Below are 57,671 nucleotides of genomic sequence, written 5' to 3' on the forward strand. Positions count from 1 at the left end.
CTCAGAGTTGGAGATAAATCTCGTGGCAAATCGATTAAATAAACGTCCTCGAAAAACGCGAGGTTATCAAACACCGAATGAGTTATTTAAAGGCATACCAACTCGTTTACTTCGTTCATAACGGTGTTGCACTTATTATGTGAATGCAAGTAATCAAAATAGTGAAAAATATTTATACTTAATATGATAAGGATTAGTGGTGTGTAAATTTTCAGCTAACTTGAGTACTATGTTTAACGAAGTTCCTTTTATTGAACGTTTTGCTCGGGCATCAGGAGCCGGATTTAAAGGTGTAGAATATTTATTTCCTTATTCTGAATCGGTTGAACGACTTACTGAATTATTACAGGAATACCAACTCTCTCAAGTATTATTTAATATGCCTGCGGGAAATTGGGCGGATGGAAATAGAGGTTTTGCTTGTTTACCCGGACGTGAAAAAGAGTTTGCTGATGGAGTTTATAAGGCTTTGGAGTATGCTTTACCATTAAAATGTAAACAAATTCACGCTATGGCTGGAAAATTAGACGAACGATTTTCTTTAGAACAGCAGAAAGAATGTTTTATTGCTAATATCCAGTATGCCGCGGATATTATGGTTAAATTTGATATAAATATATTAATTGAACCAATTAATATTTATGATATGCCAGGTTATTTTCTGACTAGGCAGGAACAGGCAGAGTCACTGCTAAAAGACATTAACCGTAAAAATGTTCTTATCCAGTTAGACCTCTATCATTGTCAGATTATGGAAGGTAATTTATTACAAACCATAGAACGTATGTGGGGGAAATTTAGCCATATCCAGATTGCTTCGGTTCCGGGACGCAATGAACCAGATATTGGCGAAATTAATTACTTCTGGCTGTTTAATAAACTAGATGAGATGGGTTATCAAGGGTGGATTGGATGCGAGTATTATCCGACCCATTGTACAGAAACAGGGCTTGGGTGGTTGGTAAAAGCTCAATCATGATTATGTAGTGAATGTAGCAGGAGAGCTAATGAGTCCTACAGAACGCAGAGATTTTATTTATCGCCACTTGCATGAACATCAAACGGTTCTTATCAGCCAGTTAGTTGAACTACTAAATGTTTCACATATGACTGTGAGGCGTGATATCCGTATTTTGGAAGAAGAAGGAAAAGTTGTTAGTGTTACAGGAGGAATTCAGCTAAATGATGCCATACGTCAAGAGCTACCATGGAGTGAAAAGGCACTTATCAATCATAGAAGTAAGAGAATCCTTGGTAAATATGCGGCTTCATTGGTGAAAGATGGTCAGGTGGTTTATTTAGATGCTGGAACCACAACATTTGAAATTGCTCAAAAGCTATCAGAACGTTTCAATTTAACTATTGTCACGAATGATTTTTCTATTACACAATATTTAATGGATAAACCACAGCTAAATTTATTTCATACCGGAGGGCTGGTCGATAAACGCAACTACTCTTGTGTTGGTAATAGTGCTGCAATGGTATTGCGTAATTTGAATATAGATATTGCATTTATTAGTACTAGTTCATGGGATCTTGAACATGGCATTTCTACTCCTCATGAAGAAAAAGTTTTTGTAAAACAAACACTATTGGAAATTTCACGTAGGAACATATTGATTTCAGATAGTAGTAAGTATGGTAAATATGGTATGTTTCGCGTTTGTTCGCTTTCCAATTTGAATGACATCATATGTGATGAGAAATTGCCATTATTAGTACGGCAACAATTACAGGAATTAAATCTAAATTTACACATTGTCAATGTATAGATACTGTAAAAATAATATCTTATTTAGCATAAGAACTTTATATGATGGTAAATAATTTTATGATTTTAGCTTGCGTTAATTAAGGTTTTATATGGCTAGGTTATTTAGTGATGATAGTTTATCACTGATAATAAATTTAATTCTTTGGTGGATTATATTCCAATGATTGGATTGAAAATATCTATATTCACTCTGTTTTTTTTAATTTTATGCACTCGCATCCATGTATTAATTGTGATGTTAGTTTCTACAATAATTACAGGTGGATTAACCATCGCCCGTACTGTTTCTGTGATTGGTAAAGGATTTGGTTCAACTTTGGGTAGTACGGGTATTGTAATCAATCACAGTGGCGCTCACATAGAGCGCTTTTCCTTTTGCAAATTCTCTAAATATTCCCCTGTTACCTTAATCAATACTTCAATTTTTGATAAATCAGCTTTGACACTGCTTGTAACGAAAGCTTTGTCCGGCATACCATGCACATTTATCGCCAATAATACAGATTGAAACGGGGTTTTATGGTTGATTTTTACATTCCAGTTATTGGATTGGGAGTGGCGGTATTTTCGCTGATTTTTCTGGTCTTACGTACGCGTATTCATGTGCTTGTTGCTATGTTAATTGCTGCGGTTATTGCGGGAGTTTCTGGTGGTTTAAGCCTGAACCATGTTGTTGAAGTTATTGCCAAAGGGTTTGGTACGACATTAGGTAATATTGGCATAGTGATTGGGCTGGGAAGCATGATGGGGCGGATCTTGGAAGCCTCTGGAGCAACAGAACAAATCGCCTATAGTCTGATCAAATGGCTGGGTAAACGGCGTGAAGAATGGGCACTGGCAATTACCGGTTATATTGTCAGCATTCCTATATTTGTGAACTCGGCTTTTATCATCCTTTATCCTTTGGTAAAAGCGTTAGCGAAAAAAGGTAAGCGCAATGTATTAACATTGGGTGTGGCATTAGCCGGAGGGTTAGTGGTAACTCACCATATTGTCCCTCCGACGCCGGGGCCGCTTGGTGTCGCCGGAATATTTGGGGTAAGTGTCGGTAAAGTCATGTTGGTGGGGATGATTCTGGCAATCCCGTGTGTTATTGGCATCACCTGTTATGCAAAGTGGCTGGAGACTAAATACCCTGAATACCAGCTTGTGGAGGCAGAAGAAAATCTGGAAAAAATTCACCAGCAATATATGGAGGAAAAAGCCAATAAACCTTTGCCGGGCCTGTTTATTTCTCTTTTACCCATTGTTGTACCTATTGTTCTCATTTTTACCAGTGTTATCAATGGTCTGTTATTGAAAACTGAATTGTTTGCAGGAAAGGACGATAATCTTTACTTTCAGGTTTTTAATTTTCTTGGATCACCCATTATTGCTCTGGCGATAAGTGTATTACTGGCGATTTATAAACTGATGCCAAGTGTCAGTAAACACGAGGTAATAGAACATTTAGAAGCCGGTTTGCAGACGGTAGGAATCATTTTATTGGTATCGGGAGCGGGAGGAGCATTAGGGGCCGTATTAAATGAAGGTTCAACCGGAACAATAGTGGCACAATATGTTGCCAGCCTGCCGATAACACCCGTCCTGATCCCGTTTATCATTGCAACATTAATACGCATCATTCAAGGCTCAGGTACTGTAGCCATGATAACAGCAGCATCAATTTCTGCACCTGTTATCAAACAGATACCAGATATTAATATGTTGGTAGCCGCTCAGGCTGCAATGGTTGGGACACTGTTTTTCAGCTATTTTAATGACTGTTTTTTCTGGGTGGTGAACAGGATGATGGGAATTCAGGATGTGAAAAAACAGGTGATCATCTGGTCTGTTCCGACAACAATTGCGTGGGGAATCGGGCTGTGTGGCATATTACTGCTTAATCTCATTATGTAATTGTTTCAATTGTGCTCAGAAAGGGCACTTTTTGTGACTGCTCTTCGAATATTGTTTCTGTTTCAGCTTTATACTTACATTGTTATTTATAGATATAAAAATGTGATTTTTATCACGTTTTAATGTATGTATTTCTTTGCAAATTCAACTAAGTGTGACTTTTATCATTAAAAGATGTCAGAGTATTCACTAGATTTAGGTATTTTTATTTGGATTTTTAATTATTCCCGCTGAGGAGCCAATATGTCTGATGTATTTCACTTAGGTATCACCAAAAACGACTTACAGGGTGCAACTCTGGCTATTGTTCCGGGTGATCCTGGTCGTGTTGAGAAGATTGCAAGATTGATGGATAACCCGGTTCATCTGGCTTCCCATCGTGAATTTACAACATGGCGTGCAGAGATTGACGGTAAACCTGTTGTTGTCTGCTCAACAGGCATAGGCGGCCCGTCAACATCAATTGTGGTAGAAGAGCTGGCTCAGTTAGGTGTGCGTACATTCCTGCGTATTGGGACAACCGGCGCGATTCAGGCAAATATCAATGTTGGTGATGTGCTGGTAACAACCGCTGCGGTTCGTCTGGATGGTGCCAGTCTGCATTTTGCGCCGATGGAGTTTCCGGCAGTGGCTGATTTTGAGTGTACTAATGCCCTGTATGCCGCAGCAAATGCATCAGGCTCCGTAACTCATGTTGGTGTGACAGCTTCTTCTGATACGTTCTATCCGGGACAGGAACGTTATGATACCTATTCTGGTCGCGTTGTTCGCCGTTTTCAGGGCTCCATGAAAGAATGGCAGGAAATGGGCGTAATGAACTTTGAAATGGAGTCAGCAACTTTATTAACAATGTGTGCAAGTCAGGGGTTGCGTGCTGGTATGGTCGCCGGTGTGATCGTTAACCGCACCCAACAGGAAATTCCCGATGTTGAATTGTTGAAGAAAACTGAACGTAATGCATTAGGCATTGTTGTCGATGCGGCTCGTCGTCTGTTGTAATTGCTGAAATCATGGGCCGGAATTCTCTGGCCCGATCACCTGAACTTTCTGTTTTCTTTACTTCCTTTCATTCTAAAATCTGATAATGTCCTAACATTTTGTATTAAAGATAGTTTGTGTTAACAATAAACTGTCTCATCGTATATTAATTTCAATAAAAGAGTGATTATGACCACAACATTTATATCCCATCCTTCATTACTTCCTTTGAATGGCGGTATTAACTTCCGCGATTTAGGCAACAGAACACTGAGTAATGGTTCTAAGATCAAGTCAGGTTTGTTATTTCGTTCAGGCTCTCTGGATATGTTGACTGATAACGATCAGGTGTTCTTGGCTGAACAGAACCTTTTTCAGATCATCGACTACCGCGATAGCAGTGAAATTGAGGACAGGCCGGATCAAGTATGGGGTGGTGCGAGTTATTATCATGCTCCCGCGAATCCGCTTTCCAAAGAGGTTGATGCCAATTTGGACAGACTGAGTCATGAAGCATTGGAACAGTTTGATGCCAAAGATTTTATGTCGCGGTTATATCAATTGCTGCCAATTAACAATCCGGCTTATAAAACATTAGCCAGTTTATTGCTACAGCCGGAAAAAGGTGGAATTGTACAACATTGTGCTGTTGGTAAAGACAGAACAGGAGTCGGTTCTGCTTTGGTATTGTTTGCTCTGGGGGCAGATCTGGATACGGTAATGGAAGATTATCTGGTGACTAATCTTACTCTGGCACCGCATCGTGAATATTTATTAAATAAGTATGCAAAAACCATGAGTGATAGTTTGATTGAGAAAATGTCTTATGTATTTTCAGTCAGAGAAGAGTTTTTAATGACAGCGCTGAACAGTATTAATCAACATTATGGCAGTGTCGATATCTGGTTGGAAAAAGACGTAGGGCTTGATATGGCAGCCCGTGATAAATTGCAGAACTATTTTCTTGAGTAAAAAATTTCTTGAACAAATCCATTTTGTTGGCGTAAAGAAAAGCAAGGTTAGTATCAGTTTATTGAATTATTGCTAACCTGAAATCCAGTAAAAAAATAATACAGGAAAGATGAATGTGAGCTTGCATGAAGTCATTGAAGTAATTATCAACTTTGTAAAAAATCATGAAGCATGGGCAATTCCCATTATTTTCCTGCTGGCTTTTGGGGAATCTCTGGCATTTATTTCCCTATTACTGCCTGCCACGATTATCCTGTTAGGGTTGGGTGCACTGATTGGCGAAAGCGGGTTAAATTTCTGGCCGATATGGATAGCCGCAGCAGCAGGCGCATTCTTTGGTGATTGGGTTTCTTATCTGTTTGGTTATCATTTCAAGGAAAATGTCGGCAAAATGTGGCCTCTTTCACGCCATCCGCAAACATTGGTGCGTGGCCATCAATTCTTTGAGCGTTGGGGAATATGGGGTATTTTCATTGGCCGTTTTTTTGGCCCTTTAAGAGCAGCAGTCCCTCTGGTTGCGGGGATTTGTGCTATGCCACAACGTCATTTCCAGCTGGCTAATTTTGCTTCGGCACTGATTTGGGCATTTGGTATTTTAGCGCCGGGAGCTTTCGGTATACGCTGGTTGGCGGAATGGATGGGGTAATTGCGAGCCGCTTTGCAAACTGAAATAAATCCTGTAAACAAGCTGGACATCTATACAGCCTCTATTTAACTTACATTAAGGTCAGTCATTAAGCACAGGCGTTGGTGTAATGTGAATGGGGTTTATAGATGGATATTCATTGGTTATATGTGTTAATTGGTGGCTTAAGTGGGCTATTGTGTGGCGGGATCTTTGTCTGGTTTTCTGTTCATCAGCGTATTCAATACAAAGAAAGGGAGTTGCGTGAATTGTACAGCCAGCTTGCTGTCAGTCATGAAAAACTGGAGCAGTCCCATTATTGGCGTACTGAATGCGAACAATTAAATCAGGAATTGCTTGCCCAGCGTGAAATCAACAGCGTACAGGAAGTTGAGTTGCGTGAATTGAGCATCCGACTTGAAGAAAGCAGGTTGGCAGCTGAAGAAAAGCAACGCCTTTTGATCAATAGTGAACAGCGCCTGAATGCTCAATTTGAGAGTCTCGGCAATCGTATTTTTGAACAAAACCGACGTCGTACCGATGAATATAGCCGCCAAAGTCTCAATGACCTGCTTGTGCCATTCCGTGAACAGTTGGAAGGATTTCGTCGTCAGGTTCAGGATAGTTTTGGGCAGGAAGCTCGTGAACGTCATACGTTAACTCATGAAATCCGCAATCTTCAGCAGCTTAATGCCCAAATGGCAAAAGAAGCGCTTAATCTGACAAAAGCCCTGAAAGGAGATAATAAAATACAGGGTAACTGGGGAGAAATGATATTAACGCGTGTTCTTGAAGCATCCGGCTTACGTGAAGGCCATGAGTTTCATACTCAGGTCAATATTAAAAATGACAGCAGTGAGCGCTTTCAACCTGACGTTATTGTGCATCTACCGCAAAGAAAAGATGTCATTATTGATGCCAAAATGTCACTGGTCGCTTATGAGCGTTATTTTAATAGTGATGATGAAACAGAGCAGGCTCAGGCATTACAGGAGCACATTAACTCCATAAGAGGGCATATTCGGGGGCTAGGACGTAAAAATTATCAGCAATTACCGGGGCTGCGCTCGCTGGATTATGTGCTGATGTTTGTCCCGGTTGAGGCTGCTTATCTGGTCGCACTGAATCAGGCTCCAGAGATACTCGATGAGGCGCTGAAACATAATATTATGCTGGTCAGCCCGTCAACATTGCTGGTGGCTGTGCGCACTATTAATAATCTCTGGCGCTATGAATATCAAAGCCAGAATGCTCGTCTGATTGCGGATAGAGCGGCCAGAATGTATGACAAAATGCGCCTGTTTGTGGATGATATGCAGGGATTAGGGCAAAGCCTCAGTAAAGCACAGGCGAGTTATCATCTTGCGATGAAAAAACTGGCAGAAGGAAAGGGGAATCTCATTAGTCAGGCGGAAGGGTTTCGCGGTTTAGGTGTGGACATCAAACGCTCTATTGATTCACAGCTTATTGATAAATCTTTCCAATCGTTACCAGCCAATGAGCATACACAGTAGATTTTTCCGGATAGGGTTTTGTCGGAAAGGCTGGTAAACTTGCTATAATTTTTTGAATGAAAAGCGGACAAATAACATGCCAGATCAATCGAAAGAAACTACCCATTTTGGTTTCCGTACCGTAGCTAAAGACGAAAAAAAAGATATGGTAGCGGAAGTATTCCACTCCGTTGCAGCAAAATATGATTTGATGAATGATTTGATGTCATTTGGTATTCATCGTATTTGGAAGCGCTTCACTATTGATGCAAGTGGCGTCCGTCGTGGTCATAAAGTTCTTGATCTGGCAGGTGGAACAGGGGATCTGACTGCGAAATTCTCCCGCCTTGTAGGAGAGAAAGGTGAGGTTGTACTGGCGGATATTAATGATTCCATGCTGAAAGTCGGCCGGGAAAAATTGCGTGATAACGGTATCGTCGGCAATGTCAGCTATGTTCAGGCTAATGCTGAAGAATTACCATTCCCGGATAACTATTTTGACTGTATTACTATTTCATTCGGTCTGCGTAACGTCACGGATAAAGACAAAGCCCTGCGTTCAATGTGCCGGGTTCTCAAACCTGGTGGGCGTTTATTAGTACTGGAATTCTCCAAACCCGTATTGGCGCCTTTAAGTAAGATTTATGACACCTATTCATTTCACATTCTACCGCGCATTGGTCAGGCGGTTGTTAAGGATGCAGACAGCTACCGTTATCTGACTGAATCCATCCGTATGCACCCTGATCAGGAAACATTAAAAACTATGATGGAAACTGCTGGCTTTGATCTGGTTTCCTACACCAATATGACTGGTGGAATTGTTGCACTGCATAAAGGGTTTAAATTCTGACATGGAAACTCCCTCATTAAGTCATAGTGTGAAGTCTACGGTACTGTTTCCGGTTTTAACCGCCTTTCTGGAAACAACGCTGAATCATTTGTTGTATCGGGAAACGGTATTGAAATCCTCCCGTATGCGATTAGCGGGCAAAATTCTTTCCATCAAACTGAAAGAAATTGAAATGCCATTGGTATTGGTTTTCAGTGAAAGACAGGTCGATGTTTTAAGTCAATGGTCAGAGCCTGCCGATTGTTCAATAAAAACCACACTACCAGCTCTGCTTAAATTACGTGATCGCCAATGCCTGTCATCTCTGATTAACAGCGGTGAAATTATTATTGAGGGAGATATGCAGGTTATTCAGCAGTGGTCAGCCCTGTTGGATATGTTGGAATGGGATCCTGCCCATTATCTTTCGCCTTATGTCGGCGATATTGTGGCAGAAGGACTCAATCGGGTAGTGAAGAATGGTATCCGCTTTGCCTGCCATACTGCCTCAAAACAGAAAATTTACCTGACAGAATCACTGACGGAAGAGTGGAAAATGACACCGGGTGCCTTGGAATTGGCTTATTTCAGCGAAGAAGTTAATGCTGTCGCCAATCAGCTGTCTGACGTGGAAAAACGTCTGGCAGCGATGGAGAAAAAATATGACGCCCAGTGAAATAAAGCGCCTTTATTTGATTATTAAGGTTTTGCTTACTTATGGATTGGATGAGCTGATTCCAAAAATCCGTCTGACATGGCCATTACGTTTTGGGCGTTATTTCCTGTTCTGGCTGCCTAACCGACACAAGGATAAACCACTCGGAGAGCGTTTACGTCTGGCATTACAGGAGCTTGGGCCGGTCTGGATTAAGCTTGGTCAGATGCTGTCTACTCGTCGGGATCTGTTTCCTCCGGCTATTGCTGATCAGCTTTCCTTGTTGCAGGATCGCGTTATTTCCTTTGATGGTGGCATTGCCCGAAAATCTATCGAAACCGCATTAGGTGGAGATTTGGAAACATGGTTCGAAGATTTTGAGCTACAGCCTCTGGCTTCTGCTTCTATTGCTCAGGTGCACACGGCACGTCTGAAAGAGAACGGAAAAGATATCGTTATTAAAGTGATTCGCCCCGACATCCTACCTATTATAAAGGCGGATGTTCGGTTAATGTATCGTTTGGCGAATTTGGTTCCTTTATTACCAGATGGACGTCGTCTCCGCCCGCTTGAAGTCGTTCGCGAATATGAAAAAACGTTGCTTGATGAGTTGAACCTGCTGCGTGAAGCCGCAAACGCAATTCAACTGCGGCGTAATTTTGAAAATAGCCCGATGCTTTATGTACCGGAGGTTTATCCTGATTACTGTCGGGAAAATGTGCTGGTGATGGAGCGTATTTATGGTATTCCGGTATCCGATGTTGCGGCATTGGAAGCACAGAACACCAATATGAAATTGCTTGCTGAACGTGGCGTACAAGTCTTTTTCACACAGGTCTTTCGTGACAGTTTTTTTCATGCTGATATGCATCCGGGTAATATCTTTGTGAGTTATGAACGCCCGGAAGATCCCACTTATATCGGCATTGACTACGGTATTGTCGGCTCTCTGAATAAAGACGATAAACGTTATCTGGCTGAAAACTTTATTGCTTTCTTTAATCGTGATTATCGTAAGGTTGCTGAATTGCATGTCGATTCAGGCTGGGTTCCGGCAGACACGAATGTAGAAGATTTTGAGTTTGCTATCAGAACAGTCTGTGAACCTATTTTTGAAAAACCACTGGCAGATATTTCTTTTGGTCATGTGTTATTAAATCTTTTCAATACTGCCCGTCGCTTTAATATGGCAGTACAGCCGCAGCTTGTTTTGTTGCAGAAAACACTTCTGTATGTAGAAGGGCTGGGGCGCCAGCTGTATCCACAACTTGATTTATGGAAAACTGCAAAGCCATTTCTGGAAGATTGGCTACATGATCAGGTTGGTATTCCGGCTATCATGCGCGCGTTTAAAGAGAAAGCACCCTATTGGGCTGAAAAACTGCCGGAACTGCCTGAACTGGTCTATGGCACACTGCAACAACATAAACGTTTGCAAACAAGTATTGATCAGATATCACAGCAGTTAAAACAACAACGGAATAACCAACAGAAATCCCTTTACTTACTCGGAGTTGGTGCAACACTGTTTATCTGTGGTGGCCTGTTTTTTATCTCTAACCTGATTCACATTGCTGCGGGATTAATGGGGGCGGGAGTAATATCGTGGACACTGGGCTGGTTTAAACTGAAATAGTTATTTCTGGCATTAATACATTCTGGCATGGTTGTTGTATTTTTGAACATAAGGCTCGTAGATTATCATAAAATTATTAACGTTTTTCACGAACATGAGGTAGATCAGTATGGGCGGTATAGGTATTTGGCAATTACTCATTATTGCTGTCATTGTTGTCTTGGTGTTCGGTACTAATAAGCTGCGTACCATAGGTTCAGATTTAGGCGAATCGATAAAAGGTTTCAAAAAAGCGATGAGTGACGATGAAAAGTCAGATCAGGCAGAAAAAAACAGCCATGATGCTGATTTTGAAACTAAAAATATTACTGATAAGCCTACAGCTGATCAATCTGAAAAACCAGAGAGCAAAAACAAAGAGTAGGAATAAACCGTGTTTGACATTGGTTTTGGTGAACTGCTGTTGGTGCTGGTGCTTGGCCTGATTGTTCTGGGGCCGGAGCGTCTTCCTGTTGCTGTCAGAACAGTAGCAGGTTGGATTAGGGTATTACGCTCACTGGCGACAAATGTCCAGAATGAGCTGGCAAAAGAATTAAAATTACAGGAACTTCAGGATAGCCTGAAGAAAGTAGAAGAAAAGGCAGAACTACAATCTCTCTCTCCAGAATTACAGGCATCAATGGATGAACTGAGGGAGGCGGCTGAATCGTTGAAAAAATCTTATCAGCTGACTCCTGAAGAAGCTAAAGAGCTGGAAGAAGATGAAACGCATTTTCATTCTCCTGAGTCTGATAAAAAATCCAATAGTGAACACTAAGACATGGCGATGGATGATACTCAACCTCTTATCAGTCACTTGATTGAACTTCGTAAGCGGATTTTGAATAGCCTGATTACTGTGCTGGTGGTTTTTCTGGCGCTGGTTTATTTTTCTAACGATATTTACAGGCTTATTGCCGCACCCTTAATGGAACAGCTTCCTGCGGGAGCAAATATGATTGCGACAGATGTCGCATCACCTTTTTTCACACCAATCAAGCTGACCATCATAGTATCAATTTTTGTATCTGCTCCCATGATCCTGTATCAGGTATGGGCATTTGTTGCTCCGGCACTATATAAACATGAACGGCGTTTGGTTGTACCGTTACTACTATCCAGTAGCGTTTTATTCTATCTTGGGATGTTATTCGCTTACTTTATTGTATTTCCTCTGGTATTTGGTTTTTTTACCAAAACTGTTCCTACTGGGGTAATGATTGCGACAGATATCAGTAATTATCTGAGTTTTGTGATGGCGCTTTTCATGGCATTCGGTGTTGCATTTGAGGTGCCGATAGCGATTATTCTGCTGTGCTGGAGTGGGGTTGTTACTCCTGAATCCTTAAAAAGAAAACGCCCTTATATTTTGGTCGGAGCATTTGTGGTAGGGATGTTACTCACTCCCCCTGACGTTTTCTCACAGACTTTGCTGGCTGTGCCCATGTATTTGTTGTTTGAACTGGGGGTTCTGTTATCACAGTTTTATGTGGGAAAACGTAATCCATCTGAAAAGCAAAATGATTCTGAACGCCGCGATACAGGTGATAAACCGGGAGAATAACCCGCTGATTGTCGGCCACAATTATCATCAACAGATTGGTAATACTAAGATTAACAATCCTACAAGCAGCAAAGTGATGGAAAAATTAACCCAGTATATTGCTGCTGGGTTTTTATATTAGGAGAGCAAGATGAGCTATGTATTTCCAGGCACATTTCCTGGTCGTCGTATGCGCCGTGTGCGCCGCCATGATTTTTCCCGCCGTTTAGTCGCTGAAAATCAATTGACCGTTAATGATTTAATTTATCCGGTATTCGTCATGGAAGGGGTTAATCAGCGTCAGGAAGTCCCTTCCATGCCGGGAGTGTATCGTCTGACAATCGATCTTCTGCTGAAAGAAGCCGAAGAAATTGCCCGACTGGGTATTCCTGTATTATCTCTGTTTCCGGTTATTGAAGCGGACAAAAAATCGCTGGATGCAAAAGAAGCTTATAATCCTGATGGTTTGATTCAGCGTTCTGTTCGTGCCTTAAAAGATGCTGTGCCTGAGTTGGGGTTATTGACGGATGTAGCACTGGACCCATTTACTACTCATGGGCAGGATGGTGTCATTGATCAGGATGGCTATGTTATCAACGACATTACCAAAGAGATTTTGGTGAAACAGGCATTATCTCATGCAGAAGCAGGGGCTGAAATTGTTGCGCCAAGCGATATGATGGACGGGCGTATCGGTGCGGTTCGCGAACAGCTTGAGAATAGCGGGCACATAAATACCCAGATTATGGCTTATTCTGCCAAATATGCTTCCTGCTACTACGGTCCATTCAGGGACGCGATTGGCAGCAGCGCTAACCTGAAAGGTGGAAACAAGATGACCTATCAAATGGACCCTGCGAACAGTGATGAAGCATTGCAGGAAATTGCGCAGGATCTACAGGAAGGGGCTGACAGCGTGATGGTAAAACCCGGCATGCCTTATCTGGATGTGATCCGCAGAGTAAAAGATACTTTCGGTGTACCAACATTTGCTTATCAGGTATCTGGTGAATATGCGATGCATATGGCTGCCATTCAAAATGGCTGGTTAAAAGAACAACCTGCGATTATGGAATCCTTACTTTGCTTTAAACGAGCAGGGGCTGATGGGATACTGACTTATTTTGCCAAACGAGTAGCACAATGGCTGCATGAGCAAAAGGGCTGATTTTTTTAAATAAAAAGAGTTAAGAGAAACGGATGAATAATAAAGAAATATTCATCCGTTATTGCATGTTATTGATTAAGATATTTTTCGATGGCATTTAAAATGCCAGCAGAATCTAATCCTAAATCAGAATGAATTTCTGATTGCGTACCTTGCGGTATAAAGTAATCCGGTAATCCGAGGTTTAATATCGAAACTGAGCTGCCGGCCTGCACCAGGAGTTCATTAACCCCACTGCCTGCACCGCCCATGATGGCATTTTCTTCCAGCGTCACCAGTAAATCATGTCGGGAAGCCACCTCCAGAACCAATTCTTTATCTAACGGTTTGACAAAGCGCATATCAACAACAGTCGCATTCAGGGACTCAGCGGCCTGTAATGCGTTAGGCAGTAATGTACCAAAGTTCAGGATGGCAATTTTTTCCCCCTGACGGCGGATAATTCCTTTGCCAATTGGTAATATTTCCAGTGATTGAAGTTCTGCACCTATGCCTGCACCACGTGGATAACGGACAGCAGCGGGACCATCCTGATAGTGGTAGCCGGTATGTAACATCTGTCGGCACTCATTTTCATCACTTGGTGCCATAATAACCATATTAGGAATACAGCGCAGGAATGAAAGATCGAAGGCTCCCTGATGCGTTTGCCCATCAGCACCGACAATTCCGCCGCGGTCGATGGCAAACAGAACGGGTAAGTTCTGGATAGCAACGTCATGGATCAGCTGATCATAAGCACGTTGCAGGAAAGTAGAATAAATCGCGACAACAGGCTTATATCCACCAATTGCCAGACCTGCTGCGAATGTCACTGCATGCTGTTCGGCAATGGCAACATCAAAGTATTGTTCAGGATATTCACGGGAGAAACGCACCATACCTGAGCCTTCTCTCATAGCAGGTGTGATCGCCATAAGTTTTTTGTCAGTGGCTGCTTCTTCGCATAACCACTCACCAAAAATTTTTGAGAATGTCGGACGGGTATCTGAACTCTTTGGCAGGAAACCTGTTGATGGATCAAATTTAGGGACAGCATGCCAACTGATAGGGTCTTTTTCTGCAGGAGCATATCCACGGCCTTTTTTGGTCATGATATGCAGAAATTGTGGCCCTTTCAGTTCACTCATATTTTTTAGTGTCTGAGTTAATGCCAGCACATCATGGCCATCAACAGGGCCGATATAGTTAAACCCAAGCTCTTCGAACAAGGTGCCGGGCACAACCATACCTTTGAGATGTTCTTCGGTCTTTTTCAGTAATTCTTTAATAGGAGGCAGGCCTGAAAAGACTTTTTTGCCGCTTTCGCGCAGCGTTGTATACAGCTTACCGGAAAGAAGTTGTGCCAGATGATTATTCAGTGCGCCGACGTTCTCGGATATCGACATCTCATTGTCATTGAGAATGACAAGCATATCGGGATCGATAGCTCCGGCATGGTTCATGGCTTCAAAAGCCATACCCGCAGTAATGGCTCCATCACCAATCACACAAACTGTTTTGCGGCCTTTGCCTTCATGTTTTGCAGCAATTGCCATACCCAAGCCAGCACTGATTGAGGTTGATGAGTGCCCGACACACAGTGTGTCATATTCACTTTCATTCCGCCACGGGAAAGGATGGAGGCCATTTTTCTGGCGGATAGTGTTGATACGGTCACGACGCCCGGTCAGAATTTTATGTGGGTATGCCTGATGACCGACATCCCAGACTAAATTGTCGAATGGCGTCTTATAAACATAATGGAGTGCGACCGTCAATTCGATAGTTCCAAGGCCGGAAGCAAAGTGGCCGCTGGAGCGACTGACACTGTTTAGCAAAAATTGGCGCAGTTCATCGCATAACTTTGGCAAGGTGTCTTTAGGTAGCAGGCGAAGCTCTTCAGGGGTTTCCGCCAATGCCAATGTTGGATATTTCGCTATATCAATGCTCATGCTATGCCTGTTAAAATGCTATGCACGTTATAAATTGAAGATTAAGAACCCTGATATTATTAGCATCTAATTGCGGGGGTTCTCCCTAGAAGGCCATATTTTATTTTGAAGTTATGTAACCGATAACTTATAAATCTGCGGTTGTCATGACCTGTTTTTAGCTGTTTCTCTCTATGATGAAACCCGCCAACCGTTTTAGAGTCACAGTATTATAGGATTGTTTTTCCAGTTCTGTGAGTGCGGCAATAGCATCTTCATAAAGATCTCTGGCTTTTTTCTGAGCTTGCTCTAATCCCAATAATGCAGGATAAGTGCTTTTGCCGAGTTGCTGATCGTTCCCCTGACGTTTACCGATAATTTCTGTCTTGCCGATGACATCCAGAATATCATCGTGAACCTGAAACGCGAGGCCGATTGCCTGAGCATACTGATCGAGCAAAGGCAATACTTCCCGTCCGCGAGCACCCGCACTATATGCTCCAAGCCTTACCGCACAACGAATGAGTGCGCCTGTTTTGTGTAGGTGAATTTTTTCCAGAGCAGCCAGATCAATCTGCTTGCCTTCAGCCTGTAAGTCCAGTGATTGCCCGCCGCACATACCAGCAAGACCACTGGATGTCGCTAATTCTGCAACCATCTCAAGGCGATCAGATAATTCGATGCTTGGCATATCGTGTTTTGACAGGATCTCAAATGCCAACGACTGCAAAGCATCTCCGGCCAGAATGGCATAATTCTCACCAAATTTTATATGGCAAGTAGGCTGACCACGGCGTAGATCATCGTTGTCCATTGCGGGTAAATCGTCATGGATCAGAGAGTAGGCGTGAATGCACTCTATCGCGAGGGCAGGTGCATCAAGGCTTTCTTTGGACACGCCGAGCATTTCACCAACCACGTAAACCAGAAATGGTCGCAGCCGTTTTCCTCCCAGTACGGCACCGTGTTGCATAACCATCGCTAACGGGCTGTTTAAAGAGGGCAATGAAGAAAATGTTACTATCAACTTATCATTGATATGCTGCTGGAAATTGCTTAACTGCTCTTCAAAAGGAGACTTACACTGTTCAGACATAAAGTTACTCAGCATCAGGAGAAAATTCATCAAGCGGCGATTGCGCATCATTACTTAATAGAATTTGCACGCGTTGTTCCGCTTGTTGGAGGGTTTTCTGCCCTTGTCTTGCAAGTTGGATCCCGCGTTCAAATTCATTTAATGCATCCTCTAAAGGAAGCTCCCCTGATTCCAGCCGAATGACGATTTCCTCCAGCTCTTTCAGGGATGTTTCAAAAGTCGGTGCCTGCTCGGTTGCTGATGTTCGGTTTGCCTTAGACATAATGATTTAATTGTATGATTATTTAACGAATTACGCTGAAGCTAATTCGTTATAGAATTGCAGAGTACCCTACTACACTGAAAGAAATAAATCATTCGTTACTACTGTTTTTTTACAGACAAACTGTTTTTTTACAGGAGATATAATGAGATAGTGTTATACTCTACGCCCTATCCAACTGACTACTTAAGAACAATCATTGGTACTGCTTGTGATAGTTCAATACTGAATGACTACTATATCTTACTATGAAGTTTATCATTAAATTATTCCCAGAAATTACGATCAAGAGCCAGACTGTCCGTTTGCGCTTTATTAAAATTCTTGCCAGCAATATCCGTAATGTACTGAAAACATTCGGAGAGGGAATTGCTGTTGTTCGCCATTGGGATAATATAGAAGTTCGGGCTAAAAATGATAACCTAGGTGCAGAAATTTGTGATGCACTAACACGTATTCCGGGTATCCATCATATCCTGCAAGTAGAAGAGCGAGAGTTTCGTGACTTGCATCATATCTTTGAACAAACTTACGAAACATATGGGCATTTACTGCACGAAAAAACGTTTTGTGTCCGTGTGAAGCGCCGGGGTAAACACAGTTTCACTTCCAATGAAGCTGAGCGGTATATTGGCGGCGGCCTGAACCAGCATATTGAATCTGCCAAAGTGAAACTGACTCATCCAGATGTGACAGTCAATCTGGAAATTAATCAGGATCAACTGGTTCTGGTTAAAGCCCGTCACCCGGGGATTGGCGGATTCCCTATCGGAACTCAGGAAGACGTTCTTTCGCTTATTTCTGGTGGGTTTGATTCCGGTGTGTCCAGCTATATGCTGATGCGTCGTGGCTGCCGTGTCCACTATTGCTTCTTCAATCTTGGTGGCTCTGCCCATGAAATTGGCGTGAAACAGGTGGCGCATTATTTGTGGAACCGATTTGGTAGTTCTCACAAAGTTCGTTTTGTTGCTGTCGATTTTGAACCGGTTGTCGCAGAAATTCTGGAAAAAGTGGATGACGGTCAAATGGGGGTTGTGCTTAAGAGAATGATGGTCAGAGCCGCCTCCAAAATTGCAGAGCGTTATGGCGTACAGGCAATTGTGACAGGAGAAGCATTGGGGCAGGTATCCAGCCAGACTCTGACTAACCTGAGACTGATTGATAATGCTTCAGATACGCTGATCCTTCGTCCTCTTATTTCTCATGATAAAGAGCACATTATTAAGTTGGCTCGTGAGATCGGCACCGAAGATTTTGCCCGGACTATGCCAGAGTTCTGTGGTGTGATCTCTAAAAGCCCTACGGTGAAAGCAGTTAAAGCCAAAATTGAGGCAGAAGAAGATAAGTTTAATTTCGATATTCTGAACCATGTGATCAGTGAAGCTCAAAATCTGGATATCCGTCAGATTGCTGAGCAGGCTGGTGAGCAGGTTGTGGAAGTCGAAATGGTGACTGAATTTTCTACTGATGATGTGTTGCTGGATATCCGCTCCCCAGATGAACAGGATGACCGTCCGCTGAAAATGGAAGGTATTGATATCCATTCACTGCCTTTCTATAAACTGAGTACTCAATTTGGTGATTTGCCGAAAGAAAAAAACTACCTGTTGTATTGTGAGCGTGGGGTGATGAGCCGTTTACAGGCGCTTTATCTGCGTGAGCAGGGTTTCCAGAATGTGAAGGTTTATCGCCCTTAATCTGGAATTATATAGGCTGCTGGCCTCATAGATTTTTACCAGCAGCTTATTATTAACAGAACAATTACTGTAGATTTTGGTAGTTGTTGATTCCGGGAGGAAGAACTAACTGAGCGGCAACCTCTGCGGCGATAGTTTTTCCTTTCAAAAGCTCAATGAGTTTTAGAGCGAAGTCAAAAGCAGTCGCAGGCCCCTGACTGGTCAGCAGATTAACCCTTTCATCAAAATAAACCCGCCGATCTATCCATTTTTCTGGCGCTATTTTATCTTTCATACCGGGATACCCGGTCATATTGCCAAGCGGAAAAAGTTGATGATATTCCAGTACAATAGCCGGTGATGCACAAATTGCAGCAATGATTTTTCCCTGACTTTGTGCCGTACGAATTTTTTCCACTACTAACAGGCTATCACGAAAACATTCTGCTCCTTTTATTCCGCCCGGTAAGACAATGGCATCAAAATCCTCATCAACAACTTCTACCAGAGCAGTATCTGCAACAAGTTTAACACCACGTGAGCAGGTTAATATCAGCGCCCCGTCTGTGGCTGTGCTGGCGATGGTAACGCTAATACCGGCTCTGACCAGTAAATCAATAGTTGTAACAGCTTCGGTTTCTTCACTGCCGTGCGCGAGACAAATGAGAACTGAGGTGTTCATATTCCTCCTCCTTTCGCTTGATATAACGATAAATCCGTGTGTTTTCTGTCAGTATCAGCCCATGTATACGGGCTCGCTTTAGCAGAAAACCAGTAATGTAGTCTATTTCAGTACGTCTCTGTGAACGAATATCCTGCCGCATAGATGAAGAGTTTTCTGATGTCTGCTTGATGATATCCATAACGTAATCAATAAGTGACTGTCTGGAGATCTGGATGCCATCATGTTTCATTACCTGATGGACTTCATCGCATAATGAACGGACTTTAACGATATGGTGTAATAACCCGCCATTTCTGCAATCGTAAAGTACGGTGAGTGGGTTGATAATGCAGTTTGCTGCAAGTTTTAGCCAGCTGATAGCATAAATATCGTTGCTCCAGATAACGTCAGGCAGGGCATTGTGCAGAATATTCGCTAATACACGGAATTTATCTGATTCAGGTATTGCAGTGCCGATTTGGGTTATTCCCTGTGATTTATGATAAACAATACCATTTTCCTGATAGGCTCCATGAGTCGTCACGCCAGATAAAACAGGATTGGGTAGAGGTAAAAGCTCATCTTGGGTTCCCATTCCATTATGCAGTAACAAAATCGGGCAATCGGGAGAAAGTTTGGGGGCGAGATCATTGATAGCATCGGGAACTTGCCAGGCTTTCAGGCAAACAATCAATAGCTCACTTTCAGCAAGATGCCTTTCATTATTGGCAAGGAATTGCTGCTCAAATGTTTTATTTTGAAAATGATTAATATGAACAACGAACGAAGAAGGTGGAGGGAGCTTTAACCATGCCTGAACTTGATGTTGTTGTTCAGACAAGGCAGCAAGCCATAATTTGCCTATGGCACCACAGCCAAGAACAGTTATTTTCATTGTTCTTCCTTGAGAGATGCGTTCATCGGGAATATTTAAATTAGGCTGATTTTGCATAAATCTCAAACGACCTAAGATCGCGTAAATCAGAAAGATCACTTAGCCTGAGAAGTATAGATCTTTTGCCAATAATGGAAAGCGGTTATCATGCCGGATTATTGATTAGCTGGAGGTGACTGGTAATGCCATCATTTGATATTGTTTCAGAAGTTGATATGCAGGAAGTGCGCAATGCAGTAGAAAATGCGCAGAGGGAATTAACCAATCGCTGGGATTTCCGCAATGTCAATGCGAGTTTTGAATTAAACGAGAAGAATGAATCCGTGAAGATCGCGAGTGAATCTGACTTTCAGGTTAACCAACTTATCGATATTCTGCGTGAAAAATTTGCCAAACGGGGAATTGATGGTTCGGTGTTGAATGTTCCTGAAAATATGGTTCATAGTGGTAAAACCTACAGCGTGGAAGCAACCATGCTACAAGGTATTGATACACCGTTAGCGAAGAAAATTGTTAAGCTGATCAAAGACAGTAAGCTGAAAGTTCAGGCACAAATTCAGGGTGAACAAGTACGAGTTACAGGTAAAGCCCGTGACGATCTGCAAAGTGTGATTACATTAATTCGCGGTGCGGAGTTGGGACAGCCTTTCCAATTTACTAACTTCCGTGATTAGTCGTAATATAAACGAATTAATTCTTTTGGTTTGACCAAAATATTTAAGGGAAGCCGGTAATTATTTATTATCTCTTCCCTTAATATACCCGTCGTCTTTCAAGTTGCCTCTTTGTTGGCTGCGCTCATTCACCCCAGTCACATAGCTACCTATGCTCCCGGGGATTCATTCCCTTGCCGCCGCGACGTATCTTGAAATCCATAGGGTATAGATTTTAACTATACTGAGATTTGCTCTGAGTGGGAAATCACAATCTGTTCTAATTGTTCACGGTCAGTCTGCTTAGTATCGACTTTGATATATGCGCTGAGTTCTTCAGGTACAAGAACCACATCTTTCACTCCTACCTGAGAGCGTATTTCCTTTTCCAGAAGATCAGGAGCGCTTAAATTAGCCGGCAAAATAAGTCTGATACTGCTGACATAGGGTGGTTGGCGTAAAGTAATACTGAGAACAAACCAGAACAAAGTAAGAATAATACCAGCCATAAATACCCATGATGCACCTTGCATTTCGTACAGCATACCGCCAAGGCTTCCTCCCAACGCAACCCCAAGAAACTGGCTGGTGGAGTAAATCCCCATTGCCGTACCTTTATATCCTGCTGGTGCTTCTTTGCTGATTAATGAAGGTAAAATAGCTTCCATGATATTAAAAGCAAGGAAGAAAATCTGGATACCGGCAAATATTCCCCAAAGGTGCGATCCTGAAGACCACAAAACAAATTCAGCGATAAATAACATACCGATGCAAAACAGGAAAACCTGTTTCATTCGTCGTTTTTTTTCTGCGTAAATAATAAATGGTAAAACAGCAACGAAGGAAATAAGTGTGGTAATTAAATAAACTTTCCAGTGCTGCTGGGGAGGGAAACCTACTTTTTCCATAACAAGGGGTAGGGCAACAAAACTCGACATCAATAAGGTATGCAGGCTAAGTATACCAAAATTGAGTTTTAACAGTTGAGGGTCAGAAAGTACACGCCGGAAACTGCCACGAACAATACCGGATTCACGGTTTAATAAGTGCTTATGTGTCGATGGTACTGCGAACAGCGTTATTAAGATACCGCAACTGGCAAGGATCGCGATTGTACCAAACAAGCCGTTTAGTCCAATATGATGAGTAATGATAGGGCCGACAACGATGGCAAAAGCAAATGTGATCCCAAAGCTGATCCCAATAAATGCCATCGCTTTTGTGCGATTTTGTTCACGGGTCAGATCTGATAACAGAGCCATAATTGCGGCAGAGATTGCTCCTGTTCCCTGCAAAGCCCTTCCTACAATAACGCCCCAGATGGAGTCGCTAAAGGCGGCAATGATACTACCTAATACAAAAATAAGCAGCCCAGTGATTATTAAAGGTTTTCTGCCTATTTTATCTGAAAGTAGCCCGAATGGGATTTGAAATATTGCTTGTGTTAAACCGTAGATGCCGATTGCAATGCCGATCAGAGCTTCAGAAGCGTCCCGTAATTCTAAACCGTAGGTTGTCAGGACAGGTAATACCATGAACATGCCTAACATGCGTAGAGAAAAAACAGAACCTAAACCCCATGTTGCTCTGAGTTCAAGGGGCGTCATTTTATTATCGTTCACGGGTACCTCATACCTTAACAATTTACCTCAAGAAACTCGATATGACCTTTTAGTCAGACAGGAATAAACCAATACTTGCAAGGGAAAAGGAAAGGAAAATGGCAGGGTAACCCTGCCATTTGAATACTATCGGATGTAAGTCAGTACTATTTCTGGAGATGCCGCAGAATCCACAGACATCATGATACTTAAAGACATGATGGCGACAATAGAAAATATAAATAACTTACGAGCCCAGGCTCGATCATTTGTGGTTTTATAACCTGATAATGCCATACCCAACCACCAGACACTTACCGCAGCGGCAACAATGAGGTATTTGTAACCTGCATAACCACTAATTGTCAGCATCAGCGTAGCAACCATAAATGCCAGAATATAGAGGGTAATGTGGTTTTTTGCCACAGAGATACCCTTAATGACAGGCAAAACTGGAATATTGGCGGCCTGATAATCTTTGAACCGAAAAATAGCAATAGCGTAAGAGTGGGGCATTTGCCATAAGCTGAAGATCAGCAATAGTATCAATGCTCCTGTGTCAAACTGACCAGTTACTGCACAATAACCAATAACAGGAGGTGCAGCGCCTGATAAGCTACCTACCAGCGTGCCATAAATAGACTTCCTTTTCATGTAAAGGCTATAAACCCCTACATAAATGACAAACCCAATAAGAGCTAACTGCATTGCTAAGGCATTGGCTGCTACATAGAGCAGCACCATGCCAGCAATACCTAACACTGAGGCGTAAATCAGGCTGATTTTCGGATTGATAAGCCCTTTCACAAGGACCCTTTCTTTTGTTCTTTCCATGATCCTATCAATATCGCGGTCAATATAGTTGTTAAATACACAACCAGATGCTACTACCAACGATACTCCGACCATTGTTGCAAAGAACAAGGGGTAATCTATTACGCCCTTGGACGCAAGTAGAAAACCACCAATCACAGAAATTAGATTTCCGAAAATAATTCCTGGTTTGGTCACTTGCAGGTATTGCTTAATCATTCAAATCAACCCTTAATCAACCATCATATTGATGTTCAGGTTGTACATAATCCACAGGGAGCCAACAACAACGATGGCAATGACCAACAATGTGAATATTAAAGCAACAAGGTTCCAGCGTTCTTCAGATGAAGTATTCATATGCAGGAAGCAGATGAAATGGACAAAAATCTGAATAACAGCCATGACAACCACGGTGACGAGGATAGTACTGTGTGAAGCAGTACCATCCATTACCATCCAAAATGGGATCACGGTCAATATGACTGACAGGATAAAGCCAATCATATAAGTTTTGAAGCTACCGTGGCTGGCGCCGGTATGAGAAGTATTTGGATGACTCATCACATAGCTCCCATCAGATAAACGACAGTAAATACACAGATCCATACAACATCAAGGAAGTGCCAGAACAAACTCAGGCAGTTCAGACGCATACGGTTCACGTCAGTCAGACCACGGCGTGATACCTGAATCATCAGGATAACGATCCAAATCAGGCCAAAGGTAACGTGCAGACCGTGAGTCGCAACCAGTGCGAAGAAGGCTGACAGGAATGCACTGCGGTCAGGACCAAAACCTTCCGAAATCAGTTTGTGGAACTCGTAAACTTCCATTGAAACGAAGCCCAAGCCCAACAAGAAGGTAACGAACAGCCACAGGTTAACCTGAGCCACTTTACCTTTGTTCATGCTCAGCATAGCGAAACCATAGGTGATACTACTGAATAACAGTAAGAAGGTTTCGACTAATACAAAATCAAGCTCAAAAATATCTTTACCGGACGGCCCGCCCGCTGTGCCGTTAGCCAGTACCACATAAGTGGCAAACAGGCTTGCGAACAGAACCAGGTCACTCATCAGGTAGATCCAGAAACCAAATACTTTATTGGCTCCTGTATCGTGGTGCCCATGAGTGTCATGGGCGGCTGTGTTATTAAGGGTTTGAGTCGACATTATTTCACACCTGCCTTTCTCAGTTCTTCGTAACGCTGATCTTCAACTTTCTCGACTTCAGCCACTGGAACGTAGTAATCAACGTCTTCGTCAAAGCTTTTCACGATACAGCTGATGATGATGCCAGCAAAACTTGCGATAGCCATCCACCAGATATGCCAGATCAATCCAAAGCCTAACGTCAGACAGAATGCACTGATAATCACGCCAGCACCTGTATTTTTAGGCATATGAATTTCTTCATATTTAGCAGGACGCTTATATTCAGTACCTTTTTCTTTCATATCCCACCACGCATCACGAGTCTGGATGTGTGGAACTTCCGCAAAGTTATAGAACGGAGGTGGAGATGAAGTTGACCATTCCAGAGTACGTGCACCCCATGGGTCACCGGTCAGATCACGGTTCTGCTCACGGTCACGGATACTGACGTAGAACTGGATAACCTGACACAGAATACCCAGAGCGATCAGAACAACACCACCCGCTGCAACAACCAGTAAAGGATGGAATTCTGGGTTGATATCCTGGCTCAGACGACGGGTCATGCCCATAAAGCCAAGAGCATACAGTGGCATAAAGGCAACGAAGAAGCCTGTGATCCAGAACCAGAATGCGCGTACACCCCATTTTTCATTCAGTGTGAAACCGAATGCTTTCGGGAACCAGTAAGTCGTACCAGCGAAACAGCCGAATACCACACCGCCGATGATAACGTTATGGAAGTGAGCAATCAGGAATAGGCTGTTATGCAGTACGAAGTTTGCACCCGGTACAGCGAGCAGAACACCTGTCATACCACCAATAGAGAAGGTGACCAGGAAGCCGACAGTCCAAAGCATCGGGGTTTTGAATTCGATGCGACCACGGTACATGGTGAACAGCCAGTTGAAGATCTTAACCCCAGTTGGGATAGAGATAATCATAGTGGCGATACCAAAGAAGGCGTTAACGTTCGCGCCGGAACCCATGGTAAAGAAGTGGTGCAGCCATACGATGAACGACAGGATGGTAATAACAATTGTCGCCCATACCAGAGAGGTGTAACCAAACAGACGTTTTTTCGAGAAGGTTGCCGTAACTTCGGAGAAGATACCAAAGACAGGCAGCACCAGAATATAAACTTCAGGATGGCCCCAAGCCCAGATCAGGTTGATGTACATCATCATGTTGCCACCCATATCATTGGTAAAGAAATGGGTGCCCAGATAACGATCCAGGGTTAACAGTGCGATAGTCACTGTCAGAATTGGGAAGGCTGCAATAATCAGAACGTTGGTACACAGTGAAGCCCAGGTGAAAACAGGCAGTTTCATCATGGACATACCCGGCGCACGCATACGCAGAATAGTCACGAAGAAGTTAACACCTGTCAGCAGGGTACCTACACCGGAGAGCTGAAGACTCCATATCCAGTAATCAACACCTACTCCCGGGTTGTATTCCAGACCGGACAGAGGCGGGTAAGCCAGCCAGCCAGTTTGTGCGAATTCACCGACACCCAGAGAGATGTTGATCAGAGCAACACCCACAACGAACAGCCAGAAGCTCAGGGAGTTCAGGAATGGGAATGCGACATCACGTGCCCCGATTTGCAGAGGAACCACGATATTCATCAGACCAACAACGAAAGGCATCGCCATGAAGAAAATCATGATAACGCCATGCGCGGTAAAGATTTGGTCATAATGGTGCGGGGGCAGGAAACCAGCTTCACCAGCGGAAGCCAGGGCTTGCTGTCCACGCATCATGATGGCGTCAGCAAAACCACGCAACATCATTACCATGGCAACGATGATATACATGACACCGATTTTTTTGTGGTCAACGCTTGTCAACCACTCGGACCAGAGCCATTTCCATTTGCCGAAATAAGTGATGGAACCAACTACTGCCAGTCCCCCGAGAAGGATCGCCAATAAAGTAACCACAATAATGGGTTCATGTAATGGGATCGCATCAAGTGTTAATTTTCCCCACATGTCGTTATTCCTCAACACCTGCATGAGCCGAGTGACTCATATTCATATTATGACCCGCAGCTTCACCATGTTCTGCTGTGTCATGGCCTGTTTTGCCGTGAGACATACCAAACATACCGCCATGACCCATATCACCCATAAACTTGGCGATAGTTTCCTGGAACAGCTTTGGTTTCACGCTTGAGAAGTATTCAACTGGGTTGTTCTGGCTCGGAGTTGCCAATGCATTGAATGCCTGCACTGTGTCCAGAGTTTTCGGTGATGCCTTAACTTTCTGTACCCACTCTTCAAACCCTGCACTATCTTCAGTCGCAGTTGCGGTGAATTTCATGCCAGAGAAGCCATGTCCACTGTAACTAGCTGAGAAGCCGTCGTATTTACCCGCAGAGTTAGCAATTAAGTGCAGTTTTGTCTGCATACCTGCCATTGCATAAATCTGACCACCTAACTGTGGAATGAAGAACGAGTTCATCACTGAGTCAGAGGTAATTTTGAAGTTAATTGGAACATCTTTAGGGAAGACAATTTCATTTACGGTTGCAATACCCTGTTCCGGATAGATAAACAGCCATTTCCAGTCGAGAGAAATAACTTCAATCGTTACCGGTTTCACATCGCTGTCCAATGGCTTATAGGGATCGAGCTCGTGAGTCGTTTTCCATGTAAGCGTAGCCAGTACGATGATAATCAGGATAGGTACAGTCCAGACGACAAGCTCAACTTTATTTGAGTGTGCCCAGTTTGGACGATAGGTAGCAGATTTGTTGGCTTCCCGGTAACGTAAAGCAAAAACGATTGCCATTACGATAGCCGGGATAACAACGATCAGCATCAGGCCAAACGCTGTCAGTATCAGCGTTTTTTGCTCAACGCCGATCGCCCCTTTGGGATTCATCAATACCATATCACAACCGCTTAGCATTAAAGTGGCTGCAAGTAGTGACGATAACCCAATAGTTTTTTTGTATTTCATAAGTCTCATTAGAGCGACCCCAGATAACAAAAGCTTTATTGTCGTTTCATCAGTGCGGGCATTCTACGGTAAGGTTACCGGAGTGTAAACAATTGTAATAGAAGCAGGATGGCTTGTAGGCTTTTTATGCTAGAGGGATCACATGCAATATGATATTTAACAAAAAGTTAACTTCGGGCTGTTATTGTATCCAAAAAATCAAAATACGCAATATTTTTCATATAACCCTATATTTTAAAATATAAATTTTTATATAAAAAATACAGATAACGTTTTAGAACAAACCGCATTTCAACAGATAAATAGTGGATTTTACTATTGGTGAACAGTTTTCAGCTGTTCACCAGTTAAACTAATTATCAGAAGTTATATTTTACACTGTAAACAATACCATCCTGAAGGAAATCTTCCCCTAATTTATTGTCAGCATAACGGTATTGAACTCCGGCTGTAAAAGAAGGATGAGGATTCCACCATAATCCCACTGCGCCGTTGACTCCGTCGCGGCCACCATTTCCGTAACGCTGATTGCGGTTTAGTTCGATTTCATTCCAGTTTGTGACGCTGAATTTCTGTTCCCACAGGTTAAAATCGTATCCGGCAACCCAGCCTGCGACATAACCGTTATTTCCTGAGTAGAAATTTTGGTCAACATAATGTAGAGCAACGAATGGTTTGAACCACACACCTGCGAAAGTTGTGTTATAGCCTAATCCATACAGTGTGTTTACTTCATGGAAGTTACCGCCATTTCCCGGAAGTGAATAGGTTCCATAAACATGTCCATAAAGATTGAAACCTGTTTCTCCCAGATAAAAACGGCCGGTTGTTTTGAAAGCGTAGCGTCGGTTATCACCCGCTTGCGCAGACTTGCTGTTAAATGGGTTTTCTACATCAAAGAAGCCATAAAGTTCCCCCCAGCTGAAACCTGCTCCACCTTCTAGTTCTAGATAAGCAAAGTCATCTTTGTGAGTGGTGTGTCCCGTTTTGTGTGTTGTGTGTTTGCTCCAGTCAAGGTAGTTCATGCTGACATTGGCAAATCCCCACTGGTATTCCGCGCTGGCTGAAGCAGAAACCAAGGCGGCAGCAACTGCGGTGAGTGTCAAAATATGTCTTTTCATAAATTCCCTTTATATGGTTTTTAGATAAATAAAAATATTTTGGATAGTTCAAAACAAAATAAATGTGAAGGTGAGAATAATAATATTTGTTAGCGCAAATATAAATGTTTCCGCTCCAGAAAAGATGTTTTTTGGGTCACATAATTTTATGTTTTTACTATTATTGTGAGAATAGTCACTAAATGAGAACAACAAAAGACTGAACTTTGTCAGTCTTTTGTTGTAGTGGCAGGCATTTTAAGCAAGTTTGCTTTTCTTCAGAGCTATAAAGTCCAGAATACCTCCCAGTAGTAAGCCTATGACACCAATGGCGATACTCCAGGATAACATGGGGTATATAAAGTCACTTATGTTGTTAAAAAGCTGGATATATTTTGGAGATATGGAAAGTACTAAAGTGACAAAGTGAGTAATTACAAATAGCAGGCTACTTATAATTAACCAAGCAATAAAAATAAAAGCAGCGGATGTCATGGTCAGGAAGGCCAGCCGGTAATAGCGACTGAATAATGTCCGGGGAATAAAACTATCCGTTTTTTGCGTATAAGCCAGAGTGCTACGACAAACAAGCAGGAGAGCCAGACCCGGAAATCCAATCACAACGGAAAATAAATAAAACATTGACCAGCCATGAGCTTCGGCAAACCAGCCTGCAACCGGGCCGACATACACTCGTCCTACCGCCGATAGTGCTGAAAGAAGAGCAAACTGTGTTGCCGAAAATGACTTATTACAAAGTGTCATGAGTAAGGCAACAAAAGCTGCTGTGCCCATTCCGCCGCAGATATTCTCCAGAAATATAGCGCCTCCCATGACATAAATATCTTTAGGGGTGACGGCAAGTATCCAGTAACCGAAATTTGAAATGGTTTGCAGGATACCGAAGATCATCAATGCACGGAACAGACTCCATTTCTGCATTAAGTAACCACCATATAGTGCTCCTATAATGGTAGCTGCAAGCCCAAGAGTTTTATTTATCATACCGACTTCGGCCGGATTAAAACCAACTCCCCGGATAAGAAAAGGCGTGCTGAGGGAGAGGGCGAAAGCATCAGCCAATTTATACATAACAATTAGCAGAAGGATAAGCCAGGCGTTATTCCGACTGAAAAAATCAAATAATGGTTCTACCACAGCCTGATGTAATGTTTTTGGCGGTGCAGTATCTATCCGGGGTTCTTTAGCTGTAAGAGTGGCATAGACACCAATCACCATCAGACCAGCCATGAGCCAGTACATGCTGTTCCAGCCAATATAAGTTGTCACCCATAGAGCAAGGCCGCCAGAAACCAGCATTGCCAGCCGATAACCCAATACAGAAATCGCAGCGCCGGTACCCCGCTCTTCCTGTTGAAGCAGATCAGTTTTATAGGCGTCGAAAATAATATCCTGAGAAGCAGAGAAGAAGGCAACAGCAACAGCTAATGCGGCTAACCACCATAAGTGTTGCGAGGGATTAAGAAATCCCATCCCTGCTATGCTGATGATCAGCAAAATCTGGGTAACGAGCATCCATCCGCGCCGCCGTCCCAGAAATGAAGGGGAATAGCGATCCATGGCAGGTGCCCAGAGAAATTTAAAGACATAGGCCTGACCAACTAAAGTGAAAAAGCCGATAGTTTTGATATCAACATCTTCCACAGTCATCCATGCCTGTAGTGTTCCTGCTGTAAGGGCAAGCGGCAGACCGGATGCAAAGCCGAGTAAAAGAAGAATACGGTAGTTACGTATTGCTGATAAGTTAACAGCATTATTTGCCATAAGCCCCTCCAATACTTTCTGCCTATAATCTACGGGAAACCACTTCAATAGAATCGGGCAGAAAGTATATTCATATTCTGTTAGTGAACGTTTTGTTTGATGAAGGTGCTGATTGACGAATCTTGGGCCATATCTGCAATGACATCAGATAGTACAGTATTAACAGCGTCAGCAATTTTCGCGTTAGTGGCACTTAATGGCGCCTGAACATTATAACTCGTGCGGTAGTTCTTGATTTGCTTACTGCCATCCTGCGCATAAACAATCACTGAAATTTCTGCTTTTGCTGAAATATCGTGGCGTAGACTTCCTTCTTTAACAGTGGCATAAAGCTGATTAATAACAACTTGCAAATTGGCATTAGATGGAGAGCCAATCATATAACCACGAGCGACCATTTGCTTTTCTAGTGCTTCTTGCAGTAAAAAGCGTAAATCGCGTGAAGGCAGTAACGTGACTAATTTTGCATCCCGGTTTATTTGAGCCAGGGCTTGAGATTGCCGCTTATCGACCCCACTAATAGTGATTGTGATTGCTTTCATCGTTGGGTCTGCCGATGGCAGTGCAATTTTAGGCTGAATAGCGAGTGTATTGCTGGAATCTGCACAACCAGCCAGGTTGGCTAAAAAGAGAAGTGCAGCAAGTGGAATAAGTATTTTCTTTAGCATGTAAATGGTCTCATTCTGGATATGGATACCCGACATAGTAATACAGATAGTACAAACCGTTGCAATCATAACACTGCCATAGGTAGTGGCATATCCCTAATGCTTACTAATTGAAACATATAGGGAAATGAATAAAATGCATTTGGTTTAAGATATTTAGATGTTCGAATACTATAAATCACAGAAAATAAACTAAAATCAATACATGGTTTATTAATAACCTTTGGTGATTAAGGAGAATGAGATGGTTCGTCAGGAAATAGAAACGAAGTTACGGGCGGCATTTAAGCCTTCTCATCTGGAAGTTATTGATGAAAGCTATCGTCATAATGTACCAGCAGGTTCTGAAAGCCATTTTAAAATCATTGTCATCAGCAATGAATTTATTGATCAGAGGATGCTTAACCGACATCGCTCAGTATACAGTGTTCTGGTTAATGAGATGGCGGGAGGCGTTCATGCACTGGCACTCCATACTTATACCGAAAAAGAGTGGACGGAATTGGAAGATACTGTTCTGGGTTCGCCTGCATGTCGGGGAGGAACAACCACAGTTTGATAATTGTCGCAGAATAGTGCCGCGACTTAATTTTTAATTAATTGGCTTTTCACGTTAAACTACAGCCTTCGGGCTGTATTTTTGTTTATACCCGTTTTTTAAAGTGATAGCGTTGCTGGTTACGCATGTCCCTCAACCACATAATTATTTATGTGTTATGAGGAAACTCTTTTGCCATTGCGCTTTATCTTGGAGTTTATGGGTATATTCATATTGAATAACCAATTATACGATGTGGTTATTGAGCAATGCTTATCACATAAGTCAACGAATATTGCACGCTTTTGCTGGCAATTCTCGACTCATCCTGTCTGCATCGCTATAATGCTGCGTCTAAATTTTTACAATAGTTTCGGGGCGCTTCTGATCACAGGGATTCTCGGTTTTTAAATGCGACCACCCCGGTTCTTGAAGAGTGCTGCAATTTGCCCGTATCGGGCGCTGTAGTATTCTGAAGTTGACCGAGCACTATGATTTTTTTGAGGTAACAAGATGCAAGTTTCTGTTGAAACAACTCAAGGCCTAGGGCGTCGTGTGTCAATCACCGTTCCTGCTGCCGACATTGAAAAAGCAGTTAACAGTGAGCTGGTTAATGTAGCGAAAAAAGTACGTATTGACGGTTTCCGTAAAGGCAAAGTGCCTATGAACATCGTTAAGCAGCGTTATGGCGCCTCTGTCCTGCAGGACGTACTGGGTGATCTGATGCAGCGTAACTTCATCAATGCAATCATTGAGAATAAAATTAATCCAGCCGGTGCACCAAGCTACAAACCAGAACAGTTTAAAGATGGTGAAGACTTCGTTTACGCAGTTGAATTCGAAGTTTATCCAGAAATCGAACTGAAAGGTCTGGAAGAAATTGAAATTGAAAAACCAGTTGTTGAAGTGAAAGATGCAGACGTTGACACAATGCTGGAAACTCTGCGTAAACAGCAGGCTGACTGGAAAGAAACTGAAGCAGCAGCAGCTACAGAAGATCGCGTAACTGTAGATTTTAATGGTTCTGTTGATGGTGAAGAATTTGAAGGTGGTAAAGCAACTGACTTCGTTCTGGCAATGGGCCAAGGCCGCATGATCCCAGGTTTCGAAGAAGGTGTTGTTGGTCACAAAGCGGGTGACGAATTTACTATCGATGTAACTTTCCCTGAAGACTATCATGCTGAAAACCTGAAAGGTAAAGCGGCGAAATTCGCAATTAACCTGAAGAAAGTTGAACAGCGTGAACTGCCAGAACTGACTGAAGAGTTCATCAAGCGTTTTGGTATTGCTGAAGCGACTGTTGACGGCCTGCGTGCAGAAGTTCGCAAAAATATGGAACGTGAACTGAAAAATGCAGTGCGTAACCGCATTAAAACTCAGGTTCTGGATGGTCTGGTTAATGCTAACGAAATTGATGTTCCGGCTGCGGCTATTGATGGCGAAGTTGATGTACTGCGTCGTCAGGCGGCACAGCGTTTCGGTGGCAATGAAGCGCAGGCTCTCGAACTACCTCGTGAACTGTTCGAAGAGCAGGCAAAACGCCGTGTTGTTGTTGGTCTGCTGTTAGGTGAAGTTATCAGCAGCAATGAGCTGAAAGTTGATGATGAGCGTGTCAACGCGCTGATCGAAGAAATGGCTTCTGCATATGAAGATCCAAAAGAAGTCGTTGAATACTACAGCAAAAACCAAGAGATGATGAACAACATCCGCAACGTTGCTCTGGAAGAGCAAGCTGTTGAATTTGTTCTGAGCAAAGCAAAAGTTTCTGAAAAAGAGACAGGCTTTAATGATCTGATGAATCAGAACCAAATGGCATAAGTTTCATTTATTGATTACCTGAGATGATAAATTCTTCTCTCAGTAATGTGAACCCGCAAGCATTGCCTGCGGGTTTTTTTATTGTTCTTGAAAAAAACAGATTTAACCTCATATCCTTTCTTACTATTATGTAAAGGCTTACTACTTTTTATAGAGGGGAGCCCTCTGTTAGTTAACTTTGGATCATGGTCATCATCGCTTATCTCAAGTAGAATCAGTAATGAATGGCACCAGCGTGAGTTCTATTAGGAGACGGAAATGTCATACAGTGGCAAGCAAGATCAATATGCACCTAACATGTCTTTGGTGCCGATGGTGGTTGAACAGACAGCACGTGGGGAACGTGCATTTGATATTTATTCCCGCTTATTAAAAGATCGAATTATTTTTCTGACTGGTCAGGTTGAAGATCATATGGCGAACTTAATTGTCGCTCAAATGCTATTCCTGGAAGCAGAAAACCCAGAAAAAGATATTCACTTATATATCAACTCACCGGGTGGGGTTATCACAGCTGGTATGTCTATTTATGACACAATGCAATTTATTAAACCGGATGTGAGTACGATTTGTATGGGGCAAGCCTGCTCAATGGGGGCTTTCCTGTTAACAGCTGGTGCAAAAGGGAAGCGTTTCTGTTTGCCAAATTCCAGAGTTATGATCCATCAGCCATTGGGTGGGTTTCAGGGACAGGCAACAGATATTGAAATTCATGCGCAGGAAATACTCAAAGTTAAGGCACGTATGAATGAGTTGATGGCAAAACATACGGGGCAATCGCTTGAGAAGATAGTCGAAGATACAGAACGTGATCGTTTCCTGTCAGCTGGGGAAGCCGTAGAATACGGATTGGTTGATAGCATATTCACCCAGCGCAACTAATTTATTGATAATTAATTTATTACTCCAACACTATAATTTAAAGGTGAATTTTTGTACAATCACCTGCTTGGGCGGAGTAATAACAGCGTTTTTTCTGTTATGCCAGATAGACTGGGATAACAGCTCATAAAGTGAGGTTGACTGATGACAGATAAGCGCAAAGACGGTTCAGGAAAGCTGCTGTATTGCTCTTTCTGCGGGAAAAGCCAACATGAAGTCCGGAAATTAATAGCTGGCCCGTCAGTGTATATCTGCGATGAATGTGTCGATTTATGTAATGATATCATTCGCGAAGAAATTAAAGAGCTGGTACCACATCGTGAGCGCAGTACATTGCCTACTCCTCATGAAATTCGTCAACATCTGGATGATTATGTCATCGGTCAGGAAATGGCGAAAAAAGTACTGGCGGTAGCCGTCTATAACCATTACAAGAGACTGCGTAATGGGGATACTAATAACGGCGTGGAATTAGGCAAAAGTAATATTCTGCTAATCGGGCCGACTGGTAGTGGTAAAACTTTACTGGCAGAAACACTTGCCCGCTATCTAGATGTGCCTTTTACCATGGCTGATGCTACGACCCTGACCGAAGCAGGTTACGTTGGGGAAGACGTAGAAAATATTATCCAAAAACTTTTGCAAAAATGTGACTACGATGTACAGAAAGCGCAGCGTGGCATCGTTTATATTGATGAAATAGATAAAATCTCCCGTAAATCTGATAATCCTTCGATAACGCGTGACGTGTCGGGTGAAGGTGTCCAACAGGCGCTTTTAAAACTGATTGAAGGCACAGTAGCTGCTGTTCCTCCTCAGGGGGGTCGCAAGCATCCACAGCAGGAGTTCCTTCAGGTTGATACATCTAAAATTCTGTTCATTTGTGGCGGGGCATTTGCCGGGTTGAGTAAAGTTGTCAGCCAGCGTTTGAATGTCAGCTCTGGAATAGGTTTTAGTGCTACAGTTAAAGGCGAATCAGAGAAAGCAACTGAAGGTGAATTGCTGTCTCAGGTTGAACCGGAAGATTTGATCAAATTCGGGCTGATCCCTGAATTTATTGGTCGTCTGCCTGTTGTGGCAACACTGGGTGAACTAAATGAAGACGCTTTAATCCAGATTCTGCAAGAGCCAAAAAACGCGTTGACAAAACAGTATCAGGCTTTATTTAATCTGGAAGGTGTTGAGCTGGAATTCAGAAAAGAAGCTCTGACAGCAATCGCTAAAAAAGCAATGGCGCGTAAGACAGGTGCTCGTGGTCTTCGCTCAATTGTGGAAGGTGTTTTATTGGATACAATGTACGATCTCCCATCAATGGAACATGTAGAGAAAGTTGTCGTTGATGAGACGGTTGTTGAAGATAAATCAGCACCATTATTGATATACAGCAAACCGGATGCTCAAGTTTCTGGTGAGTGATGAAAATAGGGTAAGAAGTACCGGCCATCAACTCGCATTGCGAAAATAAAATGAGGGGTTCTCCCTCATTTTGCTTTTTGCAGCTTTTTGTAGCTGTTTACAAATAAAGGCTATTGAATGTCGGATTCCTGTCCCCATATATTTTATATTCTTTGAAGTGAAACTCGTGAAAACCGTGTTTCACGAGATTCCTAAAAACTGGCGAAAGCTAAACGAAGAGAGAGCTCTATGAATCCTGAGCGTTCCGAACGCATAGAAATCCCTGTATTGCCTTTGCGCGATGTAGTGGTTTACCCACATATGGTGATCCCTCTGTTTGTTGGGCGAGAGAAGTCGATTCATTGTCTGGAAGCAGCAATGGATCATGACAAACAGGTCATGTTGGTAGCGCAGAAAGAAGCATCCACTGATGAACCGGGAGTCAATGATCTATTCTCCGTAGGTACAGTGGCTTCTGTTCTACAGATGCTGAAATTACCAGATGGTACAGTGAAAGTTCTGGTCGAAGGTTTGCAGCGTGCCCGCATTACAACGCTGACAGATAACGGTGAATATTTTTATGCGCAGGTTGAATATCAGGACTCCCCGATCGTTGATGAGCGCGAGCAGGAAGTTCTGGTAAGAACCGCGATTAATCAGTTTGAAGGTTATATCAAACTGAATAAAAAAATCCCGCCGGAAGTGCTGACATCATTACACAGTATTGAAGATGCCGCAAAATTAGCGGATACCATTGCGGCTCATATGCCATTAAAAATCAATGATAAACAGACTGTTTTAGAAATGTCTGATGTTGTTGAGCGGATTGAATATCTGATTGCAATGATGGAATCAGAAATCGATCTACTACAGGTAGAAAAACGTATCCGTAATCGCGTTAAAAAACAGATGGAAAAAAGTCAACGCGAATACTACCTGAACGAGCAAATGAAGGCGATTCAGAAAGAATTAGGTGAGATGGATGATGCACCTGATGAATATGAAACGCTGAAACGCAAGATCGAAAATGCCAAAATGCCTAAAGAGGCACGGGAAAAAGCAGAAGCTGAGCTGCAAAAATTAAAAATGATGTCCCCGATGTCAGCGGAAGCGACGGTTGTACGCAGTTACATTGACTGGATAGTACAAGTTCCGTGGAACACGCGCAGCAAAGTGAAAAAAGATTTGGTGAAAGCTCAGGAAGTACTCGATACCGATCATTATGGTCTGGAACGAGTTAAAGAACGTATCCTTGAGTATCTGGCAGTACAAAGCCGCGTCAGTAAAATCAAAGGGCCAATTCTTTGTCTGGTAGGGCCTCCGGGTGTAGGTAAAACTTCATTGGGTCGCTCCATTGCTCAGGCAACTGGTCGTAAATACGTCCGTATGGCACTGGGCGGAGTACGTGATGAAGCTGAAATACGTGGTCATCGTCGTACTTATATCGGCTCAATGCCGGGTAAGTTAATTCAGAAAATGTCTAAAGTCGGGGTTAAAAATCCACTGTTCCTGTTAGATGAAATTGACAAAATGTCATCTGATATGCGCGGTGATCCGGCTTCTGCTTTACTGGAAGTCCTTGATCCTGAACAGAACGTCACATTTAACGATCATTACCTTGAAGTAGATTATGATCTGTCTGATGTAATGTTCGTGGCAACATCCAATTCCATGAACATCCCAGCCCCGCTACTGGATCGTATGGAAGTGATCCGTTTGTCCGGCTACACCGAAGACGAAAAACTGAATATTGCCAAGCGCCATTTGTTACCTAAACAGATCGAACGCAACGCATTGAAAAAAGGCGAACTGACCATTGATGATGGTGCGATTATTGGCATTATCCGTTATTACACCCGCGAAGCTGGCGTACGTAGTCTGGAACGTGAAATTTCCAAACTGTGTCGTAAGGCAGTCAAGGCACTGTTGATGGATAAAACGCTTAAGCATATCGAGATCAATGGCGAAAACCTGAAAGATTATCTGGGTGTTCAAAAAGTAGATTATGGTCGCGCCGACACTGAAAACCGTGTTGGTCAGGTGACCGGGCTTGCATGGACTGAAGTGGGTGGTGATCTACTGACAGTCGAAACAGCCAGTGTGCCGGGTAAAGGTAAACTGACCTATACCGGTTCGTTGGGAGAAGTCATGCAGGAATCTATTCAGGCTGCGTTGACAGTAGTCCGGGCTCGCGCGGATAAACTGGGTATCAGCTCTGACTTCCATGAAAAGCGTGATATTCACGTCCATGTGCCTGAAGGGGCAACACCGAAAGATGGTCCGAGTGCAGGTATCGCAATGTGTACAGCGCTGGTTTCCTGTCTGACCGGGAATCCGGTTAATGCTAATGTGGCTATGACAGGTGAAATTACTTTGCGTGGGCTTGTTCTGCCTATTGGTGGTTTGAAAGAAAAATTACTGGCAGCTCATCGTGGCGGAATTAAAACGGTCATCATCCCTGATGAGAATAAGCGTGATCTGGAAGAGATCCCTCAGAACGTAATTCAGGATTTGGCAATTCATCCTGTTAAGCGTATAGAAGATGTTTTGACTATTGCTTTACAGGAGCCAGCATTTGGTGCAGAGGTAGTATCACTAAAGTAGTACGAAAATAGTGAGCTGAATCAAGCTGCTGTATAAAAATTAGGTTGGTAGGCTAATTCGGGCTTGCCAGCCTTTTTTTGTCTTATTAAGTTAGCTTAATCTAAAGTTCTGATTAAATATTTTGCTGTTCTATGATTTCTTGCTAATACTGGAATTGGTTGATATAACAGCGAGGCTGTCGTATTAACCGCTATAAATAGGTCTTTGTTACGATAGTGTACCTGATAGTTTTTAAGTTCCAACAAAGAAGAAACTTGGAAGCTAAAGGGTATAAAACTAAATGGGGATGATAAGCGTGAATAAATCACAACTGATCGACAAAATTGCTGCTGATGTGAATATTTCTAAAGCAGCTGCCGGGCGTGTAGTAGATGCATTCATTTCTTCAGTTTCTGGATCATTGAAAGTCGGTGATGATGTCGTTTTGGTAGGGTTTGGAACATTTACTGTGCGTGAGCGAGCCGCTCGTACAGGGCGTAACCCTCAGACAGGTAAAGAAATCAAAATCGCAGCAGCAAAAGTACCTGCTTTCCGTGCCGGAAAAGGCTTAAAAGATGCGGTTAACGGGTAATTGTTAAATAGCCACCCTATTTACTATTACAGCTATACCCTATGGGTTTTAACAATGCCGTCTAATTAAGCTGCCGTCTGAGTGTACAGTGGGCAGGTTAAACTGACTGGCTGGAATCGATAGGTTAAAATATAAGCGCGTCACTTGATTGATGCGCTTTTTTTCTCTTAGCGTTCGAATTAGCGTAAGATGGTGGTTTCTTTTTCACTAAAGCGGAGTTTTACGTCTTTATGATGGACAACCTACGCACAGCGGCAAATGGCCCAGTGCTTAAAATCGTGTTGGCTCTAATTATCCTGACCTTTTTGGTGACGGGTTTAACAGGCTACCTGTCAAGTGAAGGCGGTAATTATGCTGCCAAAGTGAATGGTCAAACCATTAGCCGTGCTCAGTTAGAGCAGGTATTTCAACAAGACAAAATGTCACTACAAGAAAGACTGGGGGATCAATTCTCAGCCCTGCTAAGCAATGAGCAGGAAGTGAGAGCTTTGAAGCACCAGTCATTGGACAGCATTATCAATACCGTTTTGCTTGAACAATACGCAAATAAGCTGGGATTATCAGCGAGCGATGAGCAGGTTAAGGAAGAAATCCGTAAACAGCCTTACTTCCAGATCGATGATGGTAAATTTGATAACGCAAAGTATCTGCAAGTACTAACTAATGCCGGCATTAATCCGGATAACTATGCCGAACAGATCCGACAGGATCTGATTACCCGACAGTTGCGCGCAATATTAATGAATACGGAAATTGCCTTACCAACAGAAATCAAGCAACTTGCAGAGTTATCACTACAGGAAAGAACAGCACGTCTGGCAACTCTTGAACTGAAATCAATCGAAGCACAGCAGTCTGTGACAGAGCAAGAACTGAAAAATTACTACAATATGAACAGCAAGCATTTCACTGTTCCTGAGAAAGTCAAAGTCAGCTATATCAAGATGGATGCGGCGGATGAACTGAAGAATGTTACCGTGACTGATGCTGATATTGAAAAATACTATAAAAATAACCTGTCAAAATATACTCAGTCAGAAAGGAAGAAATACAGTCTTATCCAGCTAGCATCTGAAGCTGAAGCAAAATCCGTTCTTGATGAGCTGAAAAAAGGGGCTGATTTCAGCAAATTGGCAGGAGAGAAATCGACAGATAAATATTCTGCACAACAAGGTGGGGCTCTTGGCTGGATGGAAGAGAGTTCCTTACCTGACGAAATAAAATCGGCTCATTTAACAGAGAAAGGGCAACTTTCTGGTGTCATAAAATTATCCAATGGTTATGCAGTCTTCCGTTTGGATGATATTAAGCCTCAGGTAGTGAAACCACTTGCTGAAGAGCGTTCAGCCATAGAGAAAACGGTCAAGCAGGAAAAAGCGATTGACGCGTTTTATGCATTACAGAGAAAAGTCAGCGAAGCTGCTTCCAATGATAATGAATCTTTAACTGCGGCAGAGCAGGCGGCAGGTTATAAAGCTGTCACAACAGACTGGTTTGATAGAGACCATGTTCCGGCAGAGATTAATTTCAGCGAAGTAGTTCAGGCTATTTTCTTTGGCAATTTGGTTGATGATAAAACGCCTTCTGGAACCAATTCTGACGTGATATCTGTTGATGGCGACAGAGCCTTTATTATTCGTGTTGATGATGTTAAGCCTGAGTCTATTTTGCCATTTGAAGAAGCTAAAACTGAGGTAACTGAGCTGGTGAAGCGCCAGAAAGCTGAAAAACAGTTACAGGTTGATGGTGAAAAGCTATTGGCGGCCTTAAAAGAAGGTAAAGGCGAACAGGCTCTGAAAACGGCAGGAATTCAGTTTGGTGAACCAACTGTAATGACACGTAAAACCAGTCCGGTTACAGATGTGGTATTTACCCTGCCTCACCCTAAAGATGGTAAGCCTGTATACGGATTAGCTCATGATGGAATTGGCAATGCTGTCCTTATTCAATTAGATAAAGTCATTCCCGGCTCTATTTCAGAAGAGCAGATTAAGCAGGAAATGATGAGAGAACAGTATATGATTAGTAATACTATGTTTGAATCTCTGATCAGTAATCTGCGTGATAACGCTGAGATTAAATTAGGGCAAATTGAATAAATTGCGATGCTATTCGCATTTTCTCTTGCAAAACAGTAATTGAAAAAGGCCACTTTCGTGGCCTTTCGCATATCTGAATCTTCTCTGTTGTGTTGAAATTTTGTTATGGCACTCTTTAATCCGTCAACAAAACATGGAGGAATTTTTTATGAAGTATCTAAAGGGACTATTTAATTCATTTATTTTTATTTTGGGTATCAGTATGCCATTGTCTCTTGCTATTGCAGCAGGAGAATCCGTTAATAATAAAGCGGTACAGGCACAACCAACGGATTCTCAGAAGGTAACGGCTGAAAAAAGTGAATTAAAGGATAGGGAAGAAAAAGCGTTTCCAGAAAAATTAAATATCAATACAGCGAGTACTGAACAATTGGCTAAAGAGCTTAATGGAGTTGGCATCAAAAAGGCACAGGCAATTATTGAGTATCGTGAAAAATACGGCCCATTTACAGCAGTTGAACAGCTACAGGAAGTACAGGGTATCGGCCCTGCTTTTATAGAAAAAAATCGGGATAAATTAACTTACTGATTAAAAGCCTTCTTGATGAACGGGTTGAGTATTTTATCAAGAGGGCTGTGATATTGATCAAGAATCACTGATTAAACATTATTGTAATTAAAATGTTTTGCTATTGTTAATCGAATTTATGGTCAGATGAGTGTAAGGAAAAAGAGTGATGAGTACGATTATAAAAGTCAGAGGTTATCATATTGATGTTTTTCAACATGTAAATAATGGGCGTTATTTAGAGTTTATGGAGGCAGCCCGTTGGGATTTGCTTTCTGAAAGTGATACGTTGCTATGGTTAAATAATAATAAAATTGCTTTTATTGTAGCCAATATTAATATTAACTATCGTCATCCAGCAGTGCTGGGAGATGAACTGGAAGTGAAATCATCCTTGCAGGAATTACGTAACAAGAGTGGTTCTTTTTTTCAGGAAATTATACGTAAAGGGGATAATCGGATTATCGCTGATGCTTTGATTACATTTGTTTGCGTTGATTTAAAAACGCAACAAACGTTAGTTCTTGAAGGTGAATTACGAGAAAGGTTAAGTGAGTTCAAAAATGAAATAGTGAAGTGAGAGATATTTGGTATCCCTCACTGATGGACTGAGTTATTTTTATTAGTTCAGTTTCGTTTTGGATTTCATTTCTGCCATTGTCGACTCGGCATTATTTAAATAAAGATCTAATCCGTTAGCGCGAAGATGGCAGGCTGCGCACTCACCACAGCCATCGCCCTGAATACCGTTATAGCAAGTGAGAGTCTGGGTGCGAACAAAGTCCAGTTTTTGGTAATAATCCGCTAACGCCCAGGTTTCCGCTTTGTTGAGCCACATTAAAGGAGTTTCAAAGCGGATATCTCGTGCGATACCGAGACAAACAGCATTGTTCAGGGATTTTACGAATTCGTCACGGCAATCAGGATAACCGGAGAAATCGGTTTCACAAACGCCGGTAATAACGGCTTCAGCTTCAACCTGATATGCATAGATTGCAGCCAGAGTTAAGAACAGAATATTACGGCCAGGAACAAACGTATTTGGTAGGCCATTTTTTTCGCTTTCACTAAAATCGGGTACAGGAATGTTATCTCTTGTCAGGCTGCTGACCGCAAGCTCATTCAATAAAGTAACATCAAGTACCTTATGGGCAGCTGCACCAAGTTCTTTACTGATACGGCTGGCAACATCAATCTCAGCACGGTGGCGTTGACCATAATCAAAAGTGACGCAGTGAACTTCATCATATTGGCGAAGTGCCTGAATTAAGCAAGTGGTGGAATCTTGCCCACCACTGAATACAACAACGGCTCGTTTCATGATACCTACCTTTTTAAATTGAAGGAGGTATGTTACTTATAACTATTTAATTTGGATAGCTGTGTAAGATATAGCGTGAAGTCACCGATATTATTTTTTACCCATTCTGGGTTGTAATAAGTATCAAGGTAGCGCTCTCCGCTGTCACATAACAAGGTCACGATTGAACCCTTCTGGTTATTATCGTGCATTTGTTTGGCTAACTGCAAAGCTCCCCAGACATTGGTTCCTGTTGAGGCGCCTGTTTTTCTGCCGATGATATTTTCTAGCCAGTAGATAGCGGCAATAGAGGCGCAATCAGGAACCTGAATCATGCCATTGATTACATCGGGTATGAAAGAAGGTTCAGCACGAGGGCGCCCGATACCTTCGATTTTGCTGCTGGTATTGCTACGGATTTGCCGACAGTTCTGCTGATAGCAATCGTAGAAAACGGAGTTTTCAGGGTCAACAACAATAAGTTTGGTAGCGTATCCCTGATAGCGCATATAACGGCCTAATGTTGCGGAAGTTCCGCCAGTGCCTGCCCCCATAACGATATAAGTTGGTTCAGGAAATGGCTCTAATTCCATTTGGCGGAAAATGCTTTCAGCAATGTTATTGTTACCTCGCCAGTCAGTTGCCCGTTCAGCATAAGTAAATTGATCCATATAATGGCCGTTCAATTCTTTTGCCAGACGCTCTGACTCTTCATAAATCAGGGCTGAATGCTCTACAAAGTGACATTTTCCACCGTAAAATTCTATTTCCTGAATTTTGCGTTTAGCTGTGCAGGTAGGCATTACTGCAATAAAAGGCAGGCCAAGTAAACGGGCAAAGTAAGCTTCAGAAACAGCGGTGCTACCGGATGAAGCTTCAATAATGGGGGTTCCTTCATCTATCCAGCCATTACTGAGTGCATAGAGGAAAAGTGAACGAGCCAATCGGTGTTTAAGGCTACCGGTGGGATGAGTGCTTTCATCTTTAAGATACAGATCAATCCCCGGAAACATAGGTAGATTGAGTTTAATCAAATGGGTATCAGCACTACGTTGATAATCAGCTTGAATAGATTTTATGGCATTGGCAGCCCATAAAGATGACATAAATTGACCCTGGGTAAAATATATTTTCAATGTATAGAATACTCTTACATTTGGAGAAATAGGTTGTTATCTTTCTGAAGCTGTTGTTTATTTTTAGGAAAATTTTCTACAGGATATAGGTATGTTAGATAAAACAGACCGCAAGCTATTAAAGCTGCTCCAACAGGACTGTAGTCTGTCCTTGAATACGTTGGCAGAAGCCGTCAATTTGACTTCTACTCCTTGCTGGAAACGTCTTAAACGGCTTGAAGATGAAGGATATATTGTTGGGAAAGTCGCCCTGCTTAATGGAGAGATGCTCGGGTTAGGGCTGACTGTAATTGTAATGATAAAAACCCAGCAACACAGTAGCGAGTGGTATGAGCAGTTTGTTGCTTTCGTGAAAGAAATGCCGGAGGTTTTAACATTCTATCGTATGGCTGGAGAATATGATTATTTAATGCATGTAGAAGTTGTTGATATGAAAAGTTATGATCGGTTCTACAAACGAATGGTTAATGGGATACCCGGCTTGATAGATGTAACTTCAAACTTTGCAATGGAAAAAATAAAATATACAACGGCGTTACCTATACCAGATTAGACAATTATTCAAATATCTTTGGTGAGGTGGGCGCTGATCCTTTCATTTTTTACCTCGGGAATAAGTTGTGAGATTATTTTCTCAATTACGTTGGTATTTTCTTAGCGAATGGCGCCGCTATTCAGGAGCCATTATTTTTCTTGTGATGGTTGCGATATTGCAATTAATTCCTCCACGTCTGGTTGGGATTATTGTTGACGGCATCAGCACCAAGACAATGTCATCCAATCAGTTATTGATGTGGATAGGTATCATGCTCATTATCGCGATAGCGATATATGGTTTGCGATATGTTTGGCGGGTATGGTTATTTGGTGCTTCCTATCGTTTGGCTGTCAAGTTGCGTAGTGATTTCTATCAGAGATTGAGCCGTCAGGATCCTGAATTTTATTTACGCCACAGAACGGGAGATTTAATAGCCCGTGCAACAAATGATGTTGATAGAGTTGTTTTTGCAGCTGGTGAGGGAGTACTTACTTTCGTTGATGCACTAGTCATGGGATGCGCCGTGCTTATTGTGATGAGCGTGGAGATTAGCTGGCAATTGACACTATTATCATTGTTACCTATGCCTATTATGGCGTTAGTGATTAAACGATATGGTCAACAACTTCATCACCGTTTTAAATCAGCGCAAGGTGCTTTTTCTGCGCTTAATAACCATGCTCAGGAAAGTCTGACCAGTATTCGCATGATCAAAGCCTTTGGGTTGGAAGACCTGCAATCCAGTCAGTTTGAAGAAGTTGCCACTGAGGCCGGACGCAAAAATATGCGTGTTGCACGAGTAGATGCTCGTTTTGATCCTACCATCTTCATTGCCATCGGGTTTTCGAACTTATTGGCTGTTGGAGGCGGAAGCTGGATGGTCGTAAACGGTTCCCTGACTCTGGGAGAACTAACCAGTTTTGTCATGTACTTAGGGCTGATGATTTGGCCTATGTTAGCGCTGGCATGGATGTTCAATATTGTTGAGCGTGGCAGTGCAGCATATACGCGTATTCTCAGTCTGTTACAGGAACCTCTGGTGATCGAGGATGGTTCACACTCTTTATCTGCGGAACGTGGCACATTAGTTGCTGATATCAAAACCTTTATTTATCCCGGCTATAGTGAGCCTGTTTTACAGGGTATCCGTTTTCAGTTATTGCCGGGGCAGTTATTGGGAATTTGTGGGCCGACTGGTTCAGGAAAAAGTACATTGCTTGCTTTACTGCAACGTCAGTTTGATATTACTGATGGTGAAATTCTGTTTCAATCCAAAAATGTTTCTACATTAAGGATGAATGAATGGCGCTCACGGCTGGCAGTTGTGAATCAGACTCCTTTTCTGTTTTCAGATACGGTTGCAGGAAATATTGCTTTAGGGCGCCCAAACGCAACTCAAGAACAAATTGAAGAAGTTGCCCGTTTGGCGAGTGTCCATGATGATATTCTGCGGTTACCACAAGGTTATCAAACAGAAGTCGGAGAGCGGGGAGTTATGCTTTCCGGCGGGCAAAAACAACGTATCTCTATCGCAAGAGCACTGCTATTAGATGCTGAAATTTTGATTCTGGATGATGCACTTTCTGCTGTAGATGGTCAGACTGAGCACCAGATCATGAAAAATCTCAGCCAATGGAGGCAGCAACGTACTGTTATTATCAGCGCACATCGACTTTCCGCTTTAGTAGAAGCCGATAATGTGCTGGTTATGCAAAATGGTATGATTTCTCAACAAGGGCAGCATAAACAGCTCATTGCACAATCTGGTTGGTATTCAGAAATGTACCAATACCAACAGCTTGAAGCGGCATTGGATGGTGAATATGAGTAACACTGGTATGGAAAAGCCTAATACGCGCAAACTTTGGCCATCGTTAAAGCGGTTGCTGTCTTACAGTAAAAATCATCGTAAGCCCATTGCTTTGGCTGCACTGATGTTATGGGTTGCTGCCCTGGCAGAAGTCAGCGGCCCGATGCTTATCAGTTATTTTATCGATAATATGGTATCAACCGGTCATCTTCCACTTGATCTTGTCAGTGGTCTTGCGGCTGTATTTTTGATATTACAGTTGGTGGCCGCTGCATTGCATTATTTTCAGGCTCTACTGTTTAATCAGGCATCTGTGGGGGTTGTACAGCAGATTAGAACAGATGTTATGGATTCAGCTTTGCGTCAGCCGTTAAGTACCTTCGATAACCAGCCAGTCGGGCAGTTAATCTCCCGTGTGACAAATGATACGGAAGTTATCAAAGATCTGTTTGTAAATGTCATACCTACGGTTTTTCGTAGTGTTGCACTGATAGGCGCCATGCTAATTGCAATGTTCTTTTTGGATTGGCGTATGGCGTGTGTTGCGCTGACTATTTTTCCTGCTGTTTTTCTTGTAATGATACTTTATCAGCGTTTCAGTACGCCCATTATTCGGCGGGTAAGAGGATACCTTGCAGACATCAATAATGTTTTTAATGAAGCCATTAATGGGATGACTGTCATTCAGCAATTTCGTCAGCAAGCGCGCTTTGGTGAGAAACTGTTTGCGACCAATCGAGCCCATTATCAGGCCCGAATGCAGGCATTGCGTTTAGATGGTGTTTTATTAAGGCCTTTATTAAGCCTGTTTTCTGCAGCGGTATTATGCGGTTTATTGCTACTTTTTGGCTTTCAGGGAACAGATTTTATCGGAGTCGGGGTATTGTATGCATTTATCAGTTATCTTGGACGTTTGAATGAGCCACTCATTGAACTAACAGCACAACAGTCATTATTACAACAGGCCGTGGTTTCAGGTGAACGCGTTTTTGAATTAATGGATAGCCCTCGACAGCAGTATGGTATTGATAAACAATTTTTAGCGAGTGGCAGCATTGATGTTGAAAATTTAAGCTTTTCTTATCGTAATGATAAAATTGTATTAGATAATATCAACCTGCATGTACCATCACGGGGTTTTATTGCCTTGGTTGGGCATACAGGAAGTGGCAAAAGTACACTAGCTAATTTGCTGATGGGCTATTACTCATGGCAAAGTGGCGAGATTTACCTTGACGGAAGGTCGGTATCTTCTCTTTCTCATACCGCTTTACGTAATAGTGTAGCTATGGTTCAACAGGACCCTGTTATTCTGGCTACTTCATTTCTTGATAATATCACGTTAGGTCGAGATATTAGTGAGGAAAAAGTCTGGCAGGTATTGGAAGTTGTGCAATTGGCTGGATTTGTGCGCAAATTACCTGAAGGTATTAATTCAAGGCTGGGAGAACAGGGAAATACACTTTCTGCTGGACAAAAACAGCTTTTGGCAATGGCGCGGGTTTTGGTGCAAACACCACAAATTCTGATTCTGGATGAAGCGACAGCAAATATTGATTCAGGAACAGAGCAATCCGTTCAGCAAGCATTGCGGATGATCCGCAAACAGACAACCTTGGTGGTTATCGCGCATCGTCTTTCGACAATTGTGGAGGCTGATTCCATATTCGTGCTGCATCGTGGTGCAATTGTAGAGCAAGGCCAGCATCAACAGCTATTGGAAAGGCGTGGTCGCTATTACCAGATGTACCAGCTTCAGCAGGTAGGCGAAACCTTAAATGAACCTCTGCACATTTAGTGTGCATATAGGGAGTGGCTGAGCAGGCTACTCCCTCTCCTACATTTTATTTTAAGACATATCATTCATAACCTTTTGATTAAAATTATTTTTTAATTTTTGGCACTCCCTTTGCAAATATCTCCTGTAAGACATTCATGTAAATATTGTTTGATAAACACAGATAAAAAGCGGGGGAAATATGAAATTGATCACGACTATCATTAAGCCCTTTAAATTAGAAGAGGTACGGGAAGCCCTGTCAGATATAGGTATACAGGGCATGACTGTGACTGAAGTAAAGGGTTTTGGCCGTCAAAAAGGTCATTCAGAGCTTTATCGGGGAGCGGAATACAGTGTTAATTTTCTGCCAAAAGTAAAACTTGATATTGCCACTGATGATGAGCGAGTAGAAGAAATTATTCATGCTATCAAACAGGCAGCTTTCACTGGAAAAATGGGTGATGGCAAGATCTTTGTTTTTGAATTACAGCATGCTGTCAGGATCAGGACAGGTGAAATTAATGATTCGGCACTGTGAATGGAGGAGAAAAATGAGAAAGCAACAATTAATTATGGCCAGCATAGTGGCTGTCATTCCTTCCTGTGCTTTTGCTGCGGGAAATTCAGTCGATAAAGCGGATACTGTATTTATGCTGATAAATACAATCCTTGTGATTTTTATGACTATACCCGGCATTGCTCTATTTTATGGCGGCCTGTTGCGCCGTAAGAATGTTTTGTCATTGATGTCACAAGTGATTGTCAGTTTTTCACTGGTTTGGGTGCTTTGGATTCTTTATGGTTATAGCCTGGCTTTTGAAGTGGGTAATGCTTTTTTCGGTGGGTTTAAGCAAGTTATGCTGAAAAATATATCCATTACTGATTTAAATGGGAGTTTTTATCAATTAATTTATGTCGTTTTTCAGGGAGCATTTGGGTGTATTACTGTGGCTTTGATTGTTGGAGCCTTGTGTGAAAGAGTCCGTTTTTCAGCGTTACTGATTTTTATTGTATTGTGGTTTACTGCTGCTTATATTCCTATGACCCATATGGTATGGGGTGGAGGCTGGTTGGCTCAGGATGGAGCACTGGATTTTGCTGGTGGAACAGTTGTGCATATTAATGCGGCTGTTGCAGGTTTAGTTGGTGCTTACTTACTAGGGACGCGCTCAGGATTTGGTAAGGAACCTTTTAAACCACATAATCTTCCTATGACTTTTATTGGCACTGCGATCCTTTATATTGGCTGGTTTGGATTCAATGTGGGTTCGGCTGGAGCGGTCAGTGCTATAGCAGCATTGGCACTTGTGAACACAATGGTGGCAACGGCGGGGGCAGTGCTGTCATGGGTTTTCTCAGAATGGATATTCCGCAATAAACCTTCTCTGTTAGGTGCTTGTTCTGGCTGTATTGCCGGGCTTGTTGCCATAACTCCAGCCGCTGCAACTGTCGGTATTGGGGGATCGTTGACGATTGGCATAATTGCCGGTATCACCGGCTTATGGGGAGTGGTTGTATTAAAACGCTGGCTACGTGTCGATGATGTTTGCGATGTTTTTGGTATACATGGTGTATGTGGAATTGTTGGTTGTTTATTAACGAGTATTTTTACTGCTTCTGCTTTGGGCGGGACAGGATTTGCGGAAGGTATGACTATGCTCAAGCAGTTTGGTGTGCAGGTCATTAGCATATTGGTGTGTGTTCTCTGGTCAGCTGTAGTGGCTTATCTTTCATTCAAGATTGCTGATAAGGCAGTTGGCTTACGTATCAGTATTGAGTCAGAAAGAGAGGGATTAGATATTACTGCACATGGAGAAAGTGCCTACAATTGATGTGTTGTTTATTACGTTTCCTTTTCTGGCGGCCTCTTACAAGGAGGCCTACTTCTGGCTTATTCTGACGAACTTTCCATCGCTTGATCACGTGAAAATACTTGAAACCCATTGATATACATGATTTTAAATTGATAATTTATGTTACTGAGTTTAATTGCTGATTGTTACACTTATAGTCGTATTAGTCATTTTTATTGGTTGGTTATTTAGTTTAATGATTGTTTTGATCTATCTAAGCAATAAATTTTCAAGTGTAATTCTTAAAATATCATTTTTTTAATATAGTGTTGATTAAATCTATTTAAATAAAAATTTGTTAGTGAGCAATCTTATTAAACTATTTTATTTGTTATTTTAATTAAGAGCATGATTATAATTCTCATGCAATATACTCTCCGACTTTCGGGCTATCTCTTTGGTGGTTGCACTTACTCTGATTACTGTTTATCAACATGGGGTTATCTATGCTATCAGGGGAGCTGACTTGCGACAGCGATGCATCCTGGAATTCATTGAGTATAATCCTTAAAAGATACACAGCTGATTTGGTTTTTATGCCGAATTCGAAATTAATATGATGATAATGAGATTCAGTCAACTAAGTGAATTGTGGTAGATATGTGCTGTGGGCAATAAATAGGCACTTAAACTGAGGTGGCTTGCTATTTTTAATAGTATGAAAGATAATAAGCGCCGCTTTGAAGTTTAAAGCAAACGTCAATGAGGGCTCTATTGGTGCTCCCGCAATGCTAACTTGTTAACTTGGTCAGATCTGGAAAGAAGCAGCCATAGCAAGGGATGTGTGTGCTGGGATGTTGCTGGTAGAGCCCTCACCCATTTCAGCCTGCTATTTTGAACCCATGTTCAATTTAATCAGGTAGTAACCAAGATGATGGGGAGCCGATAATAGTTACCGGCCTTCACTACTTCCTATCTGATCACGACAACTTATTATCGAACAAATTTCCAGACAGATGATGGGATTTTGTCGTAGAGTTTATTCATGGTCAGTTCAGCCAGGCGGTGATCAGCTGCGGAATAGAACAATTCCAGTTCATCGTCCGAAAGCTCATATTTGTTTTTTTCAATCACACGTTCCAGCGTTTCAATAGAAGTGCATTTTCTCAAACGCATCAGATAGTCAGTTTTAGTCATAGTCGCCTTATCTTATTTGGTATAAAAATGGTTAAGAATATATTTATCAGATTTTGCTTAAAGAAGCGTTCAAATCATGTAGCAAAATACTAGTTAAGTGTTCGTTTGTTCTTTGCCAGTTTGTTAGTTCAACAAAGCTTATCTTATCGCTTCCAAACAAATTATATGTTTCATCCAGATATTTATCAATTAAGGTACTGAGATTGTAGTTATCAGTATATTTAATTTTAAAACTCCAAACAAACGCCGTAATGTGCTCAATCAATTCGTTTAGTCTTAAGTTTTTTTCGGAAGTCAGATCATTGATCCAATGATTATCAGTGCGATTCAACACTGAAAATGCTTCATGAATTAAATTTTCACATAAGTACTTTAATTCAGCAATATCATGTCTTCTTGGTGAATATTCATCCATAAACACCCTCCCGTAAACGACGCACGGCTTATTTTAACTAAGGCTTATACATATCAATTATTATAGTCGTTCTTTTAAAATTAAGCCTATCAAAACATGATTATTATTTATTAATAATAAAACTCTATTTTTATGTTCGCCACCAGTTCCATTTTAAACGATTGCCAATTTACGTCTGGTTTCGGCTAAAGGCAAGCTGTCAGCTAAAAAATGGATATAAACGTACGTGCCATTGGATAAATTGAATTATACTAATATAGTGGATGTTATAGCAATAGGTACGCAAACCATTATATACCCACCATCTTTCAAATTGCTACTGTTTTGCTGACTGTGCTGTTCGCTGTACGCACTCACTTTGCGTCTTGCACAGCTATCTATCTTAGTGTTTATGGTCCGGCTTTATGCTTGCAACCTGAGTTTGGCGTTTGAGTATGAGCCTAGGTATGACTGTATTGCGGCATTCAAAATTAATATGATGGTATTATTGCATATGTCATCCGTGTGAGGGAACACTTTTTACTATTAAACAGCTAATCAGAAGAAAAAGATACCAAGTTACCGACTTATCTTCCATTTATTATAAAAAACGTAAAGGTATCACTTTTAAATGTAAGGTGTTTTTTATAAATATTTATTTTGATTACTGTAAAAGTGTTTGTCTGTTGTTGAAATATCAGAGAAAAAGGATTTGCATCTCATGCTATTTTACTAAATAAAAGGCCACCGGAGTGGCCTTTTAAGTTATTTACGGGATTTAATGAGGAGATGAAATGTGTTCAATACCTTCATTTTTTTTGCTAAAACGGCGTTTAATAACGACAAAGAATACAGGGACAAAGTAAATTGCCAGAGATGTTGCTGCAATCATTCCTCCGAGTACGCCGGTTCCTACGGCATTTTGAGCACCAGAGCCTGCACCGTTGCTCAGTACCAGAGGCATGACACCTAACATAAACGCCAGAGATGTCATCAGAATGGGGCGTAAGCGCATTCTGACAGCTTCCATCGTTGATTCTATGAGTCCTTTGCCTTCTTTTTCCATTAAATCCTTGGCGAATTCAACGATAAGGATGGCATTCTTTGCAGACAGGCCAATTGTTGTCAGCAACCCGACTTTAAAGTAGACGTCATTATCCATACCACGAATAGAAGTTGCCAGTAATGCACCAATAACACCCAACGGAACAACCAACATCACGGAGAATGGTATGGACCAGCTTTCATACAGGGCTGCCAGACACAGGAATACGACAATTAGTGACAGAGCATATAGAGCCGGAGCCTGATTACCTGAAAGCCGTTCCTGATAAGACATCCCCGTCCAGTCATAGCCAATACCAGCCGGTAATTGCGATGCGAGCTTCTCCATCAGAGCCATTGCTTCACCGGTACTTTTGCCAAGGACAGCTTCACCAACAATTTCCATTGATGGCAATCCATTATAGCGTTCTAGTCGTGGAGGTCCGTAAATCCATGGTTCTTTGGTGGTATCCATAAATGCAGAGAATGGCACCATTTCGCCATAAAGGTTGCGGATATATAATTTAGCAATATCTTTCGGCAGCATACGGTAAGGTGCAGCAGCCTGAATATAGACCTTTTTAATCCGGCCACGATCAACGAAATCATTCACATAAGTACCACCAAACATTGTGCTTAGTGTGGTGTTAATATCGTTGATGGCAACACCTTGTGCCTCTGCTTTTTCCTGATCAATATAGAAACGGTATTGAGGTGTATCATTCTGACCATTAGGACGAACGCTTGTCAGAAGATCTGAATGTTGAGCAGCCATACCCAGTAATTGATTACGGGCATTTGTCAGCGCTTCATGCCCAAGGTTGCCTTTATCAATTAACTGGAAGTCAAAACCACTGGCAGATCCTAATTCCACAATAGATGGGATGTTGAATGCAAATACAAGCCCTTCTTTAATTTGCGAAAAACGAATATTAGCCCGTTGCACAATGGCCGGAACTTTGTCTTTACTGTCTTTACGCTCACTCCAGTCTTTTAAGCTGACAAATGCCAATCCCATATTTTGCCCCTGACCGGCAAAACCAAAACCGTTTAAGGTAAATACCGACTGAACAACATCTTTTTCATTGGCATGGAAGTAATCATTAATTTCATTCAGTACCTTCTGTGTCTGCTCCTGAGTCGAGCCGGGAGGTAATTGAACCATTGCCAGCAGTACACCCTGATCTTCTTCTGGAAGGAAAGAGGCTGGGATACGAGTAAATAACAAAGCGGTTCCCGCAATGATGACGACATAAATCAGCAGGTAACGCCTTGTTCCTCTCAGCATACGCCCGACACTGTCAGTATAATGATGAGTGCTTTTTTCGAATAAACGGTTAAACCAGCCAAAGAAACCTGTCTGAGAGCCGTGGCTGCCTTTGGCGATGGGTTTAAGCATCGTTGCACAAAGCGCAGGCGTCAGGATTAGGGCAACAAATACAGACAGGATCATTGCAGAGACGATAGTGATTGAGAACTGGCGGTAGATTGCACCGGTTGCGCCACCAAAGAATGCCATTGGAACAAATACTGCGGAGAGCACCAGCGCGATACCGACCAGTGCACTTTGAATTTGTCCCATCGATTTTTTTGTAGCTTCTTTTGGTGAAAGCCCTTCTTCCTGCATGACACGCTCAACGTTCTCTACAACGACGATTGCGTCATCAACCAGCAGACCGATGGCTAATACCATGGCAAACATAGTTAATGTATTGATGGAATAACCAAATGCAGCCAGTACAGCAAATGTACCCAGCAAGACGACAGGAACCGCAATGGTTGGGATTAGCGTAGCTCGGAAGTTTTGCAGGAACAAATACATGACAACGAATACCAATAGAATGGCTTCTATCAGTGTTTTCACTACTTCGAAAATAGAAATTTTAACGAAAGGGGTGGTGTCATAAGGATAAACAACATTTAAACCATTCGGGAAGTAGGGCTGCATCTCTGTCAGGGCTTCCTTGACGGCTTTAGATGTATCCAGTGCGTTAGCACCTGTTGCTAATTTGATACCTATACCGGAGGCTGGTTTTCCATTAAATCGGGAAAGAAAACCATAGTGTTGGGCACCTAGTTCAACATCAGCAACGTCGCTCAACGTTATTTTTGAACCATCAGGGTTGACGCGTAGCAGAATTTGACTGAATTCTTTAGCAGAACTCAGTCGTGTCTGAGCAATGATGGATACGTTCAAACGCTGGCCGGGAACAGAAGGAGTTGCCCCCAACTGACCGGCTGCAACCTGATTGTTTTGCTCCCTGATGCTTTTGATAACATCCTGCACGGTCATTTTATAGTTGATCAGCTTATCAGGATCGAGCCAGATGCGCATGGCATACTCAGTACCAAGCAACATTGCTTCACCCACTCCGCCCACACGGCTCAGGGAATCTTTGATATTGGCTGCAACATAGTCGGAAATATCCTCCTGAGACATTGTATTATTCTCAGAAATGAACCCGGCTACCATCAAAAATGAGGACGTTGTTTTTTCAACACTGACACCCTGTTGTTGGACTTCCTGAGGTAACAAAGGCATTGCCAGCTGCAGTTTGTTTTGTACCTGAACCTGAGCAGTATCAGCATCGGTATCGGCTTCAAAGGTCAGCGTGATGTTGGTCTGACCTGCGGAGTCGCTGCTGGAAGACATGTACACCAAGCCATCGATGCCATTCATATTCTGCTCAATAACCTGAGTGACCGTATTCTGTAACGTTATTGCGTCAGCTCCCGGATAACTTGCTGAAATGACAATTGATGGCGGAGCAATCGCAGGGTATTGCTCCACAGGTAATTTCATTATCGCCAACAGACCAGAAAGCATGGTGATAATCGCAATTACCCATGCAAAGATCGGTCGTTCTATAAAAAACTTAGGCATGAATCCCCAACTCCTTTATTGAGATTTTTTGGCTGATTCAGTTTTATTTGTTTCAGGTTTTGCATCGAGATCAACTTCTGTTGGCTGAACAACTGCTCCCGGCGCGGCTTTAAACAGCCCTGTGACAATAACCTTATCCCCGGCCTTTAATCCCTCAGTGACGAGCCACTTATTACCGATTGCCTGTGTGGCTTTGATATCCCGTAATTCGACTTTGTTATCCTTATCGACAATCAGTGTTGTTGCCTGCCCGCGAGGTGTTCTGGAAACGGCTTGTTGAGGTACCAGAATCGCGTTATGGCGAACACCTTCCTCTAACTTGGTACGGACAAACATGCCGGGAAGCAGTTCTTCATTCGGATTCGAGAAAACAGCGCGCATTGTGATGGAGCCAGTGGTTTCATCAACGGCAATGTCAGAAAACTCAAGGTGACCCGTCAGCTTGTATTCTTTTCCTGCCTCAGTGACTAAATGAATTCTGGGTTTGCCGTTTTCCCGCTGAAGTGTACCTTTTGCGATTTCATTTTTAAGTCGCAGATACTCATCACTTGATTGGGTAATATCAACATAAATGGGGTCCAGTTGCTGCACGGTTGTCAGAGCGCTTGACTGACCGACCGAAACCAAAGCACCTTCGGAAACCGTTGATTTACCTATACGCCCGGAGATAGGAGCGGTGACTTTGGTATAGGCTAAATTGATGCGCGCACTTTCCAGCATAGCTTTAGCTGACTGGACATCTGCGATAGCCTGCTCGTAATCAGAATTAGCTTTATCGAACTCCTGCTTACTGACATATTGTGTGCCCAGCAATGGTTTATAACGTTCAACGGTTAAACGAGCTACGTTTTCGTTTGCTGTAGCTCTGGACAGATTTGCTTTGGCTTTGTTGTAATCTGCCTGATAGCTTGCCGGATCAATTTGGTACAGCGATTCTCCGGCAGTAATATCAGTTCCTTCTTTATAGTTACGCTTCAGAATGATACCACCGACCTGAGGCCGGACTTCGGCAACGCGGTAAGCTGAAGTTCTGCCGGGTAATTCAGTGATTACTGTCAGAGGTTCAGCTTTGAGCGTCACGATACCGACTTCAGGAGCATGCCCGCCAACAGCCCCTTGCTGAGTATTTTGATTATCGTTACATCCTGAGAGAATGAAGCTGCCTGAAAGTACCAGTAATGTGGCCAGAGGCAAAACCCCTCTGTTTTTTAGCATAAGTAAACCTCAATTTTTCAATGTAAACTCTCGTGTTTTATGAGTGTCAACGAGTGAAATTATTACTTCATTAATGAGCAGTGCTATAGTACAAACATACATGAATGTATGTAAATCAGCCTTGAGTCAAAAACAAAGTTTATGGCATGAAAATGGCACGAAAAACTAAACAGCAAGCTAACGAAACCCGCCAACATATTATTGACGCCGCGATAAAGGTTTTTTCTGATCGTGGTGTTTCTACAACTTCCCTGTCTGAGATCGCGGTTGCAGCGGGTGTAACGCGAGGCGCAATTTACTGGCATTTTAAAAACAAAACTGATTTGCTTTTTGCTGCTGTGAGCACAATGCCTATAAACAAAATAGACGCGTTAGAGAAAGAGTATCAGGCAAAATATCCCAATAATCCACTCCTTGTATTGAGATCTATGTTGATTTTTCTGCTAAAAATTATGACCAGTGATTCTCAAAATCGCTTATTAATGGAAATTTTTTTCCATAAATGTGAGTTTGTTGGAGAAATGTCTTTATTAGCTGAGCAGATCAGAGAAGTATGTATTTCTGATTATCAAAAAATAGAAGACATGTTGGTTATGTGTATTCAGTCGGGAGAATTACCTTATGAACTTGACGTAACACGTTCAGCCATCATGTTAAGAGCATTAATGACCGGATTACTTGAAAATTGGTTATTTGCACCAGAGAGTTTTAATATTCAGGAACAGTCTGAGTCTCTGGTGGATGGCTTCATTGACACCTTAAAATATAGCCGTCACTTGCACCGCACTGAAAAGCATAACCGCAACCAATAAAAAGGCAGTTGAGTGACATACACTACGGTAATGGTTCTTTCTTAACGAGCAGAATTGCCTGTACTTCAGTGCTATCATTCCATTATCTGTACACGATGAGTAGATTAATTCATGGTTCTATTTAGCCGCAGTTTGAGTGTCTTACTCAACAAAGGATACCTGTTACGGAATAAAAGGCCCGATATATTGCCCTTTCGTTTGCCGGGGCTGGTTAGCTTATTTTTTTTTCTGCTGTTTTTTCTTCATCCGGTTTCGGCTGCATTCAGTAATGATGTTCCGACACGTGATGATATCCAGAATCAGCTTAAAGTGTTAACGGAGCGTAAAGAACATACTTTTGAAGAAAAAGCCTCAATTGCTGATTTGGAAAAAGCACTTTCTTTTTTGGATAAGATCGAAAAGATTCAGCAGGATTCTGAGCAACTGGAAAAAAAATTACAGCAATTACCTCAGAAGTTACAACAAATCACAGCTGAATTAGCCAACCTGAAAAGTCATTCTCAACAAAATGAGAATGAATATAAGCAAAATCTGGCGACT

The 57,671-nt window shown here is 42.3% G+C and carries 53 protein-coding genes, 1 other RNA gene and 1 pseudogene (1 of these 55 running past the window's edge); 35 read left to right on the top strand and 20 right to left on the bottom strand.

Going from position 1 to position 57,671, the window contains the following annotated elements:
• From Xinn_RS06450 to hemB, 16 genes and pseudogenes are all read left to right on the top strand, one after another.
• Nucleotides 1-121, top strand: a pseudogene (locus Xinn_RS06450) (IS30 family transposase); the annotation flags it as partial.
• 78 nt (nucleotides 122-199) lie between these two features.
• Entirely contained in the window at nucleotides 200-979 is a 780-nt protein-coding gene (gene otnI, locus Xinn_RS06455; protein WP_086955373.1) for a 2-oxo-tetronate isomerase, read from the top strand.
• 28 nt (nucleotides 980-1,007) lie between these two features.
• Complete coding sequence (locus tag Xinn_RS06460; protein WP_086955374.1) at nucleotides 1,008-1,775, top strand: DeoR/GlpR family DNA-binding transcription regulator; 768 nt, start codon at nucleotides 1,008-1,010, stop codon at nucleotides 1,773-1,775.
• Nucleotides 1,776-1,937: 162 nt separating this feature from the next.
• A complete protein-coding gene (locus Xinn_RS06465; protein ID WP_086955375.1) occupies nucleotides 1,938-2,285 on the top strand; it encodes a GntT/GntP/DsdX family permease in 348 nt (115 codons plus the stop codon).
• 11 nt (nucleotides 2,286-2,296) lie between these two features.
• Nucleotides 2,297-3,676 carry a GntP family permease gene (locus tag Xinn_RS06470; RefSeq protein ID WP_086955376.1) on the top strand — a complete coding sequence of 460 codons (1,380 nt, stop codon included), beginning with the start codon at nucleotides 2,297-2,299 and terminating at the stop codon, nucleotides 3,674-3,676.
• A 243-nt stretch (nucleotides 3,677-3,919) separates the two neighbouring features.
• A complete protein-coding gene (udp, locus tag Xinn_RS06475; RefSeq protein ID WP_086955377.1) occupies nucleotides 3,920-4,675 on the top strand; it encodes a uridine phosphorylase in 756 nt (251 codons plus the stop codon).
• A gap of 168 nt (nucleotides 4,676-4,843) precedes the next feature.
• Nucleotides 4,844-5,626: a tyrosine-protein phosphatase gene (locus tag Xinn_RS06480; protein ID WP_086955378.1), complete on the top strand. Its 783-nt coding sequence runs from the start codon at nucleotides 4,844-4,846 to the stop codon at nucleotides 5,624-5,626.
• Nucleotides 5,627-5,735: 109 nt separating this feature from the next.
• Nucleotides 5,736-6,272: a DedA family protein gene (locus Xinn_RS06485; RefSeq protein ID WP_422645966.1), complete on the top strand. Its 537-nt coding sequence runs from the start codon at nucleotides 5,736-5,738 to the stop codon at nucleotides 6,270-6,272.
• Between the two features lie 128 nt (nucleotides 6,273-6,400).
• Entirely contained in the window at nucleotides 6,401-7,765 is a 1,365-nt protein-coding gene (rmuC, locus tag Xinn_RS06490) for a DNA recombination protein RmuC (RefSeq protein ID WP_086955379.1), read from the top strand.
• A gap of 76 nt (nucleotides 7,766-7,841) precedes the next feature.
• On the top strand, nucleotides 7,842-8,597 hold the full coding sequence (ubiE, locus tag Xinn_RS06495) for a bifunctional demethylmenaquinone methyltransferase/2-methoxy-6-polyprenyl-1,4-benzoquinol methylase UbiE (RefSeq protein ID WP_086955380.1): 756 nt from the start codon (nucleotides 7,842-7,844) through the stop codon (nucleotides 8,595-8,597).
• 1 nt (nucleotide 8,598) lies between these two features.
• The gene (gene ubiJ / locus Xinn_RS06500) at nucleotides 8,599-9,252 is read left to right on the top strand and encodes a ubiquinone biosynthesis protein UbiJ (RefSeq protein ID WP_086955381.1); all 654 of its coding nucleotides are present in this window, start codon (nucleotides 8,599-8,601) and stop codon (nucleotides 9,250-9,252) included.
• Complete coding sequence (gene ubiB / locus Xinn_RS06505; RefSeq protein ID WP_086955382.1) at nucleotides 9,239-10,867, top strand: ubiquinone biosynthesis regulatory protein kinase UbiB; 1,629 nt, start codon at nucleotides 9,239-9,241, stop codon at nucleotides 10,865-10,867. The genes ubiJ and ubiB overlap by 14 nt, the downstream gene beginning before the upstream one ends.
• Nucleotides 10,868-10,976: 109 nt before the next feature.
• A complete protein-coding gene (gene tatA, locus Xinn_RS06510) occupies nucleotides 10,977-11,231 on the top strand; it encodes a twin-arginine translocase TatA/TatE family subunit (protein WP_086955383.1) in 255 nt (84 codons plus the stop codon).
• A gap of 9 nt (nucleotides 11,232-11,240) precedes the next feature.
• Nucleotides 11,241-11,624 (top strand): Sec-independent protein translocase protein TatB, encoded by a 384-nt coding sequence (tatB, locus tag Xinn_RS06515; RefSeq protein WP_086955384.1) that lies wholly within the window; start codon nucleotides 11,241-11,243, stop codon nucleotides 11,622-11,624.
• A gap of 3 nt (nucleotides 11,625-11,627) precedes the next feature.
• Nucleotides 11,628-12,410 carry a Sec-independent protein translocase subunit TatC gene (gene tatC, locus Xinn_RS06520; RefSeq protein ID WP_086955385.1) on the top strand — a complete coding sequence of 261 codons (783 nt, stop codon included), beginning with the start codon at nucleotides 11,628-11,630 and terminating at the stop codon, nucleotides 12,408-12,410.
• Nucleotides 12,411-12,540: 130 nt separating this feature from the next.
• Nucleotides 12,541-13,557, top strand: coding sequence for a porphobilinogen synthase (gene hemB / locus Xinn_RS06525; protein WP_086955386.1), 1,017 nt, complete (start codon nucleotides 12,541-12,543; stop codon nucleotides 13,555-13,557).
• 68 nt (nucleotides 13,558-13,625) lie between these two features.
• On the opposite strand, the gene dxs is transcribed toward hemB, so the two are convergent.
• The 3 genes from dxs to xseB all read right to left on the bottom strand — a co-directional run bounded on the left by dxs (nucleotide 13,626) and on the right by xseB (nucleotide 16,828).
• A complete protein-coding gene (dxs, locus tag Xinn_RS06530; RefSeq protein ID WP_086955387.1) occupies nucleotides 13,626-15,491 on the bottom strand; it encodes a 1-deoxy-D-xylulose-5-phosphate synthase in 1,866 nt (621 codons plus the stop codon).
• 157 nt (nucleotides 15,492-15,648) lie between these two features.
• Nucleotides 15,649-16,566 (bottom strand): (2E,6E)-farnesyl diphosphate synthase, encoded by a 918-nt coding sequence (gene ispA / locus Xinn_RS06535; RefSeq protein WP_086956577.1) that lies wholly within the window; start codon nucleotides 16,564-16,566, stop codon nucleotides 15,649-15,651.
• 4 nt (nucleotides 16,567-16,570) lie between these two features.
• Nucleotides 16,571-16,828 carry an exodeoxyribonuclease VII small subunit gene (gene xseB / locus Xinn_RS06540; protein WP_086955388.1) on the bottom strand — a complete coding sequence of 86 codons (258 nt, stop codon included), beginning with the start codon at nucleotides 16,826-16,828 and terminating at the stop codon, nucleotides 16,571-16,573.
• 248 nt (nucleotides 16,829-17,076) lie between these two features.
• On the opposite strand from xseB, the gene thiI reads away from it, so the two are divergent.
• Nucleotides 17,077-18,525, top strand: a complete 1,449-nt coding sequence (gene thiI, locus Xinn_RS06545) for a tRNA uracil 4-sulfurtransferase ThiI (RefSeq protein WP_086955389.1) — start codon at nucleotides 17,077-17,079, stop codon at nucleotides 18,523-18,525.
• A 64-nt stretch (nucleotides 18,526-18,589) separates the two neighbouring features.
• Here the strand turns inward: thiI and yajL are convergent, their stop codons facing one another.
• Both yajL and panE read right to left on the bottom strand, forming a co-directional pair.
• Nucleotides 18,590-19,186 (bottom strand): protein deglycase YajL, encoded by a 597-nt coding sequence (gene yajL / locus Xinn_RS06550; RefSeq protein WP_086955390.1) that lies wholly within the window; start codon nucleotides 19,184-19,186, stop codon nucleotides 18,590-18,592.
• The gene (gene panE, locus Xinn_RS06555; RefSeq protein ID WP_086955391.1) at nucleotides 19,146-20,063 is read right to left on the bottom strand and encodes a 2-dehydropantoate 2-reductase; all 918 of its coding nucleotides are present in this window, start codon (nucleotides 20,061-20,063) and stop codon (nucleotides 19,146-19,148) included. Before panE ends, yajL begins: the two co-directional genes overlap by 41 nt.
• A gap of 182 nt (nucleotides 20,064-20,245) precedes the next feature.
• Here panE and Xinn_RS06560 point away from each other — a divergent pair, with 182 nt between their 5' ends.
• Nucleotides 20,246-20,737, top strand: coding sequence for a YajQ family cyclic di-GMP-binding protein (locus Xinn_RS06560; RefSeq protein ID WP_086955392.1), 492 nt, complete (start codon nucleotides 20,246-20,248; stop codon nucleotides 20,735-20,737).
• Nucleotides 20,738-20,955: 218 nt separating this feature from the next.
• Here Xinn_RS06560 and Xinn_RS06565 read toward each other — a convergent pair whose 3' ends face one another.
• The 9 genes from Xinn_RS06565 to Xinn_RS06605 all read right to left on the bottom strand — a co-directional run bounded on the left by Xinn_RS06565 (nucleotide 20,956) and on the right by Xinn_RS06605 (nucleotide 30,813).
• Entirely contained in the window at nucleotides 20,956-22,338 is a 1,383-nt protein-coding gene (locus Xinn_RS06565; RefSeq protein ID WP_086955393.1) for an MFS transporter, read from the bottom strand.
• Nucleotides 22,339-22,464: 126 nt separating this feature from the next.
• Nucleotides 22,465-23,349 (bottom strand): heme o synthase, encoded by an 885-nt coding sequence (gene cyoE / locus Xinn_RS06570; protein WP_086955394.1) that lies wholly within the window; start codon nucleotides 23,347-23,349, stop codon nucleotides 22,465-22,467.
• A 12-nt stretch (nucleotides 23,350-23,361) separates the two neighbouring features.
• Nucleotides 23,362-23,694 carry a cytochrome o ubiquinol oxidase subunit IV gene (locus Xinn_RS06575; protein ID WP_086955395.1) on the bottom strand — a complete coding sequence of 111 codons (333 nt, stop codon included), beginning with the start codon at nucleotides 23,692-23,694 and terminating at the stop codon, nucleotides 23,362-23,364.
• Nucleotides 23,694-24,305, bottom strand: coding sequence for a cytochrome o ubiquinol oxidase subunit III (locus Xinn_RS06580; RefSeq protein WP_086955396.1), 612 nt, complete (start codon nucleotides 24,303-24,305; stop codon nucleotides 23,694-23,696). The genes Xinn_RS06575 and Xinn_RS06580 overlap by 1 nt, the downstream gene beginning before the upstream one ends.
• Nucleotides 24,305-26,287, bottom strand: coding sequence for a cytochrome o ubiquinol oxidase subunit I (gene cyoB, locus Xinn_RS06585; RefSeq protein ID WP_086955397.1), 1,983 nt, complete (start codon nucleotides 26,285-26,287; stop codon nucleotides 24,305-24,307). The genes Xinn_RS06580 and cyoB overlap by 1 nt, the downstream gene beginning before the upstream one ends.
• A gap of 4 nt (nucleotides 26,288-26,291) precedes the next feature.
• A complete protein-coding gene (gene cyoA, locus Xinn_RS06590) occupies nucleotides 26,292-27,269 on the bottom strand; it encodes a cytochrome o ubiquinol oxidase subunit II (protein ID WP_086955398.1) in 978 nt (325 codons plus the stop codon).
• Nucleotides 27,270-27,619: 350 nt separating this feature from the next.
• Nucleotides 27,620-28,381, bottom strand: a complete 762-nt coding sequence (locus tag Xinn_RS06595; RefSeq protein ID WP_086955399.1) for a nucleoside-specific channel-forming Tsx family protein — start codon at nucleotides 28,379-28,381, stop codon at nucleotides 27,620-27,622.
• 237 nt (nucleotides 28,382-28,618) lie between these two features.
• Entirely contained in the window at nucleotides 28,619-30,145 is a 1,527-nt protein-coding gene (gene ampG / locus Xinn_RS06600; protein ID WP_086955400.1) for a muropeptide MFS transporter AmpG, read from the bottom strand.
• An 80-nt stretch (nucleotides 30,146-30,225) separates the two neighbouring features.
• A complete protein-coding gene (locus tag Xinn_RS06605; protein ID WP_086956578.1) occupies nucleotides 30,226-30,813 on the bottom strand; it encodes a YajG family lipoprotein in 588 nt (195 codons plus the stop codon).
• Between the two features lie 244 nt (nucleotides 30,814-31,057).
• Between Xinn_RS06605 and bolA the strand changes: the two genes are divergently transcribed.
• The 9 genes from bolA (at nucleotide 31,058) to Xinn_RS06655 (ending at nucleotide 41,808) form a co-directional block, all read left to right on the top strand.
• Nucleotides 31,058-31,372 (top strand): transcriptional regulator BolA, encoded by a 315-nt coding sequence (bolA, locus tag Xinn_RS06610; protein ID WP_086955401.1) that lies wholly within the window; start codon nucleotides 31,058-31,060, stop codon nucleotides 31,370-31,372.
• A gap of 492 nt (nucleotides 31,373-31,864) precedes the next feature.
• Nucleotides 31,865-33,169: a trigger factor gene (gene tig, locus Xinn_RS06620; RefSeq protein ID WP_086955402.1), complete on the top strand. Its 1,305-nt coding sequence runs from the start codon at nucleotides 31,865-31,867 to the stop codon at nucleotides 33,167-33,169.
• 258 nt (nucleotides 33,170-33,427) lie between these two features.
• Nucleotides 33,428-34,051 carry an ATP-dependent Clp endopeptidase proteolytic subunit ClpP gene (gene clpP, locus Xinn_RS06625; protein ID WP_086955403.1) on the top strand — a complete coding sequence of 208 codons (624 nt, stop codon included), beginning with the start codon at nucleotides 33,428-33,430 and terminating at the stop codon, nucleotides 34,049-34,051.
• 144 nt (nucleotides 34,052-34,195) lie between these two features.
• Nucleotides 34,196-35,467 carry an ATP-dependent protease ATP-binding subunit ClpX gene (clpX, locus tag Xinn_RS06630; protein WP_086955404.1) on the top strand — a complete coding sequence of 424 codons (1,272 nt, stop codon included), beginning with the start codon at nucleotides 34,196-34,198 and terminating at the stop codon, nucleotides 35,465-35,467.
• A 228-nt stretch (nucleotides 35,468-35,695) separates the two neighbouring features.
• Nucleotides 35,696-38,050 carry an endopeptidase La gene (lon, locus tag Xinn_RS06635; protein ID WP_086955405.1) on the top strand — a complete coding sequence of 785 codons (2,355 nt, stop codon included), beginning with the start codon at nucleotides 35,696-35,698 and terminating at the stop codon, nucleotides 38,048-38,050.
• 295 nt (nucleotides 38,051-38,345) lie between these two features.
• Nucleotides 38,346-38,621 carry a nucleoid-associated protein HU-beta gene (gene hupB / locus Xinn_RS06640; protein ID WP_186435659.1) on the top strand — a complete coding sequence of 92 codons (276 nt, stop codon included), beginning with the start codon at nucleotides 38,346-38,348 and terminating at the stop codon, nucleotides 38,619-38,621.
• A 230-nt stretch (nucleotides 38,622-38,851) separates the two neighbouring features.
• Nucleotides 38,852-40,720, top strand: coding sequence for a peptidylprolyl isomerase (gene ppiD / locus Xinn_RS06645; RefSeq protein ID WP_086955407.1), 1,869 nt, complete (start codon nucleotides 38,852-38,854; stop codon nucleotides 40,718-40,720).
• Nucleotides 40,721-40,868: 148 nt separating this feature from the next.
• A complete protein-coding gene (locus tag Xinn_RS06650; RefSeq protein WP_086955408.1) occupies nucleotides 40,869-41,249 on the top strand; it encodes a ComEA family DNA-binding protein in 381 nt (126 codons plus the stop codon).
• 148 nt (nucleotides 41,250-41,397) lie between these two features.
• Nucleotides 41,398-41,808 carry an acyl-CoA thioesterase gene (locus Xinn_RS06655; RefSeq protein WP_086955409.1) on the top strand — a complete coding sequence of 137 codons (411 nt, stop codon included), beginning with the start codon at nucleotides 41,398-41,400 and terminating at the stop codon, nucleotides 41,806-41,808.
• Nucleotides 41,809-41,850: 42 nt separating this feature from the next.
• Here Xinn_RS06655 and queC read toward each other — a convergent pair whose 3' ends face one another.
• Complete coding sequence (queC, locus tag Xinn_RS06660; RefSeq protein ID WP_086955410.1) at nucleotides 41,851-42,549, bottom strand: 7-cyano-7-deazaguanine synthase QueC; 699 nt, start codon at nucleotides 42,547-42,549, stop codon at nucleotides 41,851-41,853.
• Between the two features lie 32 nt (nucleotides 42,550-42,581).
• The gene (locus tag Xinn_RS06665) at nucleotides 42,582-43,634 is read right to left on the bottom strand and encodes a PLP-dependent cysteine synthase family protein (RefSeq protein WP_086955411.1); all 1,053 of its coding nucleotides are present in this window, start codon (nucleotides 43,632-43,634) and stop codon (nucleotides 42,582-42,584) included.
• Between the two features lie 121 nt (nucleotides 43,635-43,755).
• Between Xinn_RS06665 and Xinn_RS06670 the strand changes: the two genes are divergently transcribed.
• The 6 genes from Xinn_RS06670 to ffs all read left to right on the top strand — a co-directional run bounded on the left by Xinn_RS06670 (nucleotide 43,756) and on the right by ffs (nucleotide 50,454).
• Complete coding sequence (locus Xinn_RS06670) at nucleotides 43,756-44,217, top strand: Lrp/AsnC family transcriptional regulator (RefSeq protein ID WP_086955412.1); 462 nt, start codon at nucleotides 43,756-43,758, stop codon at nucleotides 44,215-44,217.
• A 67-nt stretch (nucleotides 44,218-44,284) separates the two neighbouring features.
• Nucleotides 44,285-46,033: a SmdA family multidrug ABC transporter permease/ATP-binding protein gene (locus Xinn_RS06675; protein ID WP_086955413.1), complete on the top strand. Its 1,749-nt coding sequence runs from the start codon at nucleotides 44,285-44,287 to the stop codon at nucleotides 46,031-46,033.
• Nucleotides 46,017-47,810, top strand: a complete 1,794-nt coding sequence (locus Xinn_RS06680) for a SmdB family multidrug efflux ABC transporter permease/ATP-binding protein (protein ID WP_086955414.1) — start codon at nucleotides 46,017-46,019, stop codon at nucleotides 47,808-47,810. Before Xinn_RS06675 ends, Xinn_RS06680 begins: the two co-directional genes overlap by 17 nt.
• A gap of 181 nt (nucleotides 47,811-47,991) precedes the next feature.
• Nucleotides 47,992-48,330 (top strand): P-II family nitrogen regulator, encoded by a 339-nt coding sequence (gene glnK / locus Xinn_RS06685; RefSeq protein WP_086955415.1) that lies wholly within the window; start codon nucleotides 47,992-47,994, stop codon nucleotides 48,328-48,330.
• Nucleotides 48,331-48,343: 13 nt separating this feature from the next.
• The gene (gene amtB / locus Xinn_RS06690; RefSeq protein ID WP_086955416.1) at nucleotides 48,344-49,624 is read left to right on the top strand and encodes an ammonium transporter AmtB; all 1,281 of its coding nucleotides are present in this window, start codon (nucleotides 48,344-48,346) and stop codon (nucleotides 49,622-49,624) included.
• Nucleotides 49,625-50,357: 733 nt separating this feature from the next.
• Nucleotides 50,358-50,454: signal recognition particle sRNA small type (ffs, locus tag Xinn_RS06695), an RNA gene on the top strand.
• Between the two features lie 124 nt (nucleotides 50,455-50,578).
• On the opposite strand, the gene Xinn_RS06700 is transcribed toward ffs, so the two are convergent.
• The 4 genes from Xinn_RS06700 to Xinn_RS06715 form a co-directional block, all read right to left on the bottom strand.
• Complete coding sequence (locus Xinn_RS06700) at nucleotides 50,579-50,782, bottom strand: HHA domain-containing protein (RefSeq protein ID WP_010845060.1); 204 nt, start codon at nucleotides 50,780-50,782, stop codon at nucleotides 50,579-50,581.
• 46 nt (nucleotides 50,783-50,828) lie between these two features.
• The gene (gene tomB / locus Xinn_RS06705) at nucleotides 50,829-51,197 is read right to left on the bottom strand and encodes an Hha toxicity modulator TomB (RefSeq protein ID WP_099111573.1); all 369 of its coding nucleotides are present in this window, start codon (nucleotides 51,195-51,197) and stop codon (nucleotides 50,829-50,831) included.
• 757 nt (nucleotides 51,198-51,954) lie between these two features.
• Nucleotides 51,955-55,104 carry an efflux RND transporter permease subunit gene (locus Xinn_RS06710; RefSeq protein WP_086955417.1) on the bottom strand — a complete coding sequence of 1,050 codons (3,150 nt, stop codon included), beginning with the start codon at nucleotides 55,102-55,104 and terminating at the stop codon, nucleotides 51,955-51,957.
• 15 nt (nucleotides 55,105-55,119) lie between these two features.
• Nucleotides 55,120-56,319 (bottom strand): efflux RND transporter periplasmic adaptor subunit, encoded by a 1,200-nt coding sequence (locus tag Xinn_RS06715; RefSeq protein WP_086955418.1) that lies wholly within the window; start codon nucleotides 56,317-56,319, stop codon nucleotides 55,120-55,122.
• A gap of 152 nt (nucleotides 56,320-56,471) precedes the next feature.
• On the opposite strand from Xinn_RS06715, the gene acrR reads away from it, so the two are divergent.
• Together acrR and mscK are read left to right on the top strand one after the other, a co-directional pair.
• Complete coding sequence (gene acrR / locus Xinn_RS06720) at nucleotides 56,472-57,131, top strand: multidrug efflux transporter transcriptional repressor AcrR (protein WP_099137621.1); 660 nt, start codon at nucleotides 56,472-56,474, stop codon at nucleotides 57,129-57,131.
• A gap of 111 nt (nucleotides 57,132-57,242) precedes the next feature.
• A protein-coding gene (gene mscK / locus Xinn_RS06725) for a mechanosensitive channel MscK (protein WP_086955419.1) crosses the window boundary here: on the top strand, nucleotides 57,243-57,671 show its 5' portion. Its footprint extends 3,033 nt past the window's final position; only the first 429 of its 3,462 coding nucleotides appear in the window; it begins with the start codon at nucleotides 57,243-57,245; its stop codon lies off the right edge, out of view.

The organism is Xenorhabdus innexi (assembly GCF_002632485.1).
GTDB classification, from domain to species: Bacteria; Pseudomonadota; Gammaproteobacteria; order Enterobacterales; family Enterobacteriaceae; genus Xenorhabdus; species Xenorhabdus innexi.

Coding starts and splice junctions, on each gene's coding strand:
- Xinn_RS06460 (WP_086955374.1), top strand. CDS start 1,008: ATGAGTCCTACAGAACGCAGAGATTTTATTTATCGCCACTTGCATGAA.
- Xinn_RS06465 (WP_086955375.1), top strand. CDS start 1,938: ATGATTGGATTGAAAATATCTATATTCACTCTGTTTTTTTTAATTTTA.
- Xinn_RS06470 (WP_086955376.1), top strand. CDS start 2,297: ATGGTTGATTTTTACATTCCAGTTATTGGATTGGGAGTGGCGGTATTT.
- udp (WP_086955377.1), top strand. CDS start 3,920: ATGTCTGATGTATTTCACTTAGGTATCACCAAAAACGACTTACAGGGT.
- Xinn_RS06480 (WP_086955378.1), top strand. CDS start 4,844: ATGACCACAACATTTATATCCCATCCTTCATTACTTCCTTTGAATGGC.
- Xinn_RS06485 (WP_422645966.1), top strand. CDS start 5,736: ATGAATGTGAGCTTGCATGAAGTCATTGAAGTAATTATCAACTTTGTA.
- rmuC (WP_086955379.1), top strand. CDS start 6,401: ATGGATATTCATTGGTTATATGTGTTAATTGGTGGCTTAAGTGGGCTA.
- ubiE (WP_086955380.1), top strand. CDS start 7,842: ATGCCAGATCAATCGAAAGAAACTACCCATTTTGGTTTCCGTACCGTA.
- ubiJ (WP_086955381.1), top strand. CDS start 8,599: ATGGAAACTCCCTCATTAAGTCATAGTGTGAAGTCTACGGTACTGTTT.
- ubiB (WP_086955382.1), top strand. CDS start 9,239: ATGACGCCCAGTGAAATAAAGCGCCTTTATTTGATTATTAAGGTTTTG.
- tatA (WP_086955383.1), top strand. CDS start 10,977: ATGGGCGGTATAGGTATTTGGCAATTACTCATTATTGCTGTCATTGTT.
- tatC (WP_086955385.1), top strand. CDS start 11,628: ATGGCGATGGATGATACTCAACCTCTTATCAGTCACTTGATTGAACTT.
- hemB (WP_086955386.1), top strand. CDS start 12,541: ATGAGCTATGTATTTCCAGGCACATTTCCTGGTCGTCGTATGCGCCGT.
- dxs (WP_086955387.1), bottom strand. CDS start 15,491: ATGAGCATTGATATAGCGAAATATCCAACATTGGCATTGGCGGAAACC.
- ispA (WP_086956577.1), bottom strand. CDS start 16,566: ATGTCTGAACAGTGTAAGTCTCCTTTTGAAGAGCAGTTAAGCAATTTC.
- xseB (WP_086955388.1), bottom strand. CDS start 16,828: ATGTCTAAGGCAAACCGAACATCAGCAACCGAGCAGGCACCGACTTTT.
- thiI (WP_086955389.1), top strand. CDS start 17,077: ATGAAGTTTATCATTAAATTATTCCCAGAAATTACGATCAAGAGCCAG.
- yajL (WP_086955390.1), bottom strand. CDS start 19,186: ATGAACACCTCAGTTCTCATTTGTCTCGCGCACGGCAGTGAAGAAACC.
- panE (WP_086955391.1), bottom strand. CDS start 20,063: ATGAAAATAACTGTTCTTGGCTGTGGTGCCATAGGCAAATTATGGCTT.
- Xinn_RS06560 (WP_086955392.1), top strand. CDS start 20,246: ATGCCATCATTTGATATTGTTTCAGAAGTTGATATGCAGGAAGTGCGC.
- cyoE (WP_086955394.1), bottom strand. CDS start 23,349: ATGATTAAGCAATACCTGCAAGTGACCAAACCAGGAATTATTTTCGGA.
- Xinn_RS06575 (WP_086955395.1), bottom strand. CDS start 23,694: ATGAGTCATCCAAATACTTCTCATACCGGCGCCAGCCACGGTAGCTTC.
- Xinn_RS06580 (WP_086955396.1), bottom strand. CDS start 24,305: ATGTCGACTCAAACCCTTAATAACACAGCCGCCCATGACACTCATGGG.
- cyoB (WP_086955397.1), bottom strand. CDS start 26,287: ATGTGGGGAAAATTAACACTTGATGCGATCCCATTACATGAACCCATT.
- cyoA (WP_086955398.1), bottom strand. CDS start 27,269: ATGAGACTTATGAAATACAAAAAAACTATTGGGTTATCGTCACTACTT.
- Xinn_RS06595 (WP_086955399.1), bottom strand. CDS start 28,381: ATGAAAAGACATATTTTGACACTCACCGCAGTTGCTGCCGCCTTGGTT.
- ampG (WP_086955400.1), bottom strand. CDS start 30,145: ATGGCAAATAATGCTGTTAACTTATCAGCAATACGTAACTACCGTATT.
- Xinn_RS06605 (WP_086956578.1), bottom strand. CDS start 30,813: ATGCTAAAGAAAATACTTATTCCACTTGCTGCACTTCTCTTTTTAGCC.
- bolA (WP_086955401.1), top strand. CDS start 31,058: ATGGTTCGTCAGGAAATAGAAACGAAGTTACGGGCGGCATTTAAGCCT.
- tig (WP_086955402.1), top strand. CDS start 31,865: ATGCAAGTTTCTGTTGAAACAACTCAAGGCCTAGGGCGTCGTGTGTCA.
- clpP (WP_086955403.1), top strand. CDS start 33,428: ATGTCATACAGTGGCAAGCAAGATCAATATGCACCTAACATGTCTTTG.
- clpX (WP_086955404.1), top strand. CDS start 34,196: ATGACAGATAAGCGCAAAGACGGTTCAGGAAAGCTGCTGTATTGCTCT.
- lon (WP_086955405.1), top strand. CDS start 35,696: ATGAATCCTGAGCGTTCCGAACGCATAGAAATCCCTGTATTGCCTTTG.
- ppiD (WP_086955407.1), top strand. CDS start 38,852: ATGATGGACAACCTACGCACAGCGGCAAATGGCCCAGTGCTTAAAATC.
- Xinn_RS06650 (WP_086955408.1), top strand. CDS start 40,869: ATGAAGTATCTAAAGGGACTATTTAATTCATTTATTTTTATTTTGGGT.
- Xinn_RS06655 (WP_086955409.1), top strand. CDS start 41,398: ATGAGTACGATTATAAAAGTCAGAGGTTATCATATTGATGTTTTTCAA.
- queC (WP_086955410.1), bottom strand. CDS start 42,549: ATGAAACGAGCCGTTGTTGTATTCAGTGGTGGGCAAGATTCCACCACT.
- Xinn_RS06665 (WP_086955411.1), bottom strand. CDS start 43,634: ATGTCATCTTTATGGGCTGCCAATGCCATAAAATCTATTCAAGCTGAT.
- Xinn_RS06670 (WP_086955412.1), top strand. CDS start 43,756: ATGTTAGATAAAACAGACCGCAAGCTATTAAAGCTGCTCCAACAGGAC.
- Xinn_RS06680 (WP_086955414.1), top strand. CDS start 46,017: ATGGTGAATATGAGTAACACTGGTATGGAAAAGCCTAATACGCGCAAA.
- glnK (WP_086955415.1), top strand. CDS start 47,992: ATGAAATTGATCACGACTATCATTAAGCCCTTTAAATTAGAAGAGGTA.
- amtB (WP_086955416.1), top strand. CDS start 48,344: ATGAGAAAGCAACAATTAATTATGGCCAGCATAGTGGCTGTCATTCCT.
- Xinn_RS06700 (WP_010845060.1), bottom strand. CDS start 50,782: ATGACTAAAACTGACTATCTGATGCGTTTGAGAAAATGCACTTCTATT.
- tomB (WP_099111573.1), bottom strand. CDS start 51,197: ATGGATGAATATTCACCAAGAAGACATGATATTGCTGAATTAAAGTAC.
- Xinn_RS06710 (WP_086955417.1), bottom strand. CDS start 55,104: ATGCCTAAGTTTTTTATAGAACGACCGATCTTTGCATGGGTAATTGCG.
- Xinn_RS06715 (WP_086955418.1), bottom strand. CDS start 56,319: ATGCTAAAAAACAGAGGGGTTTTGCCTCTGGCCACATTACTGGTACTT.
- acrR (WP_099137621.1), top strand. CDS start 56,472: ATGGCACGAAAAACTAAACAGCAAGCTAACGAAACCCGCCAACATATT.